Origin of the sequence: Virgisporangium aliadipatigenens (assembly GCF_016863615.1) — a bacterium.
Classification (GTDB): domain Bacteria; phylum Actinomycetota; class Actinomycetes; order Mycobacteriales; family Micromonosporaceae; genus Virgisporangium; species Virgisporangium aliadipatigenens.
This window is the reverse complement of the sequence record NZ_BOPF01000022.1, coordinates 111301-168971: the sequence shown is the minus strand read 5'-3', so window position 1 is coordinate 168971 and position 57671 is coordinate 111301. Positions and strand designations below refer to the sequence as shown.

29 protein-coding genes (2 of these 29 only partly in view) are annotated in these 57671 nt (G+C 72.7%); 19 read left to right on the top strand and 10 right to left on the bottom strand.

The window, feature by feature from the left end:
* The 10 genes in view from Val02_RS28315 to Val02_RS28270 are tightly spaced (at most 23 nt apart) and all read left to right on the top strand, a layout consistent with a single transcriptional unit that may run on beyond the window.
* Positions 1 to 3075, top strand: partial view of a type I polyketide synthase gene (locus tag Val02_RS28315; RefSeq protein ID WP_203902280.1) — the 3' portion only. The gene continues 1860 nt to the left of window position 1, outside the view; the window shows 3075 of its 4935 coding nt (coding positions 1861-4935); its start codon lies off the left edge, out of view; it ends in the stop codon at positions 3073 to 3075.
* Positions 3072 to 12209, top strand: coding sequence for a type I polyketide synthase (locus Val02_RS28310; RefSeq protein ID WP_203902279.1), 9138 nt, complete (start codon positions 3072 to 3074; stop codon positions 12207 to 12209). Before Val02_RS28315 ends, Val02_RS28310 begins: the two co-directional genes overlap by 4 nt.
* Positions 12206 to 16195: a type I polyketide synthase gene (locus Val02_RS28305; protein ID WP_203902278.1), complete on the top strand. Its 3990-nt coding sequence runs from the start codon at positions 12206 to 12208 to the stop codon at positions 16193 to 16195. The genes Val02_RS28310 and Val02_RS28305 overlap by 4 nt, the downstream gene beginning before the upstream one ends.
* Entirely contained in the window at positions 16192 to 17046 is an 855-nt protein-coding gene (locus Val02_RS28300) for a 3-hydroxyacyl-CoA dehydrogenase family protein (protein ID WP_203902277.1), read from the top strand. Before Val02_RS28305 ends, Val02_RS28300 begins: the two co-directional genes overlap by 4 nt.
* Positions 17047 to 17069: 23 nt before the next feature.
* On the top strand, positions 17070 to 17330 hold the full coding sequence (locus Val02_RS28295; protein ID WP_203902276.1) for an acyl carrier protein: 261 nt from the start codon (positions 17070 to 17072) through the stop codon (positions 17328 to 17330).
* On the top strand, positions 17327 to 18463 hold the full coding sequence (locus tag Val02_RS28290; protein WP_203902275.1) for an acyl-CoA dehydrogenase family protein: 1137 nt from the start codon (positions 17327 to 17329) through the stop codon (positions 18461 to 18463). Before Val02_RS28295 ends, Val02_RS28290 begins: the two co-directional genes overlap by 4 nt.
* Positions 18460 to 19500, top strand: coding sequence for an HAD-IIIC family phosphatase (locus Val02_RS28285; RefSeq protein WP_203902274.1), 1041 nt, complete (start codon positions 18460 to 18462; stop codon positions 19498 to 19500). The genes Val02_RS28290 and Val02_RS28285 overlap by 4 nt, the downstream gene beginning before the upstream one ends.
* Positions 19497 to 20177: a DUF3159 domain-containing protein gene (locus tag Val02_RS28280; protein ID WP_203902273.1), complete on the top strand. Its 681-nt coding sequence runs from the start codon at positions 19497 to 19499 to the stop codon at positions 20175 to 20177. The genes Val02_RS28285 and Val02_RS28280 overlap by 4 nt, the downstream gene beginning before the upstream one ends.
* Positions 20174 to 20935: a thioesterase II family protein gene (locus Val02_RS28275; protein WP_203902272.1), complete on the top strand. Its 762-nt coding sequence runs from the start codon at positions 20174 to 20176 to the stop codon at positions 20933 to 20935. Before Val02_RS28280 ends, Val02_RS28275 begins: the two co-directional genes overlap by 4 nt.
* Positions 20936 to 20949: 14 nt before the next feature.
* Positions 20950 to 23139, top strand: coding sequence for an MMPL family transporter (locus Val02_RS28270; protein ID WP_239153394.1), 2190 nt, complete (start codon positions 20950 to 20952; stop codon positions 23137 to 23139).
* 8 nt (positions 23140 to 23147) lie between these two features.
* On the opposite strand, the gene Val02_RS28265 is transcribed toward Val02_RS28270, so the two are convergent.
* On the bottom strand, positions 23148 to 23810 hold the full coding sequence (locus Val02_RS28265) for an SMI1/KNR4 family protein (RefSeq protein ID WP_203902271.1): 663 nt from the start codon (positions 23808 to 23810) through the stop codon (positions 23148 to 23150).
* 181 nt (positions 23811 to 23991) lie between these two features.
* Here Val02_RS28265 and Val02_RS28260 point away from each other — a divergent pair, with 181 nt between their 5' ends.
* A complete protein-coding gene (locus Val02_RS28260; protein ID WP_203902270.1) occupies positions 23992 to 28929 on the top strand; it encodes a diguanylate cyclase in 4938 nt (1645 codons plus the stop codon).
* Between the two features lie 55 nt (positions 28930 to 28984).
* Here Val02_RS28260 and Val02_RS28255 read toward each other — a convergent pair whose 3' ends face one another.
* Genes Val02_RS28255 through Val02_RS28245 form a run of 3 tightly spaced genes read right to left on the bottom strand, consistent with a single transcriptional unit; the run spans position 28985 to position 31372 of the window.
* Positions 28985 to 29383 (bottom strand): FMN-binding protein, encoded by a 399-nt coding sequence (locus tag Val02_RS28255; protein WP_239153393.1) that lies wholly within the window; start codon positions 29381 to 29383, stop codon positions 28985 to 28987.
* Between the two features lie 16 nt (positions 29384 to 29399).
* The gene (locus Val02_RS28250) at positions 29400 to 30806 is read right to left on the bottom strand and encodes a ferredoxin reductase family protein (protein WP_239153392.1); all 1407 of its coding nucleotides are present in this window, start codon (positions 30804 to 30806) and stop codon (positions 29400 to 29402) included.
* Positions 30803 to 31372, bottom strand: coding sequence for a hypothetical protein (locus Val02_RS28245; RefSeq protein ID WP_203902268.1), 570 nt, complete (start codon positions 31370 to 31372; stop codon positions 30803 to 30805). The genes Val02_RS28250 and Val02_RS28245 overlap by 4 nt, the downstream gene beginning before the upstream one ends.
* Positions 31373 to 31423: 51 nt before the next feature.
* On the opposite strand from Val02_RS28245, the gene Val02_RS28240 reads away from it, so the two are divergent.
* The 5 genes from Val02_RS28240 (at position 31424) to Val02_RS48290 (ending at position 48460) form a co-directional block, all read left to right on the top strand.
* Entirely contained in the window at positions 31424 to 32113 is a 690-nt protein-coding gene (locus tag Val02_RS28240) for a response regulator transcription factor (protein WP_203902267.1), read from the top strand.
* The gene (locus Val02_RS28235; RefSeq protein WP_203902266.1) at positions 32110 to 33396 is read left to right on the top strand and encodes a sensor histidine kinase; all 1287 of its coding nucleotides are present in this window, start codon (positions 32110 to 32112) and stop codon (positions 33394 to 33396) included. The genes Val02_RS28240 and Val02_RS28235 overlap by 4 nt, the downstream gene beginning before the upstream one ends.
* Before the next feature lie 323 nt (positions 33397 to 33719).
* On the top strand, positions 33720 to 36302 hold the full coding sequence (locus Val02_RS28230; protein WP_203902265.1) for a tetratricopeptide repeat protein: 2583 nt from the start codon (positions 33720 to 33722) through the stop codon (positions 36300 to 36302).
* Between the two features lie 183 nt (positions 36303 to 36485).
* Entirely contained in the window at positions 36486 to 43085 is a 6600-nt protein-coding gene (locus tag Val02_RS28225; protein ID WP_203902264.1) for a LamG domain-containing protein, read from the top strand.
* Between the two features lie 2 nt (positions 43086 to 43087).
* Positions 43088 to 48460: an RHS repeat-associated core domain-containing protein gene (locus tag Val02_RS48290; RefSeq protein WP_203902263.1), complete on the top strand. Its 5373-nt coding sequence runs from the start codon at positions 43088 to 43090 to the stop codon at positions 48458 to 48460.
* A 56-nt stretch (positions 48461 to 48516) separates the two neighbouring features.
* Here the strand turns inward: Val02_RS48290 and Val02_RS28215 are convergent, their stop codons facing one another.
* Entirely contained in the window at positions 48517 to 49758 is a 1242-nt protein-coding gene (locus tag Val02_RS28215) for a PQQ-dependent sugar dehydrogenase (RefSeq protein WP_203902262.1), read from the bottom strand.
* Positions 49759 to 50059: 301 nt separating this feature from the next.
* Between Val02_RS28215 and Val02_RS28210 the strand changes: the two genes are divergently transcribed.
* A complete protein-coding gene (locus Val02_RS28210; RefSeq protein WP_203902261.1) occupies positions 50060 to 51256 on the top strand; it encodes a serine hydrolase domain-containing protein in 1197 nt (398 codons plus the stop codon).
* Between the two features lie 93 nt (positions 51257 to 51349).
* Here Val02_RS28210 and Val02_RS28205 read toward each other — a convergent pair whose 3' ends face one another.
* The 3 genes from Val02_RS28205 to Val02_RS28195 form a co-directional block, all read right to left on the bottom strand.
* A complete protein-coding gene (locus tag Val02_RS28205; protein ID WP_203902260.1) occupies positions 51350 to 52588 on the bottom strand; it encodes an RNA polymerase sigma factor in 1239 nt (412 codons plus the stop codon).
* Positions 52585 to 52908 (bottom strand): YciI family protein, encoded by a 324-nt coding sequence (locus tag Val02_RS28200; protein WP_203902259.1) that lies wholly within the window; start codon positions 52906 to 52908, stop codon positions 52585 to 52587. The genes Val02_RS28205 and Val02_RS28200 overlap by 4 nt, the downstream gene beginning before the upstream one ends.
* Positions 52909 to 52984: 76 nt before the next feature.
* Positions 52985 to 53944 (bottom strand): SDR family oxidoreductase, encoded by a 960-nt coding sequence (locus tag Val02_RS28195; RefSeq protein ID WP_203902258.1) that lies wholly within the window; start codon positions 53942 to 53944, stop codon positions 52985 to 52987.
* A 118-nt stretch (positions 53945 to 54062) separates the two neighbouring features.
* Here Val02_RS28195 and Val02_RS28190 point away from each other — a divergent pair, with 118 nt between their 5' ends.
* Together Val02_RS28190 and Val02_RS28185 are read left to right on the top strand one after the other, a co-directional pair.
* On the top strand, positions 54063 to 54929 hold the full coding sequence (locus Val02_RS28190; protein ID WP_203902257.1) for a helix-turn-helix transcriptional regulator: 867 nt from the start codon (positions 54063 to 54065) through the stop codon (positions 54927 to 54929).
* A gap of 58 nt (positions 54930 to 54987) precedes the next feature.
* Positions 54988 to 56148 carry an alkaline phosphatase PhoX gene (locus Val02_RS28185; protein WP_203902256.1) on the top strand — a complete coding sequence of 387 codons (1161 nt, stop codon included), beginning with the start codon at positions 54988 to 54990 and terminating at the stop codon, positions 56146 to 56148.
* Positions 56149 to 56219: 71 nt separating this feature from the next.
* Here Val02_RS28185 and Val02_RS28180 read toward each other — a convergent pair whose 3' ends face one another.
* Both Val02_RS28180 and Val02_RS28175 read right to left on the bottom strand, forming a co-directional pair.
* A complete protein-coding gene (locus tag Val02_RS28180) occupies positions 56220 to 57011 on the bottom strand; it encodes an ABC transporter permease (protein ID WP_203902255.1) in 792 nt (263 codons plus the stop codon).
* On the bottom strand, positions 57008 to 57671 hold the 3' portion of the coding sequence (locus Val02_RS28175; RefSeq protein WP_203902254.1) for an ATP-binding cassette domain-containing protein. Its footprint extends 311 nt past the window's final position; only the last 664 of its 975 coding nucleotides appear in the window; the start codon falls outside the window, past its right edge; it ends in the stop codon at positions 57008 to 57010. The genes Val02_RS28180 and Val02_RS28175 overlap by 4 nt, the downstream gene beginning before the upstream one ends.

The following is a 57671-nucleotide window of genomic DNA, read 5'->3' as shown; positions in this document are numbered from 1 at the left end:
GGCGCCCCAGCGGCGGTGACGTTCCTGTTGCCCGGGATGGGTGACCACTACGCCGGGATGGGCGCCGGACTGTACGCCGCCGAACCGGTCTACCGGGCGGTGATCGACCGGTGCGCGCAGGTGTTACGCCCGGTTCTCGGCCTGGACATCACGACCGTCCTCGACACGGCCGAGACGGATCCCGCGCCGGACCTGGCCGGGTTGATGCGTCGGGTGACGGGCCCGGTGCCGGTGCTCTCGGACGCGGCGCGGGCGATGCGGCGGACCGACGTGGCGCACAGTGCGCTCTTCGCCGTGGGTTGCGCACTGGCCGCGTTGTGGCGCCACCGCGGCGTCCCCGTGCACGCCGTACTCGGCTACAGCCTCGGCGAGTACGCGGCCGCCTGCGTCGCGGGGGTGTTCGACCTCGCCGACGCGGCGGTACTGGTCGCCCGCCGTGCGCAGCTGCTCGACGCGATGCCGCCCGGCGGGATGCTCGCCGTCGCCTCGGACGCCGGCCGTCTGCCGCCGCTGCCGCACGACGCGACCGTGGCCGGCTACAACGGCCCGGCGATGACGGTCGTCGCCGGTACCGCCGAGGCGCTCGAGGGATACGTCCGGGCTCTCGACGCAGCGGGGCTGGCCTGGCGCCGGGTGGAGACCGGCCACGCGTTGCACACGCCGCTGCTGGAACCCCTCGCCGACCGGATCGCCGCCCTCGTCGCCGAGGTGCCCCGCCGGGCGCCGACGGTGCCGCTGATCTCGTCGGTCACCGGCACGTGGATCACCGCGGAACAGGTCGCCGATCCGCGGTACTGGGCGGAACAGCTCACCGCCCCGATCCGGTTCGCCGACGGGGTACGCAGCGCCGCGGAGCGCTCCGCCGACGGGACGACGGGGCCCGGCGCGGTTCTGGTCGAACTGGGGCCGGGCGCGAGCCTGACGAGCCTCGCCGGCCAGATCCTGCGGGCCGAAGACGTGGCCGACCCGCTGCTGGTGCCGACGCTGCGGCCGGGCATGCGGGGACACGACCGGCACAGTGCCCTGGACGCCCTCGGCCGGGTCTGGGCCCACGGCGTCGACGTGGACTGGTCCACGGTCCCCGGCTCCGCACACGGTCGCAGCGCGGCCCTGCCGACATATCCGTTCGAACACGTGCGCTTCTGGCCGGACGGCGCCGATCCTGCGCCGACTCGTTCCACTGTGGACACATCGGTGTCGGACCCGGACGCGGACCGATGGGCGTACGCACCGGTGTGGAAGCGCTCGCCGGCACCGCCGCCCGCGGCCGCCCGGCCGCGACGCTGGCTGGTCTTCGCCGACGATTCCGGCCTCGCCGACGCGGTGCTGCCGGAACTGCGCCCGACCGCGGGCGGCATCGACCCGGTCGTGGTGCGCATCGCCGGGCCGGGGCAGGCGCTGGTGGCGGAGACCGACGGCTACCGGCTGGACCCGGACGACGCGGCCGGGTACCGCGACCTGTTCGCGCGCCTGAGCGCCGCCGGGCGCGCGCCGACACACGTCCTGCACTGCTGGTCGCCGCTGTCGACACCGGAACGCACCGAGGCCGGCTTCCTGAGCGTGATGTACACCGTGCAGGCGCTCGCCGCCGCGTCGGTCCGGATGTACGCCGTCACCACGGGCGCGTACGACATCGTCGGCGGCGACGGCGGCGCGCCGCTCGGCGCCACCGTGCACGGCTTCGACGGCTGCCTCGACCTCGAACTTCCCGGCCTGCGCTGCACCGGCATCGACGTGGACGCCGGCCCGGTGGCGGCCAGTGTGCGCGCGCTCGGCGCCGAGCTGGCCGGCGACGGAGACGAACCGCTCGTCGCCTACCGCAACGGCCGGCGCTGGGTGCGGGACTGGGAACCGGTCGCGTTGCCGGCGACGCCGCAACCGCCGTGGCGCAGCGGCGGCGTGTACCTGATCACGGGAGGCTTCGGCGGGCTGGGCCGGGTGGCCGCCCGGGAACTGGCGCGCGCCCACCGCGCCCGGCTGGTGCTGCTCGGCCGAACCCCGCTGCCGCCCCGAGCGCGGTGGGACGACGCGGCGGCCACGGACGACCGGGTCGCGTTCGTGCGCGAACTCGAAGCACTCGGCGCCGAGGTGCTGCCGGTCGCGGCCGACGTCGCCGACCCCGCCGCGGTGTCGGCGGCCGTCGCGCAGGCCCGCAAACGGTTCGGGGCGCTGCACGGCGTGCTACACGCGGCGGGCGTACCGGCCGGCGGGCTCATCCAGACCAAGAGCCGTCACGACGTGGAACGGGTCCTCGCCCCGAAGGTCGCCGGCACCCTCGCCCTGTACGCGGCGCTGCGCGACGACCCGCCGGAGGTGTTCGCGCTGTACTCCTCGGCGGTGGTGGTCCTCGGCGGCATGGGCGAGAGCGACTACTGCGCGGCGAACGCGTTCCTCGACGCGTTCGCGTGGTACGCCCGGGAGCGGGGGATGCCGGTCACCAGCATCGACTGGGGCCCGTGGCAGCGGGACGCGTGGAGCGCCGGTGACAGCCCGGCCGCCGCCCGGCTGAGTGCGCTGCGCCGGCAGTACGGCATCACCGACCCGGTCGGCACGCGACTGTCGGACCGGGTGCTCGCCGGGGCGCTGCCCCAGGTGCTGCTGCTGCCGCGGCCGCCGCGGGAACTCGCCGCCCGGTGGCGGGAGGTCTCCGCCGAGCTGATGCGCGCGCCGGAGCCGGCCCGCCGCTACCCGCGGCCGATGCTGCGCGTGCCCTACGCCGCGCCGCGCACCGACGTTCAGCGGCAGGTCACCGAGACGTGGGAACGCTTCCTGGGCGTCGAGCGGGTCGGTCTCGACGACCCGTTCTTCGAACTGGGCGGCACGTCGCTGGTCGGCCTGAGCATCGTCGCCGAACTGAACCGGCGGCTCGGGGCGCCGGTGTCGGCGGCGGACCTGTTCGCCGCACCGACGCCGCGCGAACTCGCCGAGCTGGCCTCGGCCCGGGCCGGCGGATCCGTCCCTCCGGCCCCGGACCCCGACGGATCCACAGTGGACAGCACCACCCGTGGCCAGCGCCGCCGCACCCTGGCGCGGGCGGCGGCACGGCGCCAATCGCGGAAAGAGAGCAGCACGTGAACGAGGACACCGGCGGGATGATCGCCATTGTCGGGATGGCCGGCCGGTTTCCGGGCGCGGCCGACGTGGACCGCTTCTGGGAGAACCTCTGTGCCGGCCGGGAGTCCATCGTGGACCTCACCGAGGCGGAACTGCGGGCGGCCGGGGTGGACCCCGCCGACCTCGACGACCCCCGGTACGTGCGACGCGGGGCGGTGCTCGCCGACATCGACCGCTTCGACGCCGGGTTCTTCGGGTTCAGCCCGAAGGAGGCCCAGATCACCGACCCGCAGCAGCGGTTGTTCCTGGAGACCGCGTGGAACGCGCTGGAGTCGGCGGCCTGCGACCCGGCGACCTTCGACGGTTCGATCGGTGTCTTCGCCGGCTCGGCGCTGAGCACGTACCTCCTCAACAACCTGGCCCCGCACCCCGACCTGGGCCGGTGGGCGAACACCATGCAGGTGGCGCTCGGCAACGACAAGGACTCCCTGGCCACCCGGGTGGCGCATGCGTTGAACCTCAACGGGCCGGCCTACAGCGTGCAGAGCTACTGTTCGACCTCGCTCGTGGCGGTCTGCGCCGCGGCGACCTCCCTCGTCAGCGGCGAATGTGACGTCGCGCTGGCCGGGGGAGTGGCGCTCAGCGTGCCGCACCGGGTCGGCTACCACTACCAGGAGGGCGGCATCGCCTCCCCGGACGGGCGGTGCCGGGCCTTCGACGCCGCGGCGGCCGGCGCCCCGCTCGGCAACGGCGTCGGCGTCGTGGTGCTGCGCCGCCTCGACGACGCGCTCGCCGACGGCGACCGGGTGTACGCGGTCATCCGCGGCTGGGCGGTGAACAACGACGGGGCCGGCAAGGCCGGCTTCACCGCACCGGGCGTTCGCGGGCAACGCGAGGTCGTGGTGGAGGCGCTGGCGAACGCCGGTGTCCCGCCCGCGACGATCGACTACATCGAGGCGCACGGCACCGGTACGGCGTTGGGCGACGCCGCCGAGGTGGCCGCGCTGGCCGGTGCCTTCGCCGACGTGGAGGCGCCCGGCTCGTGCGCGCTCGGATCGGTCAAGACGAACATCGGCCATCTCGACCGGGCCGCCGGGGTCGCCGGACTGATCAAGACCGCGCTGGCGCTGCACCACGCCACCATCCCGCCGACGTTGCACTTCAGCACCGCCAACCCCGAACTGCGGCTGGAGCGCACGCCGTTCACCGTGCCGACTGCGCTGACCGCATGGCCGGAGCGGGCCCACCCGCGCCGGGCCGGGGTCAGCGCCTTCGGTATCGGCGGCACCAACGCGCACGTCGTCCTGGAACAGGCGCCGCCGTTGCCGCCCCGTACCACCCGTGCGCGGCCGGCGGTGCTGGTGCTGTCGGCGCGCAGCGCGGCCGCCGCCGACGCCCGGGTCGCCGACCTCGCCGCCGCGACGCGCACCGGCGTCGGGGGCGACCTCGCCGACCTCGCCCACACGCTCCACAGTGGACGGACGGCGTTCGAGCACCGCCGGGCGGTGGTGGTGGGCGACCTGCCGGACGCGGCAGCGGCGCTGGCCGAACCCGGTACGCCGCGGGTGCTCTCCGCCGCGGACGTGGCCCCCGGCCGGCCGGTCGGGCTGCTCGTCGCCGGGGTCGGCGAACAGTATCCGGGGCTGGCCGCCGAGGTGTACCGCACCGAGCCACGCATGCGCGAACTCGTCGCCGAGTGCGCCGCCGTCCTCGACGACCTGCTCGGCATCGACCTGGCCGCCGAACTCTTCCCGGCCGACGGGCTGGCCGGCGACGTGCTGCTGCGCCCGGAGACCGCGCAGCCGGCCGCGTTCGCCGTCGGCTACGCGATGAGCCGGCTGCTGATGGAGTGGGGCGTCGTGCCCGACGCGATCGCCGGGTACAGCGTCGGCGAGTACGTGGCGGCGACCCTGGCCGGCGTGCTCGACCTGCCGAGCGCCCTGCGCCTGCTGGTGCACCGGGCCGAACTCATCGCCGCGCTGCCGGCGGGGGCGATGGTGGCCGTGGGCGCCTCGGCCGCGCGACTGGAGCGCATCGCCGGGCCGCTGCTCGCCGACCTCGACACCGCCGCGGTCAACGCCCCCGAGGTGCGGGTGCTCGCCGGCACGGCCGAGGCGGTCGACGCCCTGTGTCGGCGGTTGGACGCGGCGGAGATCTCCTACCGGCGCCTGACGACCACCCACGCGTACCACTCGCGGATGCTCGCCCCGGCGGCGGACGCGCTCACCGCGTGGGTCGCCCGGCACGTCGAGGCCCGCGCGCCGCGGATCCCCTACCTGTCCAACGTGACCGGCACCTGGATCCGGCCGGAGGAGGTCACCGACCCGGGGTACTGGGCCCGGCACATGTGCGCAACGGTGCGTTTCGCCGACGCCGTCGGCGACCTGCTCACCGGCTCCGACCGGGCGCTGGTCGAGGTCGGTCCGGGCCGGTCGCTGGGGGCACTGGTGCGCCAGCACCCCGCGTACCGGCCGGCGATGGCCGCCCGCGTCGTCGCCACGCTGCCCGGCCGGCACGAACCCGGTGGCGCACAGGTGCTGCACACCGCGATCGCCGGGCTGTGGCTCGCCGGTGTGGACGTCGACTGGGCCGCCTACCACGCGCCCGATCGGCCGCGCCGCGTCACCCTGCCCACCTATCCGTTCCAGGGGGAGCGGTACTGGATCGACGCGCCGGCGCGCGCCGCCGCCGCACCCGCGCGGGACCCGGAGCGGTGGCTGCACGAACCGTCCTGGCGGGAGGTCGAGGACGGGCCGACCGGCGAGCCGCCCGGTGAGGTGCTGATCCTCGGGCACCGCAGCGGACTGGCACCGGCGCTGGCGCAACGGCTTGCGACACCGTCCACCGTGCTCGTCGCCGGCGCGGATGCCACCGCGGTCCGCCCCGACCGTCCCGAGGACTACGCCCGCGCGGTCGCCGCCCTGGTCGCCGCCGGCCGCGCGCCGACGGCCGTGGTGCACCTGTGGGGGACGGGAACGGCGCCCGGCACCGATCCGGCGCGCCGCGACCTCGGCCTGATGAGCCTGCTGTACCTCGCTCGTGCACTCGCCGCGCAGGGCGTCCGGCAGTGCCGGATCCTGCTGGTCACCGACGGCGCGCTCGACGTGGTGCCGGGCGACGTGCCGACCCCGGAGAAGGCGATCGGTCACGGCGCGGCGGCGGTCCTCGGACAGGAGTACCCGGGCCTGGAGTGCCGGGTCGTCGACCTGCCCGCCGGCACCGACCCGGCGGCCGGCGCGGCACACCTGGCGGCCGAACTGGGCCGGCCGGGCACGGAGACGGTGGCCTATCGCGACGGCGTGCGCCGCGTCCGGTGGTTCCGGCCGGTGGCGAACCTGCCGCACCGGGCGGACCCGCTGCGCGACGGCGGCACCTACCTGATCACCGGTGGGTTGGGCGCGATCGGGCTCGCGATCGCCGGACACATCGCGGCGACAGTCACCGCGCCGCGGCTCGTCCTCACCGGACGCAGCGGGTTGCCGCCCCGCGCGCAGTGGCCACAGCTGCGGGCCGGGGACGGTGTGCTCGCGACGCGGATCCGGGCGGTCACGGCACTGGAGGAGGCCGGAGCGCGGGTCCTCGTGCTCGCCGCCGACGCCACCACGCCCGGTGCGATGGCCCGGGTCGTCGCGCAGGCCCGCGCCCTGTTCGGCAGCGTCGACGGCGTGGTGCACTGCGCCGGGGTGACCGAGCCCGAGGCGTTCGGCCCGATCGAGACCATGTCCGAGGCGGACGTCGCGGCGCACCTGGCCGCCAAGGTGGAGGCGATCCTCGCGGTCGAGGAGGCACTCGGCGACGCGCCGATCGACTTCTGCGTCGTCCAGTCCTCGATCAGTTCCGTGCTCGGCGGCCTCGGCTTCGGCGCGTACGCCGCCGCGAACGCACTGCTCGACGCGCACGTGCGGGCGCGGGCCGCACGCGGCCGGCCGTGGCTCACCGTCAACTGGGACACCTGGCGCACCGGCGAGCCGGCGACCGGGCCGCTCGGCGCGACGATGTCCGCGCACTCGATGAGCGTCGCCGAGGGGCTGGTCGTCTTCGACCGGGTGCTGCGCTGCGCCCTGCCGCAGGTGGTGGTCTCCGTCGGCGACCTGGACGAGCGGATCCGGCAATGGGGCACGGCATCGCCGGCCGAGGCCGGTCCGCCGGCCCATGAGCGTCCGGCGTTGCCGGTGGCGTACGTGCCCGCGACGAGCGACATCGAGCGCCGGCTCACCGCGCTGTGGCAGGACGTGCTCGGCGTCGGGTCGGTCGGCGTCAACGACAACTTCTTCGACCTCGGCGGCACCTCGCTGATCGGCCTGCAACTGCTGCGCCGCGTCACCGACGAGTTCGACGTCGCGGTGCCCACCCTCGTGCTGTTCGAGGCGCCCACGGTCGCCGCGCTGGCGAGGCATCTCGCGGGCGCGTCCACCGGCCAGGAAAGCGCGCCGGCGGCCGCGCCGCGCCGCCCGGCCCCCGAGGGCGGCGCCGACGACCTGATCGCGGTGGTCGGCATGGCCGGTCGGTTCCCCGGCGCCGCCGACGTCGAACGGTTCTGGGCGAACCTGCGCGACGGCGTCGAGTCGATCGCCCGGTTCACCCCGGACGAGCTGATCGCCGCCGGTGTACCCGCCGAGCAGGTGCACGATCCGGCGTACGTGCCGGCCCGGCCGGTCCTCGACGGCATCGACCTGTTCGACGCGGGCTTCTTCGGCTACAGCCCCCGCGAGGCCGAACTGACCGACCCGCAGCACCGGATCTTCCTCGAATGCGCGTGGCACGCGCTGGAGAACTCCGGTTACGCCGGAGACGCCGCGGCCCCCGTCGGGGTCTTCGCCGGCACCAACATCAGCACCTACCTGGCCGGCCTGTACCGCGCCGGCCACCTCACCGACCAGGTCAACGACTACCAGGCGGTGATCGGCAACGACAAGGACGCGCTCGCCACCACCGTCTCCTACAAGCTCAACCTGACCGGGCCGAGCATGGCGGTGCAGACGTTCTGCTCGACCTCGCTCGTCGCCGTGCACCTGGCGGCGCAGAGCCTGCGGGCCGGGGAGTGCGAACTGGCCCTCGCCGGTGGCGTGTCGGTCCGGGTACCCGACCGGGTCGGGCACCGTTACACCCCAGGCGGGATGGAGTCGCCGGACGGCCACGTGCGCACCTTCGACGCGCGGGCGCGCGGTTCGATGTTCGGCGACGGGGTCGGCGTGGTGGTGCTCAAGCGGCTCACCGACGCGCTCGCCGACGGGGACACGGTGCACGCGGTGATCCGCGGGTCGGCGGTCAACAACGACGGCGCGCTGAAGGTGGGCTTCACCGCGCCCAGCGTCGGTGGGCAGGCCCAGGTGATCGCTGCGGCACTGGCGGCGGCGCGGGTCGAGCCGGACACGGTCTCCTACGTCGAGGCCCACGGCACGGCGACCGAACTCGGTGACCCGATCGAGATGCTGGCGTTGAGCCGGGCCTACGGGACGCGGCCGCCGGAGCGTTCCTGCCCGATCGGTTCGGTGAAGACGAACGTCGGCCACCTGGACCGGGCGGCCGGGGTCTCCGGACTGATCAAGACCGTGCTCGCGCTGCGGCACCGGCAGCTGCCGCCGAGCCTGCACTACACCGAGCCGAACCCCGAGATCGACTTCGCCAACGGCCCGTTCCACGTCAACACCCGGCTGGCGCAGTGGCAGCCGGCGCCGGGGGCACCGCTCCGGGCCGGCATCAACTCCCTCGGCATGGGCGGCACCAACGTCCACGTCATCGTGGAGGAGCCACCCGCCACCGAACCGGGCCGGCCCGGCCGCACGCCGCAGTCGCTGGTGCTGTCGGCACGCACCGTCGAGGCGCTGGAGGAGGCCGGCGCGAACCTCGCCGCACACCTGCGCGGCGTCGACGACGAGGCGCTGGCCGACGTGGCGTACACGCTCCAGGTGGGGCGCCGCCGCTTCGCCCACCGGCGCACGGTCGCCTGTTCCACCGTGGACGAGGCGGTGCGCGCCCTGTCCGGCGACGATCCGGCGCGGGTGCTCACCCGGCACGATCCGGTCGACAACCGGCCGCTGGCGATGGTCTTCGCCGGCGTCGGCGAGCAGTACCCGGGGATGGCCGTGGACCTCTACGGGTCGGAGCCGGTGTACCGGGCGGTCGTCGACGAGTGCCTCGCGGTGCTGGAACCGCTGCTGGGCCCGCGGATCAGGACGGCGCTGACCGAACCGGCCGCCGCCGTCCCGGCGATGGACCTGCGCGCCATGCTGGGCCGGGCGGGTACGACGCACGCCGCCGACCGGCCCGCGGACGACGTCACCGCCACCGCCCTCGCCCAGCCCACGGTCTTCGTCGTCGAGTACGCGGTGGCCCGGCTGCTGATGTCGTGGGGCGCGGTCCCGGAGAGCCTGGCCGGCTACAGCCTCGGCGAGTACGTCGCGGCGACCCTGGCCGGCGTGCTCAGCCTGCCGGACGCGCTGAAACTCGTCGCCTACCGGGCGACGCTCATCGACGCGCTGCCGGCCGGGGCGATGCTGGCGGTCCCGATGGCGCCGGAGCGCCTCGCCCCGCTGATCGGCGAGGCGCTCGACGTCGCCGCGGTCAACGCCCCGGGCATGTCGGTCGTGGCCGGTCCGGCCGAGGCCGTCGCCGACCTGGAACGGCGGCTCGCCGCCCGGGAGGTCGCCTGCCGCCGGCTCGCCACCACGCACGCGTTCCACTCCCGGGCACTGGTCCCGGTCGCCGAGCGGCTCACCGCGTGGATCGCCGCGCAGATCACCCTGCATCCGCCGCGCGTTCCCTACGTCTCCAACGTGACCGGCGACTGGATCCGCCCCGAGGAGGCGGTCGACCCCGGCTACTGGGCCCGGCACATGTGCGGCACCGTGCGCTTCGCCGACGTTCTCGGCCGGTTGCTCGCCGAACCGGAGCGGGTGCTGGTCGAGGTCGGCCCGGGGCAGTCGCTGGGGGCGTTCGCCCGCCAGCACCCGGCGTGTACCCCGCAGCGCGGCGGACTGCTCGTGCCGACCCTGCCCGGACGCCACGAACCGGCCTCCGCGGTCGCCGGCCTCACCGCCGCACTGGGCCGGCTGTGGCTGCTCGGGGTGCCGGTGGACTGGGCCGCACACCACGACGGAGCCGGACGCCGACGGGTTCCGCTGCCCGGGTACCCGTTCCAGCGCGAGCGGTACTGGGTGGCGGGCCGGGCGCTGCCGAGCGGCCCGGGCGACGACGCGCCGCCGGTACTCAGCGGCAACCCGCGGGAGATGCTCACGTCGCTGCCGCGGGAGAGTCCGGAGCGCTGGTTCTTCGTGCCGTCGTGGCGGCGCGCCGCGGTACCGGCCGGGCCGCCGGCCGACCTCACCGGCACCTGGCTCGTCTTCGCCGACGGCGGCGACCTCACCGACGCCGTCGTGGCGGCACTGGCCGAGCGGGGCGCCACGACGGTCACGGTCGAGGCGGGGGTCGCGTTCGCCGAGCACGCGCACGGGTTCACGATCCGTTCCGGCGACCGCGACGACCACGCCCGGCTGCTCGCGTCGGTGCCCGCCCCGCGCGGGGTGGTGCACCTGTGGTCGGTGGGCCGGACGCCGCCGGAGCTCGATCCCGAGGCGGCCGAACAGTGGCTGCTCGACCGCGCCTACTTCAGTCCACTGTGGACGGCGCAGGCGCTCGGCGCGTCGGGGGTGACCGCCGCCGACGTACTGGTCGTCACCGCCGGGGCCGTCGACGTGACCGGCACCGACGAGGTGCGTCCGGCCGCGGCCACCAGTGCCGGCCCCTGCCGGGTGATCCCGCTGGAACTGCCCCGCCTGGCGGTGCGCCAACTCGACGTCGTTCCCCCGAACGGAACCGGAGCGGCGCGGGCGGTGGCGGGACGACTCCTCGGCGAACTGTCCGCGGACCCGGCCGACGTCACCGTGGCCTGGCGCGGACGGCACCGCTGGCTGCCCGAGATCCGCCGGATCGCGGCGCCGGCACCGGCCGGCACACCAGCGCTGCGCCCCGACGGCGTGTACGTGCTCACCGGCGGACTGGGCGGGATCGGCGCGGCGGTGGCCCGCGGGATCGCCGCCACCGCCCCGGGTGCGCGGATCGCCCTGCTCGGGCGGACCGCGCTGCCCGAACCGGAGCACTGGCCGCAGGTGCTGGGCGACCCGGTGGCCGACCCGGAACTGCGCCGGCGCGTGCAGGTCGTCAGCGACCTCGCCGGCGACGGTGCCCAGGTGCGCGTGTACGCCGCCGACGTTGCCGACGCCGACGCCGTCGGCACCGCGCTGGACGCCGTCCGGCAGCAGTTCGGCCGCATCGACGGGGTGTTCCACCTCGCCGGTGCCCCGGGAATGGGCCTGCTGCAGTTCAAGACGACCGACAACGCCGCGATCGCCTTCGGGCCCAAGGTGACCGGAACGCGGGTACTGCTGGAGCGTCTCGCCGCCGACCGGCCCGACTTCGTCGTGCTGTTCTCCTCGATCTCGTCGATCACCGGCGGCGGACCGGGCCAGGTCGACTACTGCGCCGCCAACGCCTACCTCGACGCGGTCGCGCAACGGGCCGGCGCCGACGGCCTGCCGGTGCGCAGCGTCAACTGGGGCGAGTGGCGGTGGAACGCCTGGGGCGCGGGCCTGTCCGGCTACGCCCCCGCGGTCCGGCAGTTCTTCGACGACAACCGCCGCCACTTCGGGATCACCTTCGAGGAGGGCTGGCAGGCGCTGCACACGCTGCTGCAGGCCGGATCGCACGGCGAGCCGCAGGTCATCGTCTCCACCCAGGACTTCCGGGTCCTGGCCGACCTGAGCCGCACGTTCACCATCGACACCGTCCTGTCGCTGAGCCAGGAACTCGCGTCCCGGCACGCCCGCCCGGAACTCGGCACCTCCTACGTGGCGCCGGGCACCGACACCGAGCGGGTGGTCGAGAAGCTGTGGGCCGAGGCGCTCGGCATCGAACGGGTCGGCATCCACGACAACTTCTTCGAACTGGGCGGCAACTCGCTGCTCGGCGTCGACCTGATCGCACGGCTACGCCACGAGCTACGACACGACGCGTTGACACCACACGCTCTCTATCTCGCCCCGACCGTTCATGCGCTGGCCCAACTGGTCAGCGATGCCCAGGCGGAGCCGGTCGACGACCGGCGCGCCCGGGGCGAGTTGCGGCGCCGGAACCTGCGTACGAGGAGGACATCATGAACGGCGAGCAGGCTCCCGAGTCGATCGCGATCGTCGGGCTGGCCGGGCGGTTCCCGGACGCGCCCGACGTGGGGGCGCTGTGGCGCAACCTGCGCGAGGGCCGGGGCGCGGTACGGCCGCTGACCGAGGACGAACTCGCGGCCGTCGACCCGCAGGTGCGACGGCACCCGGACTACGTCGCCGTCGGCGCGACCGTGCCGGACGTCGACCAGTGGGACGCGGCCTTCTTCGGCTTCAGCCCGCGCGAAGCGGCCTACACCGATCCGCAGCAGCGGCTGTTCCTGGAGTGTTCCTGGGAGGCGGTGGAGAACGCCGGCTACGACCCGCGCAACGTGCCGGGTGTGGTCGGTGTCATCTCCGGCTGCAACTTCCCCACGTACCTGCAGAACAACATCGCCGGGCACGACGAGCTGATCGCCGAGGTCGGGCACCTGCCGATCGCGATCCGCAACGACCGCGACGGACTGTCCACATTGGTCAGTTACAAGATGGACCTGCGCGGCCCGAGCATGGCGGTGCAGACCTCCTGCTCCACCTCGATGCTCGCCGTGCATCTGGCGTGCCAGAGCCTGCTCAGCTACGAGACGGACATGATGCTGGCCGGCGGCGTGTCGATCACCACGCCGCAGGCCTCCGGCTACGTGTACGAGGACGGCGGGATCGCGGCCCGCGACGGCGTGTGCCGGGCGCTGGACGCCTCCGCCAAGGGCGGCGTGTTCAGCAACGGCGTCGGGGTGGTGCTGCTCAAGCGGACCTCCGAGGCGTTGCGCGACCGCGACCAGATCTACGCGGTGATCCTCGGTACCGCGTCGAACAACGACGGGATCGCCCGCGCCGGGTACGCCGCACCCGGGTTGCGCGGCCAGCGTGAGGTGATCACCGAGGCGATGGCCGTCGCCGGGGTGGGTCCGGACGACATCTCCTACGTCGAGGCGCACGGCACCGGCACGCTGCTCGGCGACGCCATCGAACTGGAGGCGCTCAGCAAGGCGTTCGACGCCCGGGACCGGAGCGGTCCGCCGTGCACCATCGGTTCGGTCAAGTCCAACCTCGGCCACGTGGATCGCGCCTCCGGCGTCACCGGGCTGATCCGCACCGCGCTGATGCTCAAGCACCGCACCCTGTTGCCGCAGGTCAACTTCACCTCGCCCAACCCGGGAATGCCCGCCGACCTGTTCCGGGTCAACACCGAACTGGTGCCGTGGCCGGAGGTCAACGGCGGGCGGCGGGCCGTGATCGACTCGTTCGGCCTGGGCGGCACGAACGCCGCGGCGGTGGTGGCCGAGGCGCCGGCCGCGCTGGACGTCACCGACGAGAGCGGGCGCGCGCAGGTGCTCGTGCTGTCGGCGCGGACCCCGGCGGCGCTGGAGGCGGCCACCGGCAACCTCTCGTCGTTCCTGGCCGAACGCCCGGACCTCGACCTGGCGGACGTGGCGTTCACGTTGCAGACCGGGCGCACCGGCTTCAACCACCGGCGGGTGCTGACGGCGGCGAGCGTGTCGGAGGCCGTCGCCGCCCTCGACGACGCGGCGGGCCGGACCTGGACGGCCGACCAGGACCACCGCGACCGCCGGGTCACGCTGGTCGTGCCCGAGCGAATCCCGGTCACCGCGGCGGACGCGCGTGCGCTGTGCGCCACCGAACCGCTGTTCCGGGAGGCGTTCGACGCCGCGGCGACCGCGATCGGCGCCGCCGACCCGTTCGGCTCGCCGGCCTTCGAGGCGCTCGTCGGGTACGCCGCCGGCCGTCTCCTGCACGGCTGGGGGATCACACCGGCGAACACCGTCGGGGTCGGCACCGGGGCCGTGGTGGCCGGCGTCCTGGCGGGAACGCTGCCGCTGGCCGCGCTCGCCGATGGCGCCTCCTCCCGGCCGCAGGACGCCGACCTCGGCGCGCTGGACCCGCACAGCGTCATCGTGGAACTGGGCGACGGCCGGCTGCTGCGGGCGACCGACCCGGGCGGCGCGAACGACTCGGCGCTGCGGCTGGCCGCGCTGCCCGACCCGCACGCGGGCGGGGACGCGTCGCGCGCCCTGCGGGAACTGCTGGGCCGGCTCTGGCTGGCCGGCGTCAGTCCACAGTGGACGGAGCTGTACCGCGGGCCGCGGCGGCGGGTGCGGCTGCCCACCTATCCGTTCGAGCGGCGGACCTGCTGGATCGATCCGGTGCCGCGCGGCACCGGTGGGCGGCGCTCCCGCGAACGCTACGACGACGTGGCGGACTGGTTCTACGTTCCCGCCTGGCGCCAGGCGCCGCGGCTGACCACCCCCGGGTTCGGCCGCCGCTTGGTCGAGGCCGGCCCGTGGCTGGTGCTCGGCACCGACTCGCCGACGACCAAGGCGGTCGCCGACCGGTTGGAGGCGGCCGGCGCCACGGTCCGCGCGGCCGAGTGGGCACCCGGAACGGCGCTGGACGCCGAACTCGCCGCGGAGTGGATGCGCCCCCGACCGCGCACGATCGTCTACCTGCGCGGGCTCGCCGGCACCCCGAGCGGGCAGCCGGCGGAGGCGCTCGCCGACTTCGACGAACGCCTCGACGCGGGCTTCTACGGCATCCGGCGGCTGCTCGGCGCGCTCGCCGACGAGCCCGGATCGGAGCAGGTGCGCATCGTGGCGGTCACCCGGGGCGGGGTCGCGGTGCACCCGGCCGACCCGCTGTCACCGGCCGACGCGGCCGTAGCGGCGCTGTGCCGGGTGGCGCCGCAGGAGAACCCGGGGATCAGCTGCCGCACCGTGGACGTGGACGCCACGCTCTCCAGCGACACGCTGGACGCGCTGCTGGCCGACGTGCTGGAGGACGACCCGACCGCCGTGGCGTACCGGGGCGGTGCCCGGTGGGCGTTGGACTACGTCCAGCAGCGGCTCCCCGAACCGGATCCCACCGACGGCCCGCTCTCCGCCGGGCTGCGCGAGGGCGGGGTGTACTTGATCACCGGCGGGCTCGGCCAGGTGCCGCTGGCGCTCGCCGAGCACCTGGCCGTCCGGTACCGGGCCAGGCTGGTGCTGTTCAACCGCACCGGCCTGCCACCGGTGCAGGAGTGGGACGCGGTCCTCGCCGACCCGTCCGCGGACGCCCGCACGGCCGGGCGGATCCGTCGGGTCCGCGCCCTGGAGGCGGCCGGGGCACAGGTGCTGGTGCTGGCCGTCGACGTCGCCGACCGCGCCCGGGTGGCGGCCGCCGTGGCCGAGGCGACGGCGCGCTTCGGCCCGCTGAACGGGGTCATCCACGGCGCCGGCCTCAGCGGCGAGGAGTACTTCGGCATCACGCATGACCTCGCCCGCCAGGCGTGCGACGAGCACTTCCGCGGCAAGGTCCACGGGATGGCGGCACTCGCCCAGGAAATCGACCTCGACCGGCTGGACTTCTGCCTGTCGATGTCTTCGCTGTCGCTGGTGCTCGGCGGGATCGGACACGGTGCCTACGCCGCCGCCAACGCCGCGTTGGACGCGCTGGTGGTCGCGATGGCCGGCGGGGGCCGGCGCCGGCTCATCACCGTCGACTGGGACGCCTGGCAGAACAGCATCGAGCGGGGGGAGCAACTCGGCGGCGCCGCCACGGTCTCGCCGTACTCCTCGACCTACGCGGAGGGCTGCGCCGCTTTCGAGCGCGCGCTGACCGCCGTCGGCGCGCTGCCCCTGCTGGTCAACTCAACCGGCGACCTGCACACGAGGTTGTCGGACTGGGTCGTCGGCGACACGGCGGTCGGCGGCGGTGAACGGCATCCGCGTCCGGCGCTGGCCACGGCGTACGTGCCCCCGGCCGACGAGGTGGAAACGAAGATCGCCGAGGTCTGGCAAGAAGTCATGGGCCTGGTGGAGGTGGGCGTGTTGGACAACTTCTTCGAACTGGGTGGGCATTCGTTGATGGCGGTACAGGTGATCGGACGGATCCGGGCGGCGCTCGGGGTGAACGTGCCGCTGGCGGTGCTGGGCGAGTGCCCGACCGTGCGCCAGATGGCCGAACGGATCCAGGCGGGTGCCCGGTGAAGCGGATCGGGGTGATCGGTGCCGGCGTGATGGGCACCGGCGTGGCGCAGAACTTGGCCGCCGTCGGCCTGGAATCGGTGCTCGTCGACGTCGACGACGCGACCCTCGAACGGGCGCGGCAGCAGATCCAGCGCGGCGCGCGGATGAGCCGCCTGCTCTCCCCGGCCGGCGCCAACGGTGCGCGCAGCCCGGAGCCGAACCTCGACCTGATCCACTACACCACGGACTACACCGAACTCGGTGACGTCGATTTCGTCGTCGAGAACATCACCGAGAAGTGGGACCTCAAGAGCGCGATCTACCCGCGCCTGGACGCGATCTGCGCACCCGGCGTGGTCTTCGCGGCCAACACCTCGGCGATCTCCATCACCCGGCTGGCGAGCCTCACCACCCGGCCGGAACGGGTGCTGGGCATGCACTTCATGAACCCGGTGCCGATGAAGCCGGCGGTGGAGGTGATTCGCGGCTGGCACACCTCCGACGAGACCGTGCGGACCGCGCAGGAGCTTCTCGCCCGCATGGGCAAGGAAGGGATCGTCGTCGCGGACGCGCCCGGCTTCGTCTCCAACCGGGTGCTGATGCTGACCGTCAACGAGGCGGTGTATCTGGTGCAGGACGGCGTCGCACCGGCCGCTGACGTCGACCGGGTGTTCAAGTCGTGCTTCGGCCACCCGATGGGCCCGCTGGAGACCGCGGACCTGATCGGCCTCGACACGATCCTGCACAGCGTCGAGGTCCTGTACGAGAGCTTCAACGACAGCAAATACCGGCCGTGCCCACTGCTGCGCAAGATGGTCGACGCCGGCCTGTACGGGCGCAAGTCCGGGCAGGGCTTCTACACCTACAGCTGACCATTCACCCGGAGGACCGATACATGTCAGACGATACGCGGGCGACGATCAGGCAGTTCATCTGCGGCCGGTTTCCTTCGGTGTCCATCTCGGACACCGACGACATCTTCGCGATCGGCGTGGCGACCTCCCTCTTCGCCATGGAGCTGGTGATCTTCGTGGAGAACACCTTCGGCTTCCAGGTCCCCAACGAGGAACTGGAGATGGCGAACTTCCGCAGCGTGGAGGCGATCGCCGCACTGGTGGCGCGCCAGTCGGCCACGGTGGCGGGCGGCACCGGATGACGCCGGAACGCTCGGCGTTCCGCGCGTTCGTCGACGAGACCGTGGCGCCGCGGGCCGACGAGTTCGAGCGCGACGAACGGATTCCCGACGACGTTTACAAGGCGGTCGGCGCACACGGATGGTGGGGTGCGGTGGTGCCGGCCTCGGCCGGTGGCACCGGGTTCGACATGCGCACCCTGGCCGCACTGCACGAGGAGATCGGCCGCGGCTGCTCGTCGCTGCGCAGCCTGCTGACGGTGCACACGATGGGCGCCTACGCGCTGTACCGCTGGGGCAGCGCCGCGGCCCGGGAACAGTGGCTGCCGGACGTCGTCACCGGCGCGGCGCGGATGGCGTTCTGCCTCACCGAACCGCAGGCCGGCAGCGACGCCACGATGGTGGCCACGACGGCCACCCCCGACGGGTCCGACTTCGTGCTCGACGGCGTCAAGCGGTGGATCACCGGCGGGCAGGTCGCGGACCTCTTCCTGGTCTTCGCCCGCACGCCGCGCGGGCCGGCGGCGTTCCTCGTCGACGCGCGGAACCCGGGGGTGAGCCGCAGCCCGATCAGTAACGTGCTCGGCACCCGCGCGAGCATGCTCGCCGAGGTGCGCCTCACCGGTTGCCGGGTGCCCGGCACCGCCCTGGTCGGTGCGGCCGGTGCCGGGATGCTGGTCGCCACCGGCGCGCTGGACCTCGGCCGGCTCAGCGTGGCGGCCGGCAGCTGCGGCATCATCGACGCCTGCCTGGACGCCACGGTGGCGCACACCGCCGGCCGGGTTCAGGGCGGCGGCCTGTTGCGCGACCACCAACTGGTCCGGGCGAAGGTCAGCGACATGCTCACCGACCTCTACGCGGCCCGGGAACTGGTCAGCCGGGCGGCCCGGCTCAAGGACGCCGGCGACCCCGAGACCATCAACGCGACCTGGGTCGCCAAGTATCACGCCTCGACGGCGGCGATGCGCGCGGCGACCGACGCCGTGCAACTGCACGGGGCACTCGGCTGCGCCGACGGACATCCGGTCAACCGCTACTTCCGGGACGCGAAGGTCATGGAGATCATCGAAGGCAGTACGCAGATCCAGCAGGTCACCATCGCCGAACACGCCTACCGGCGGGTCCCCGCGGCGAACGCCTCGGGCGGTGCGCGATGAGCGCCCAGGGCCGGATCAAGTGCGTGGTGTGGGACCTCGACAACACCCTCTGGGACGGCATCCTGCTGGAGGACGAGCGGGTGCGGCTGCGTCCGGAGATGGTCGAGGTGGTGCGCCGTCTCGACGAGCGCGGCATCCTCAACTCGATCGCCAGCCGCAACGACCACGACGTCGCGATGCGCCAGCTGGCCGACTTCGGCGTCGCCGACTACTTCATCTACCCGCAGATCTCCTGGAACGACAAGTCGCACTCGATCTCCGCGGTCGCGAAGCTGGTGAACATCGGCCTCGACACGATCGCCTTCGTCGACGACCAGCCGTTCGAACTGGCCGAGGTGGGCTTCGCGCTGCCGCAGGTGCTGTGCGTGCCGGACGCCGAGATCGGGGCCCGGTTGGCGACCCCGGAGTTCACGCCCCGGTTCATCACCGACGAGTCCCGGCTGCGTCGCGAGATGTACCGCAGCGCGATCGAACGCGACCGGGCCGAAGAGGAGTACGACGGCGCCAACGAGGCGTTCCTGTCCACATTGGACATGCGGATGACCATCGCCCCGGCCGCCGAGGAGGACCTGCGCCGCGCCGAGGAACTGACCGTGCGCACCAACCAGCTCAACTCCACCGGCGTCACCTACTCCTACGCGGATCTCGACCGGTACCGCACCTCGCCGGATCACCTGTTGCTCGTCGCCGGTCTGACCGACCGGTTCGGCGGCTACGGCAAGATCGGCCTGGCGCTGGTGGAGACCGCGGGGGAGGCCTGGCGGCTGAAGCTGCTGCTGATGTCCTGCCGGGTGATGTCGCGCGGAGTCGGAAACGTCCTGCTCGGACACATCCTGGGACTGGCCCGCGACGCCGGCCGGCAGCTGGAGGCGGATCTCGTGGAAACCGGCCGCAACCGGCTGATGCTCATCACCTACCGCTTCGCCGGATTCCGGGAGGTGCGCCGGGAAGGTCAGAGCGTGGTGCTGCGGGCCGACCTCGACCGCGTGCCGGAACCGCCGGCATACCTGACCGTGGAGTACGGGGCCCGGTCGTGACCGACCTCGCGGTCGCCGCCAAGCTGCTCGACGGACTGGACGCCCGCCGAGTGCTGGTCGGCGGCGTGCCGCGCATCCTGCTCAACGGTCTCGGTCCGCCGATGGCGTTCCTCGCCGGCCGCGCCCTGGGCGGCCTGGTCGGTGGTATCGCCGCCGCGGCGTCGCTGTCCCTCGGCCTCTTTTTGTGGGAACGGCGTAAGTCCCGGCCGGGCCTGCTGGCCTGGATCTCGCTCGGCGAGCTGACGCTGAGCGTGGTGATCGGGATCGTGTTCCACAGCGCTGCCCTGTTCTTCCTGCCGGCGGTGCTGATGGACCTGGTCCAGGGATTGAGCTGCTACGCCTCGTGCGCGACCCGGCGGCCGTTGGGTCGGGTGCTCGCCAGCGAGATGGTGGTGCTCCCCGACGCGGTCTACGAACTGCCTCGCGTCCGGCGGCTCACCCTGTGGCTGACCGTGGTGTGGGGCACCTACTTCACCGCGCGCGCCGTTGTCTGCCTCTGGGCCCTGGCGCTCTGGCACACCGACGGGTTCCTGGCGGTGCGGGTCGCGGTGGACGCGCCGGTGGTGCTGCCGCTGCTCGCCGGCTCGATCGTGGTGATGGTGCGCCGACTGCGCGAAATCGTCGGGGAAGAGGTCGGCGCCCGCGCCGTGCCCACCGCCACGGGGGTCGCCGGATGAACGCCGGACGTTGGTTGCCGGTGGTGCCGAGCCGGGCGGCACCGCTGTCGCTGTTCTGCTTCCCGCACGCGGGTGGCGGTGCCGCCCTTTTCCGGCCGTGGACGGCGCCCCTGGCCCGCGTCGGGATCGAGTCGTGCCCGGTCCAGCTGCCGGGCAGGGAGGACCGCTTCCGGGAGGAACCGTTTCGCCGGGTCGACCTTCTCGTGCCGCGGGTGCGCGCGGTGCTCGAACCGTACCTGGACCGGCCGTACGCGCTGTACGGGCACAGCATGGGCGCGATCGTGGCGTTCGAACTGGCCCGGGCGCTGCGCCGGGAGGGCGCGCCGCCGCCGGCGCACCTCGTCGTCTCCGGCCGGATCGCCCCGCACCTGGTCGACCCGCGGCCGACGCTGCACGACCTGCCCGACGACGTCCTGCTGAAGCGGCTCCACGCGCTCGGGGGCATTCCCGACGCGCTGCGCGCCGCGCCCGAACTGCTCGCCGTCGCGCTTCCCCTGGTGCGGGCCGACCTGGAGCTGAACGAGACGTACCGGTACGTCGCGGAGCCGCCGTTGCCGGTGCGGTTGAGCGCCTACGGCGGCGCCGACGACCCGAAGGTCGACGCCACGGAACTGTCGGCGTGGTCGTCGCAGACCGCCGCCGAATTCCGGCAACGGACGTTCCCCGGCGGACATTTCTTCACGCAGAACGCCCGGGAGGCGATGCTGACGATGCTCGGCCTCGACCTGGCCGCCGGCCTCGGTTCCGTAACGCGTTGACATCGGGAGGGTCGATGCCCGAAGGCCTGATCGCAACGGTGGGCCGGTGGTGTTTCCGCCACCGGTTCATCGTCGCGATGCTGTCGCTCGGAGTGCTCGTCGGCGGCGGGTTCGCGGCCGGTCCGGTCTTCGACCGGCTGGTGGCGGAGAACGACGCGGCCGGATTCGAGTCGATCGAGGCGTACCGGCAGCTCGGCGTGGTCGACGAGGGCGAGTTGACCGCGCTCGTCGACGGGGTGGACCCGAGGGACGAGGCCGTCCGCCGGCAGGTTACGGCCGCCGCCGCGGAGCTTGCGGCCCGACCCGACGTGCGCGGCGTCGACTTCCCCTACACGACGCCGGAACGGGGCAACCTGATCGCCGACGACGGCCGGGCCCTGCTGGTCACCGTGCGCCTCGCGCCGGGCAGCGACGACACCGAGGAAGCCGCGATGAGCGCGGCGGGCAGCCGGCTGCGCGCCCTGGCCGGTGAACTGCGCGCGACCGGCCAGCCGGACGCGGTGGTCCGCCTCGGTGGCAGCGACCTCCGTGACGAGCAGGCCGGAGACCTGTCCGAGCAGGATCTCCAACGCTCGGAACTGCTGTCCCTGCCGCTGACGCTCCTGGTGCTGGTCTTCGTCTTCGGCGGGCTGATAGCCGCCGGACTGCCGGTGCTCGCCGCGATCGCCTCGGTGCTCGCCGCGATGCCGGTCCTGCTCGCTTTCTCCTACGTGACCGACCTGGACAGCAACACGGTCACGGTCGTGACGCTGCTGGGACTCGGGCTGTCCATCGATTACGGTCTGCTGCTGGTCGCGCGTTACCGGGAGGAACTCGGTCACGGCTTCACGCCGGAGGTGGCGCTCGGTCGGGCCTGGGCGACCGCTGGACGCACGATCGTGTTCAGCGCGCTCACGGTGGCCGTGGCCCTGTCCGGGCTGCTGCTGTTCGACCTTTCGGAACTGAACGCGATGGGCGCCGCCGGCGTGTCGATCGCGCTGGTCGCCATGCTGGTGGCGCTCACCCTCACCGCCGCGCTGCTGGGCCTGGCCCGTTCGCGGATCCGCCCGGCGAAACAGCGCCGGCCGCAGCACTCGCTGCGCTCCGAGGGAGACGGCGGGTTTTTCGCCGGCCTCGCCAGGATCGTGCAGCGCTTCGCCGCGCCGGTGGCGCTGCTGACGGTCGCCGGACTGCTCGCCGCCGGGCTGCCGTTGCTGTCGGCCACGCCGGTGCTGCCCGACCTGGAAGTACTGCCGTCCCGGCTCGAACCGGTCCAGGTGGCGCGGGCGGAGTCGAACCGGTTCGCCGCCCACTCCACGCCGACGGTGATCGTGGTGGCCGACATCGACCCGGCGGAACTGACCGAGTGGGCCGCGCGCTGGCGCGGCGACCCGGCGGTGGCCGAGGTCCGCCCGGCCCGCCCGGTGGACAACGTCGCCGTCGTGGAACTGGCACTGCGCGGCACGGCGCAGGATGCGGCCGCCCGCGCCCTCGTCGACCGGATCCGGACCGACCGGCCGCCGAACGGGCCCTCCTGGATCGGCGGCGACGCGGCCGTCCTGGTCGACGTTCTGGACACCATGCGCGCCGGGCTGCCCGCCGCGCTGGGCGTGACCCTCTTCGCGATGCTGGTCCTCATCTTCCTCATGACCGGATCGGTGGTGGTGCCGGTCAAAGCGGTACTGGCCAACGTGGTCTCGCTCGGGGCAACCCTCGGAGTCCTGGTGCTCGTCTTCGAACGCGGGCACGGCGCAAATGTGCTGCACACACTCACCGTCGGCGGACTGTCGCCGTTCATCGTAATCGTCGTGTTCGCGTTCGCCTTCGGCCTGTCGATGGACTACGAACTGTTCCTGCTCAGCAGGGTCAAGGAATACGTCGACGCCGGGCATGACAGCCACACCGCCGTCCGGCTGGGACTGCAGCACACCGGACGCATCATCACCTCCGCGGCGCTGCTGATGCTCGTCGTGTTCAGCTGTTTCGCCACCGCGGAGATGGGCGAGATCGAACAGGTCGGCCTGGGCCTGGCCGTCGCCGTGCTGATCGACGCGACGGTGGTGCGTTGCCTCCTCGTGCCGGCAACGATGGTGCTGCTCGGCCGGCGGAACTGGTGGGCGCCCCGCCCGCTCGCGTGGCTGCACGCACGGATCGGGCTGCGGGAGACGATCCTGCCGGCACCGACGCCCACCATGCCCACCGTCCTCGCCGACTCGCGCGACTGACCGCCGGATCACCGCTGCGCTTGTGTTTCCGCGTCAACGAGCCAGTTCAGATACCAGCGGCCGAACGTGAGCCGCTTGCCGTACGGGTCGAACAGCGGCGCCAGGTCCACACCGTCGACCCGGTGGTCCCGCCAGATCATGCCGCGCTCGTCACCGGTGACCACCAACCAGTAGCGGCGCAGACAGCCCTCGTCGCACAAGCAGACAGCGCCCGCGGTGCGGTCGGGATGCCAGAGCGTCTCGTGCCATCGCCGGCGCTGCGCCTCATAGTCGTCGCGGTACTCGAAGTCGTACTGATAAGGCATGCGAAGTTCAAGAGGATCGATGAGCCTGCCGTTGACATGATGCGGCGTGAACGGTTCGCGTAGCCGGTCCGGATCGGTACGGTGGGTCTCATCAGCCGCCCACTCCCAGCCTTCAGGCACCTGACGCAGCGGGAACACCCCATAGGCCGGGCCCGCGCCACCCGCACCCACCTGCCGCAGGAAGCTGCGGTACTCCTCCGGTAACCGAACCTGCAGGGCGCTCTCCACGCCCGCGATCTCGTCCTCTGTCATGGGAGACTCCAAGGCGAAGCCGTGAGCACCGCTCGCGAACACCTGATCCTCGCTCGCAGCACCGGCCAGGCGGAGTACGCGATCACGAATCCCACGCCACGCATCCTCGTTCACGCGCGCAGCGTAACGACGATGTTCCGCGCATCTCCTGCGTGGGGCCTCTTGGTTGCGGACCGGGTGCAACCGTCCCCCCGACGGGCACACTCGACCATCATGGGGTCGACCGGGACACGGCCCGAGCGCCTCGACGGCGTTCACGGGACCGAGGGGTCCGGAACGAGACGGCGACGTTCGGATGGCGCTGACGGTGGACGACGACGGTGGCGTGCTGATCTACGAGGACGGCGACACGAGAGTGCGTCGGGTGCGGCTGTCCGACGGGGAAAGCGTCATCTGCAAGCAGCCGCTCGGGCCGGGTTCGCTGGCGCGGATGCTGCACGAGGCGCACATCCTGCGGCGATTGGCGGGTGTCGCCGGTGTCTCCCGGCTCGCCACCCGCACGCATCACAGCATGCTGGTGCTGGAGGATGAGGGCGGTTTACCGGTCGCGGAGACGCTGTGCACCCGGCCGCCGGCGATCCCGGAGGTCGCGCGGCTCGCCGTCGAACTGGCCTCGATCGTCGCGGCCATCCACCGGCGCGGGGTGGTCCACAAGGACCTCAGCCCGTCGAACATCCTGCTCGTGGCGCGGGATCACCGCCCGGTGATCATCGACTTCGACCTCGCGTCGACCTTCGCCGAGGAACGGCCGCAGTTCACGCACCACCGGGACATCGTCGGCACGCTGCCCTACCTGGCCCCCGAGCAGACCGGCCGCACCGGTATGCCGGTGGATCAACGCGCCGATCTGTACGCGTTGGGAGCCGTGCTGTACGAGTTGGTCGCGGCACGCGCGCCGTTCGAGCGCGGCGACGAACTCCAGATGGTCCACGACATTCTCGTGCGTGTGCCCACGCCGCTGGCCGAACTGGACGGGAACGTTCCGCAGCCGCTGTCGGACATCGTCGCGCGCCTGCTGGAGAAGGAGCCCGACCGTCGCTACCAGAGCGCCGACGGCCTCGTCCACGACCTTCGCCGCCTGCTCGACCCACGGGCCGGCCGGTTCGCGCTGGGGGAGCGGGACTTCCCGCCGCGATTGGCCGCACCGTCGCGGCTGATCGGCCGTGGTCGGGAGATCGACGCGCTGCGCGATCTGTTCGAGGATGCGCTCACCGGCAGGACCCGCGTCGCACTCGTGGCCGGCGCGCCGGGTGTCGGCAAGTCGGCATTGATCAACGGCTTGCGGCCGACCGTGGCCGCGCGCCACGGCTGGTTCGTCGCGGGCAAGTTCGACCAGTACCGGCCCGAGGCGGCCGGGGGTGCCGTCGTGCAGGCCATGCGTGGGCTCGGCCGGTTGCTGCTCGCCGAGGCGGAGACGCGACTGGTGGCACAGCGCGAACGGATCAGCCGGGTCCTCGGCACGAACGCCGATCTGGTCGCCGCCGTCCTGCCGGAGTTCGCGAGGGCACTTCGCCTGACGCCGGAGACCCCGACGATCGGCGTCACCGACGTGGAGGTCCGGCTGCGGCAGGCCATGCTGGACATCCTCGACGCCGTCGTGTCGACCGACCACCCGGTGGTCATGGTCATAGACGACCTTCAGTGGGCGGATCCGGCCGCGCTCGGCCTGCTCGACGCGGTGCTCACGGGCGGCGGCCCGTCCGGACTGCTTTTGGTGGGGGCGTACCGGGCGAAGGAGGTGGACCTCACGCATCCGCTGTCGGCCATGCTGTCGCGCTGGGACCGGCTCGGCGTCGCGCCCCCGCTGCTGCACCTGGAGAACCTGCCCTCGGCCGAACTGGGCCACCTGCTGGCCGAGATGCTTCGGCTGCCGCTCGACCGGGCGCTCGACCTGGCCGCCCGCGTAACGGAGTGGACCGGCGGCAACCCGTACGACACGGTAGAGATGATCAATGCGCTACGCCGCGACGGCGTGCTGGTGCTGGGCGAGGCGGGCTGGTCCTGGGACAGCGAGTCGATCCGGCACTATGTCGGTCGCGGCGACGTCGTCGACCTGCTCCGGGACCGCATTGCGCGGCTGCCGGCGGCGTCGCGCGCGTCGCTGCAGACGATGGCGTGCATCGGCGGCGAGGTGCGGGTCGGCCTGCTCGCCGTCGCCGCGGGCGTGTCGGATGCGGTGCTGCGCGAACGGCTCGCTCCGCCGCTGGAGGACGGGCTGCTCGTGATGGACCGGGACGCCGGGCGCGACGGCGACGGGGGACGGGACGCGGTGCGGTTCCGGCACGACCGGGTGCAGCAGGCCGTCCACGACATGCTCGACACCCCGGATCGGCTGGCGCTGCGGTTGGCCATGGCGCGCCGGCTGGCGTCGACCGAGTACAGCGTGGAAGCGGCTGTGCAGTACCTGCCGGCCATGGAGGGGGTAACCGCGGCCGAGGAGCGCCGCCGCGCCGCCGACCTGTTCCGGGTCGCCGCCATGAACGCGACGCGGACGAGTAACCACGGTGCCGCGGAGCGCTTCCTGGCCGCGGCGATCGCGATCCGCGACGGGCTGGGTCACGGCGACGACCCGGAGACCGTGGAACTGGAGATCGAACGGCATGCCGGTCTCTACAGCCTCGGTCGCCTCGACGAGGCCGACGTGACCTACACCTCGGTCGAACGCCGTTGCCCCGACGCGGTCCGGTTGGCGCCGGCGGCGTGCGTTCAGGTCAGCAGCTTGAGCCAACGCGGCCGGCACCGCGAGGCAGCGGACCTGAGCCTGGAACTGCTTCGCCGGCTCGGGTTCACCGCGCCGGACGAGAGCTTCGGCGCCGAGATTCCCGCCCGCCTCGACGAACTGGCCCGCTGGGCCGCGCACCTGGACCTGGCCGAGGACATCCAGCGGCCGGAGATCGACAACCTTCGGATACTGGCCGTCGTCAGGCTCTTCAACCGGTTGATGCCGACGGCGTTCTTCCTCGGCGACCGGCAGACCGTCGCGTGGACAGTGTCGGAGAGCCAGCGGATCTGGGCCGAGTACGGCCCTTCCGCCGGGCTGGTGGCCAACCTGAGCGGCATCGGCGCGGTGGCCGTGCAGGTCCGCGGCGACTACCGGCTCGGGCACATGGTGGGGCGTCACATGTTGGCGGTCGGCGAGGCCAGAGGATACGAACCCGAGACATCGATCCTGCGCCACCGGCACACCCTCATCCACATGACCTGGAACGAACCGATCGAACGCTGCATCGACCAGGCGCGCTCCGCCCACGAGGGGCTGGTCCGGGGCGGCGAACTGCAGCTGGCGAGCCACACCTGCCACACCTCCCTACCCGCGGTGCTCGAATGCGCCGAGTCGCTCGGTGCCTACGCCGCCGAGATCCGATCTTCCGCGATGTTCGCGGTGCGCATCGGCAGCGAACATGTGCGGCAGTACGTGCTCGCGCACCGCCGACTGATCGGCGCGCTGTGCGGCGAGAGCACGGCCACGGATGCCTTCGGCGACGCGCCGTTCGACGAGAACCTGCACCTCGCCGCCGTGGCGGCGAACCCGCTCGCGGCCGGGACCTACCGGATCTACCGCGCCCTCGCGGCGGCCCTGTTGGGCGACCAGTCGGCGCTGAGCGCGCACACGGCGCAGGCGATGCCGATGCTGCGGTTCGTTCCCGGCTATCCGGTCGCGCTGGCGCGCCTGCTGCGGGCCCTCGCGCTGGCCGAGGAGATCCGGCAGGCGCCACCGCCCGAGCGGACGGCCCTGCTCGCGGAGTTCGACGAGTCCCGGGACTGGCTCGCGCAGCGTGCCGTGGACGCCCCCGACAACTTCCGGCACCTGCTGTGGCTGGTCGACGCCGAACGTGCCTGGGCGGTGGACGACTTCCGCGCGGCCGCGCACGCGTTCGACACGGCCGTCCGCGAGATCGAACGGCGCAAGCGTCCCTGGCATCTGGCCCTGGCCGTCGAACGTGCCGGCGAATTCCAGCTGGCGCACGGACTGGAGCGGGCCGGACGCCGGCTGCTGGCCGAGGCGCGGCGGCACTACCGGGCGTGGGGCGCAACCGCCAAGGTTCAGCAATTGGAACGTGCCCATCCGCACCTGGGAGCCGAACCGTTCGTCGATCCGGTGGAGTCGTCGAGCGGTCATCGGCGCAGCGGTACCGTCCGCGCGGAGACGGTCGACATGCTGGCGATCCTGCGCGCCTCCCAGGCGCTGAGTTCCGAGACCGACCTCGACCGGCTGCGCACCGAGGTGGTCCAACAGCTGACCGCCCTCACCGGCGCCACCGACGTGGTGGTCGTGCTGCACAACGACGACACGGACGAGTGGTTCCTGCCGCGCACGGACGACAGCGGGCGGGCGGCCGTTCCGGTCGAGGAGGCCGGTGCCGCCGGCCTGCTGCCGATCACCGCGTTCAGATACGCGACACGCGTGGGTGAGCCGGTGGTGGTGGAGGACGCGACCCGCGACGACCGGTTCGCCCGCGACGCGTACCTCGTCGGCCGCGACCGGTGCTCGCTCCTCGCGGTTCCGATCCTCCACCAGGGGTCGGTCCAGGCCGTCCTGATCCTCGCCAACGATCTGAGCAGCGGGGCGTTCACCGTCGAACGGCTGGACGCGGTCATGCTCATCGCCGGTCAACTGGCGGTGTCGTTGCGCAACGCCCTGCTGTACGGCTCGCTGGAGGAACGGGTCGCGGAGCGTACCGCGTCGCTCGAGGAGGCCAACCGGCAGTTGGAGACCTTGAGCATCACCGATCCGCTGACGAAGCTGGCGAACCGGCGCCGTTTCAACGAGGTGCTCCACGCGGAGTGGAGACGTACGGTCCGTACCGCGCGACCGCTCGGTATCGCGATGATCGACGTCGATCACTTCAAGGGCTACAACGATCATTACGGGCACCTCGCCGGTGACGAGTGCCTGCGGCAGGTCGCGTCGGCGTTGCAGAGCAGCGCCCGTGACGCCACCGACCTGGTGTGCCGCTACGGCGGGGAGGAGTTCGCCATCATCGTGCCGGAGACCGGCGGCTCGACGATGCTGAAGGTCGGCGAGCGCGCCCGGGCCGCCGTCCGGAACCTGGCGGCGCCGCACGCCGCCGGCACGGCGGGGATCGTCACCGTCAGCGTCGGAGTCGCCGCTGCCGTCGCGTCGACGGGCGCGGGTGTCGACGAGCTGATCGCCTCCGCCGACGCCGCGCTGTACCGGGCGAAGCGGGACGGCCGGGATCTGGTCCGCGGCGGGGAGGAGCCGTCGGGGTGACGCCGGCCGCGCGACCCCGGCGCCGGGGCGCGCACGCCGCACCCGTGACGACAGGTCACCGGCGCGCCTCGTCGATCGCCGACTGCAGCGACTCGCGGTAGCCCTCGCTCGTGGCCGTGGCGCCGGAGACCGTGTCGACGTCGGCGCTCTGCGTTTCGAGGGTGGCCCGCATCAGGGTCGGCAACGCATCTTGGTTGATCTGCTGGCTGACCCCGGTCGCGTCCGGATAGACCGGCACCGTCACCAGGGTGATGAAGCCGTCCTCGACGGTGATGACCACCTGGATGGTCCCCGACGGGATCCGCGCGACCCGCCCGTCGAACGTGCGGGCGACCTGCGCCGCCGCGGTGGCCCGCCGCAGGTCCTGCACCGGGGCGCCGCTGGCCCGGTAGCCCGCCGTCAGCACCGCGCCCGACACCGCACACAGCAGCAGCGTGGTGAACCGTCGCATCATCGATCCCTTCGCGCCCTCACCAGGAGAACTTCTCGGTGTGCAGGCACTCGGCCGGCACCCCCGCCACCCCGGCGGCCGCGGCCACCCGGTCGGCCCACGCCTCGGGGCCGCAGACGTACACCCGCGCGCCGGCGATGCCCGGCACCACCCGGGTCAGCCCCGTGACGTCGCCGTCGTCGGCCAGGTCGCGCGGCAGCCACGACGGCCGCTCGGCGCGCGGGCCGACGAGGTACACGACCCGGACCCCGCGGTGGGCGGCGTACCACGCGAGTTCCTCCCGGAACACGGCCTCGGCCTCGTTGCGCACCCGGTACAGCAGGGTCGCCTCGTCCGGGCCGTAGGGCAGTTCGCCGAGCAGCGACAGCATCGGGGTGATCCCGATGCCGCAGGCCAGCAGCACCACCGGCCCGCCGTCGTAGCTCTCGCCGGTCAGCTTGCCGAACGGCCCCTCGATCAGCACCCGCGTACCGGGACGCAGGCGGGCGACGCGGGCGGTGGCGTCGCCGACGTTCTTGACCGAGATGCGCAGCCGGTCGCGGTCCGGGGTCGCCGACAGGGAGAACGGGTTGCCCCACGTCCAGCCGTTGCCGTCGAGGAAACGCCACGTGAAGTACTGGCCGGCGCGCACCGGCAACCGCTCCAGATGCTTCCCGGACAGGTACACCGAGGTGATCCCGGCTCCTTCGTCGACGACGTCGCTCACCCGCAGCCGGTGCAACAGATTGCGCCACAGCGGCACCCCCAACCGGAACACGACGACCGCGCCGGCGCACAGCGCGTACAGGCTCCACCAGTAGGCGCGCGCCGCCGGCGAACCGGTGAAGTCGCGGCCGTTCCACACCTGGTGCGGCAGGGCCAGCCCGACGCCGGCGTACGCGTACAGGTGAACGAGGTGCCACGACTCGTAGCGCAGGCGGCGCCGGGCGGCCCGCACCGAGACGACGACCACGACCACGAGCAGCACCGAACCGGCGGCGGCCGGCAGCAGCCCCGGATAGGTCAGCACAATGCCGGAGAGCACGGCACCGAAGCCGTCGCCGGAGACACCGACCGCGCCGAAGACGGTCCACTGGATGTGCACCAGCATCAGGTTGAACGACACGAAGCCCACGACGCGGTGCCAGCGCACCAGCCGGTCCTGCCCGAACGCCCGCTCCACCATCGGCACCCGCGCCATCAGCAGCACCTGCAGGAGCATCAGGTCGGCGGCGAGCAGCCCGGTCAGCCGGCCGACCGACGCCGCCAGCGCCGGCCCGCCGGCCAGCAGCGCCTGCACGCCGCCGTTGCGCACCCACAGCGTGGTCACGACGAGCGCACTGGCGCCGATGGCGAACCCGACCACGTCGGCCCACCACGCCGGGGTCGCGGCGGGCCGGGCCGGCGCCGGTACGGGCCGGTGCGTCCCCGCCGGCGCGGCGGTCACCGGCGCGGCCCGTTCGGGTATCCGCCTCCGGTGTCCTCGCGGTCGACGGTGCCCTCGGGCGTGCCGTTGACGCAGCGGATGTCGGTGCGGAACGACGACGGGGCGCCGCCCCATTGGGAGTTGCCGCCGTCGGAGCGGGCGAAGCGCACCGACACGACCGCCGCCGGCCCGCGGGCGATCGTCGTCGCCGTCCAGCCCTGCTGCGGGGTGGCGCTGAGCAGGCTCGCCAGGTCGCCGGCGCAGGAGGCGAAGACGGTGCCGCCGGGGCCGGCGAAGGCGGCCGTGCGCGTGGTCGGCACCGCGGCCGCTGTCGACGGTGCCGCGGCAGCCGCGCTCGGCGTCGGCGAGGTGGCGCCCGCCGACGGCGCACCGTCGGCCGCCGGCGCGGAGGCGGTGGGGGAGCCGTCGACACTGAGGCGACCGGCCACGTCGGCCTCGCTCAGCGGCCGGGTGGGTGAACCGGCGATGTTGTCACCGACCGTGTTGATCGCGGCGACGCCGGCGGCGGTGGTGAGCCCGGCCGCCGCCAACCACAGCCCGGCACCGATCGCCCAGTGTTTTCTCATCACACCCACAGCGTGGCCGACCATTGGATAAAGCACGGTTAACGTGGCGCTATGCCGAAGGTCTTGATCGTGGAGGACGACTCCACCATCCGTACCGGAGTGGTGCGCGCGCTCACGGAGCGTGGACACACCGTGGTGTCCGCGGCGACCGCGATGGAAGGACTCAAGCAGGCGGTGTCGGAGAAACCGGACGTTCTGCTGCTCGATCTGGGGCTGCCGGACGCCGACGGCCGGGAGATGCTGCGGATGCTGCGGGCGGTCAGCCAAGTGCCGGTGATCGTCGTCACGGCCCGCCGCGCCGAACGCGAAATCGTGCAGGCCCTCGACGCAGGCGCCGACGACTACGTGGTCAAGCCGTACGGCGCCGACCAGATCGACGCGCGGATCCGGGCCGTGCTGCGCCGCTTCGGCACCGGCGCCCCCGTTCCCGACCGCGACGCCGCTGTGAGTGTCGGCGGGCTGCGCATCGACCCGCGCACGCGGCAGAGCACCCTCGACGGCGTCCCGCTGGACCTGACGCCGCGCGAGTTCGACCTGCTGTACTTCCTCGCCGTGCGGCAGGGCGAGGTGGTCAGCAAGCGGGACCTGCTGGCCGAGGTGTGGCAGCTGCCGTACCGGGGCGCGGACAAGACGGTCGACGTGCACCTGTCGTGGCTGCGCCGCAAGCTCGGCGAGACCGCGCAGGAACCGCGGTACCTGCACACCGTGCGGCGGGTCGGCGTACGGCTGGCGGCCCCGTGAGGCACCGCCTGGCGGTCATGGTCGCGGCGACGATGACGCTGGTGCTGGTGGCGTTCATCGTGCCGCTGGCGCTGGTGGTCCGGCGGGTCACCGAGATGCAGGCGGTCAGCCGCGCGGTGGAGGAGGCGCAGTCGCTGAGCGTGCTGGTCGCCACGAGCGATCCGGAGACGCTGCGGCTGGGGATGGCTCGCGCGAACGCCTCGACGACGCACCCGCTGACGGTGTTCCTGCCCGACGGCACCGTCGTCGGCGAACCGGCACCGCTGAGCCCGGCCGTGCGGCTCGCGGCCCGCGGGGAGAGCTTCTCGGTCGCGACGGCCTCCGGCCGGGAGATCGTGGTCGCGGTGCAGGGGCTGCCGGGCGGCACGGCGGTGATCCGTTCGTTCGTCTCCGACGCCGAGATGACGCGCGGTGCGACCCGGGTCGCCGTGCTGCTGACCCTGGTCGGCCTGGGGCTGCTGCTCATCGGGGTACTCGTCGCCGACCGGCTCGCCGTGTCGCTGGTCCGCCCGATCCGGCAACTGGCGCGGTTGTCGCACCGGCTGGCCGCCGGCGATCTCGACGCGCGCGCCCCGGCCTCGCACATCTCGGAGGTCGACGCCGTCGCGCTGTCGCTCCACCATCTCGCCGACCGCATCCAGCACCTGCTGGACGCCGAACGGGAGTACGCCGCCGACCTGTCGCACCGGCTGCGCACGCCGTTGACGGCGCTGCGGCTGGAAGCGGCGTCGCTGCGCGACCCGGACGAGGCGGCCCGCATCGAACACCAGATCGTGACGCTGGACCACGCGTTGACCCGGGTGATCGAGAACATGCGCCTCGGCGACTCCGCGACGGACACCGCGGAGACCTCGGCCGACGCGGCCCGCGTGGTCGGCACCCGGACCGGGTTCTGGGCGGTGCTCGCCGACGACCAGCAGCGGCCGATGGAGGTGTCGGTGCCGCCGGGGCCGGTGCCGGTGGGAATCGGCGCCGCCGACCTGGCCGCGTGCGTCGACGCGCTGCTGGGCAACGTCTTCGCGCACACGCCCGACGGCACGCCGTTCGCGGTGCGGCTGGAAGCGGTCGACGGCGGCGGCGCGGTGCTGGTGATCGAGGACAGCGGGCCGGGTCCGCAGAGCGACGACGGCACGCGGCGCGGGGTCAGCGGCGCCGGCTCCTCCGGCCTGGGACTGGACATCGCCCGGCGGGCGGCGACCGCCTCGGGCGGCACGCTGACGTTCGAACGCGGACCCGCCGGCGGTACCCGGGTGACGGTGGTGCTCGGCGGGCCGCCGACCTGAGGCGGCTGACCTCATGTTGCCCGTCGTTCGGCGCCGGGAGTACGTGCCGCGAGGCCGTCCCGGTTCCGGCGGTCCGGGTCCGAACGGCCAGCGCGCCGGGCGAGGACCCGCCCGGCACACCTCACGAAGCCACGCCCCCGTGACGGGCTGCGCCATGAGTTCCGCCGAACTCGTTGCCGTGCGTCGATCCGACCTGGGTAGCCTGGAGCCGACTCAGGAAGGACTGTCGCGCATCGGTCGGCCTGACGGACGGATCCCGGACAACTCCGGACGCGTCGATATCGGCGGACCCGATCGCCACCCGGCCGGATCGTGGAGGACACATGAGCGGGACACCCCCACGACCGGCGTCCGACCCCGCCGATCCGGGACAGGCCCGCACGCTCGACGATCTCATCGAGATGCTGCGCTTGTTGAAGCTCTGGGCCGGCGATCCGTCCTACGGCACGATCACCACCCGGATCAACGCGGCCTGGACCGCGGCGGGTCGGCCGGCGAGCGAACTCACCAAGCGGACCACGGTCGCCGACTGCTTCCGCCCCGGGCGGCGGCGGCTCAACCACGACCTCTTCCTCGCCATCGTCGAGGTGCTGCACCCCGACAAGGGGTACCTCGCCCAGTGGCGGCAGGCGCTGCGCGTCGTCGGGGAGGGGCGCAACGCGGTGTCGCAGGTGCGGGTGCTCGACGCGCTGCCGCCGGACGTCGCCGACTTCACCGGCCGCGCCTTCGAACTCGACCGGCTGCACCGGCTCGCCCGCGACGCCTCTGCCGTGGTCGTGTCCGCGCTCGCGGGGATGGCCGGGGTGGGCAAGACCCAGCTCGCCGTCCACGCCGGCCACCTGCTGCTGCGCGCCGAGGTGTACGACCGGGTGCTCTTCGTCAACCTCCGCGGCTTCCACTCCGACGAGACGCAGCCGCCCGCCGATCCGTCCGCCGCGCTGGAGGGGTTCCTGCGGGTTCTCGGGGTGCCCGGCCAGCAGATTCCGCACGAACTCGAGGCGCGCGCGGCCATGTTCCAGGAACAGTTGACCGGCACCCGCACCCTCGTCGTCCTCGACGACGCGGCCGACGCCGACCAGGTTCGCCCGCTGGTGCCCGCCGTGTCGGGCTGCCTGGCCCTCATCACGAGCCGGCGGGAACTGGCCGAACTGCCCACGGCGACCCGGCTGACCGTCAACGTGTTCAGCCCCTCCGAGGCGGTGTCCTTCCTGAACCGGGCCGTCCCGGACGCCGTCGTGGGTACGGACGCCGACGCGGTGGAGCGCATCGCACTCCGCTGCGGTTATCTGCCGCTGGCCCTGAGCCTCATCGTCGGGCGGATCCGCAGCACGCCGCACTGGACGCTGAGCGATCACGCCGAACGCCTCGACGAGTGCCACCGCGACCGGCGCCTCGACAGCGGCGTCGAACTAGCGCTGCACCTGTCCTACCGGGATCTGCCCGAGGCCGAAAAGCGGCTGCTGCGGCTCGTGGCGCTGCATCCCGGCCAGGACTTCGACGTCTACGCCGCCGCGGCCGTCGCCGACACCGACCTGGAAACGACCCGGGTGGCGATCGACCACCTGTGCGACAACCACCTGATCCAGCGCGGCGCACCGGACCGGTACACCCTTCACGACCTCGTGCGCGCGTACGCCGTCGGGCGCGCCGGCGACGAGGACGCTCCCAAACGGCGCAGAGCCGCGACGGAACGGCTGTTGGACCACTACCTCGCCGTCTCGGCCAGGGCCATGGACCTGCTGCATCCCGCCGAGGCGCACCGCCGGCCGACGGTCCCGCCGCCGACCACCCCGGCGCCGCCGCTGGATTCCCCGGACGCCGCTCTGGAATGGCTCAACACGGAACGGCCGATCCTGGTCTCGGTCGTCGCGCACGCCGCGGCGCACGGCTGGCCGACCCACACCGTCATGCTCTCGCGGGTCCTGTTCAACTACCTCGACGGTGTGCACCGCAGCGACGCTCACACCGTCCACACGTACGCGTGTGACGCCGCCCGCCGCATCGGCGACCCCGTCGGGTACGCGCACGCGCTGACCAACCTCGCCACCGCGCAACGGCAGCTCGGCGGCTTCGACCCCGCCATCGAACGCTACGGCGAGGCGCTGACGCTCTTCCGTCAGGCCGGCGATCTGGCCGGCCAGGCGCGCGTGCTCGGGCTGCTCGGCCTGATCGAGGAACGCCGGGGCGCCTACCAGGCGGCCACCGAGCACTACCGGCTGGCGCTGGAGATGTTCGAACGGGCCGGGGACAGCCTCGGCGAGGCCAACGCGCTCAACTCCCTGGGCATGGTGCAGGCCCGGCTGGGGCGGCACACGCAGGCCGTCGCCCTCTACCGGCAGGCGCTGGAGATCTACCGGCAGATCGGGGACCGGGTCGGCGAGGCCAACGCGCTCAACGTTCTGGGCGAGGTCTCGGTGCACCTGGGTCGACCCGAACAGGCCGTCGACTACCTTCGACAGGCTCTGACGCTGTCCCGGCAGGTCGGTGACCGCTACGGCGAGGCGTCCACATTGGACACCCTCGGCATCCTGCACGCCGAACTCGGTCAGCTGGTCGAGGCGACCGAGCAGTACCAGCAGGCCTTGGCGATCCTGCGCGACATCGGAGAGCCGCACGGCGAGGCGCACGTACTCAACAGTCTCGGCGACACCGCGCGGGCCGGCGGCCAGTTCTCGACCGCGCTCGCGCACTACACCGCCGCGCACGCCATCGCGGAGGACATCGGCGCGCGCTATCAGCAGGCGCGGGCGCAGGCCGGGCTGGGCCACGTTCACCAGGGTCGCGGCGAGCTGTCCGACGCGTATCGGCACTTCCAGGCCGCCCTGGAGCACTACGAAGCCGTCGGCACGCCCGAGGCCGAGGAGATCCGCGCCTACCTGGTCGAGGAGTTCCGACCGACCACCTGAACGGTGGCGCCGACAGCGGGGCGACAGCAACGCGTCAGCAGGACGTCAGCGCGGTGAACCAGACTGCGCGGGCGGCGGCCGCCAGCTGACGGGACGCCGCCTCATGTGACGCGCCATCGGGGGATACAAGTGCGAACACTGTGGTACCGGGTCGCCTTAGCCGTAGCCATTGTCGCCTCGTCCATGGTGGTGATCACGCGGTCCGCGCCGCAGGCGCCGACCGGACCGGTCCTGACCACGGCGCCGGACCAGGCCACCGCCCGCGAACTGGCCCGCAAGCAGCGGATCCCGGTGGTCGCGGCGGACCAGACGACGCAGACCCGGCTGGTCAAGGCCATGCCGGACGGCTCGATGACGGCGGCGGTGACCAATGTGCCGGTACGCGTCCGGCGGGCGGGTCGCTGGGTGGATGTCGACGCGACCCTGGAGCGGCGCGCGGACGGTACCGTCGCGCCGCGCGCCGTCGACGCCGACTATGTGTTCTCCGGCGGCGGGTCGGAGCAACCGCTGGTGCGCTCCTCGGTGGCCGGTGGTTCCCTCGGTTACCGGTGGCCGGGCGCGTTGCCGGAGCCGGAGTTGGTCGGCACGCTGGCCGTCTACCGGGACGTGTTTCCCGGGGTGGATCTGACGCTGCGCGCCGATCCGACCGGATATGCCAAGCAGTTGGTCGTGCACAGCGCCGAGGCGGCGCGCAATCCGGCGCTGCGCAGCATCCGTTTCGGTGTGGAGACGACGGGCCTTTCGCTGAAGGTGCGCTCCGACGGCGGGACCGAGGTGCGTGCGGGGGGCGGCGACGTCGTGCTGGGGAGTTCGTCACCGCTGATGTGGGAGCACAGCGGATCCGGGGCGCAGGGTCCGGGGGAGGGGGCCAAGCGGGCCCCGGTCAAGGCGGTCGCGGACGCCGAGAGTCTTTCCCTGGAACCGGCACCCGACTTCTTCGACGATCCGGCGGTGCGCTATCCCGTCGTCATCGATCCGAGCGAACATCTGGCGGGAAGGTCGGACTGGGCGATCGTGTTCAGCGGCAAAGCGGATCAGAGTTACTGGTACGGAGACGGCGACGGCCTGGGCAAGGTCGGCCGTTGTCCGACGCTGCTGGGCGGCGACTGCCGGGGTATCGGCGTGGCGCGCGCCTACTACAGCTTCGACACGTCGTTCCTGGCCGGCCGCACCATCATCGACTCGGACTACACCAAGCTGTCGATCAACATCAACGCCGGCGCCGACTGCACGGCCCGCGGCCAGTCCCTCTACCGGTACGACGGCAATATCTGGCCGTCCATGACGTGGAACAGCCAGCCCGGGATGAGCCGGGTCGCCGGCACGAACGTCGGATGTTCCGGTGACGCGGTGTGGAAGCTCGGCACCGGGGTCCGGCTCGGCGGCTACACCTCGTACGCGGTCATCGCCGACAACGAGAACGACACCAGAGACGGGCAGCTGCACTGGCGCAAGTACGCGCACGCTGCGTGGCTGTACGTGAAGTTCAACACCCCGCCGAATCTCCCCGACGACGTGCGCGTCGACCCCGGACTGCCGGCACCGTGCCGGTGGTGCGGCGGGGTGCCGTACGTCGACGACTCGACGATCGCCCTGCAGGCCGCGCTCACCGACCCGGATCAGGGGGAACAGCTCTACGCCGACTGGGACGTCTACCACGACGGCAAGAAGGAGGAGTACCGGCCGGGTGGCACCCTGGGTTCGGGCAACTGGCACACCCACCGGGTCGACCTGAGGAACTGGGACGGGCAGACCATCGCCTGGTACGTACGCCCCCGCGACGGGCTGCCGGGCGGCGAGGGACCGTGGCGCCTCGGACCCGGCCCGTTCGTGGTCGACGTGACCCGGCCCGCCGCGGAACCGACCGTGACGAGCGCCGCGTACCCGGCCGACGACCGCTGGCACGGCGGCGCGGCCGTACCCGGCTCGTTCACCTTCGGCGCGAACGGCGTCACCGACGTCGACCATTACCTGTACGGCTGGGGCGACTCGCCGGGCACACCCGTCGACGCGGACGCGTTGGGCGGTTCGGCGACGGTCACGCTCACCCCGCCCGGGGACGGGCCACGCGACCTCTACGTGCAGAGCGTCGACCGGGGCGGCAACCGCAGCGAGAAGCGGATCCACCACGTCTACGTGCGGCCCGGCAACGGCCCGCTGGCGCAGTGGTCGTTCGAGGGCGACGCCGAGGACAGCGCGTATCTCGGCTGGCGTGACGGCAACCTGCTCGGCGGCGCGACCTACGCGGCCGGCGCGGTGGGCACGGGGGTGAGCCTGGACGGCTCGTCGGGTGGGGTCGTCGTGCCGAACGGCACCCGCACCGACGCGAGCTTCTCGGTCTCGGCGTGGGCGAAGATCAGTTCGTTGGACCCCACCAGCGCCACGGTCGTCAGCCAGAGCGGCGCGAACAACGTCGGCTTCTCCGTGCAGTACGAGAAGTGGAACGACCGCTTCGTCTTCGTGCTGCCGCGAACCGACGCGGCGCAGGCGCCGGCCGACTTCGTTCGCGCACCCGCCCGGCCGGTCGCCGGCGAGTGGACCCATTTCGCCGGGGTGTACGACGCGAACCAGAAGCGGATCTTCTTCTACGTCAACGGGGTGCTGGCCGGTTCGGCGCCGCGCAACCCGACCTGGACCGCGAACGGACCTCTGCGGATCGGGCACTACACGAACGGTGGCGCCACCGCCGGCCCGTTCCCCGGGATGATCGACGAGGTCAAGCTGTACGACCGGCCGCTGTCGGCCGAGGAGGTGCGGGCGCAGGTCGGCACCGACAACGTGCAGACCGGCTACTGGAAGTTCGACGACGACGCGGCGTCGCGGACGGCGGCCAACGCGGTCCCGGGCGGCGCGGCGGGGGTGCGTAACGGCAACGCCTCCTTCGTGCCCGGCCCGGTCGCCGGTGCGGTGCGCCTGGCCGGCGGTGACGACCACGTCACCATGAACGGTCCGGTCGTGCGTACCGACCAGAGCTTCACCGTGGCCGGTTGGCTGACGCCCGACCGGGCGCCGTCGAGCGGTAACAACCACACCGCGATCTCGCAGGACGGCGAGGTCAACAGCGGCTTCTTCCTCGGGTACCGCAACGTCGACGGCGGCGTGTGGGAGTTCCACCTGCCGTCCGCCGACGCGGGTCCCGGCCGTCCCGGCGACACCGTGCTGCGAAGCGGTGCGGGCTCGGCGGTGGTCGGCCGGTCGGTGCACGTCGCGGGCGTTCACGACGCGTCGACCGGCACGGTGTCGCTGTACGTCGACGGCCGGTTGGCCGGCACCACGACCCGCACCGGCGGGTTCAACGCCACGGGGGCGTTCCGCGTCGGTGGTGGGCTGTGGGAGGGACAGCGCACCAACCCGTGGTTCGGCACGGTCGACGAGGTGCGCACCTACAACCGCGTGGTGTCCGAGGCGGAGTTGCAGGGCCTGGTGAGTCGGGACGCGGTCGCGGTGGCGCGCTGGTCGTTCGACGGCAATCTGGTGGCGGACCCGACCGCCTTCAGCGGTCGGCACGGTGGCCCGGCGGTCGACTACGCCGGGGGCCAGTCCACCTTCCCGCAGCCGAACGACCTGGCGGTGCGCCTCGACGGCGGCACGACCTACGTCAGCGCGAAGCACGCGGTGGACACCGGTCGCAGCTTCTCCGTCGCGGCCTGGGCGCGGCTGGACCGCGCGGGCGCGCAGGCGACGGTGGTGTCGCAGGACGGCGGCCGGATCGCTCCGTTCCGGCTCCAGGCCCGACCCGACGGCACCTGGTCGGTCGCGGTGTTCGACCGCGACGACGAGTCCGCCGCGGTTCCCGTCGAGGTCGCCGGGTCGCCGGCGCAGATCGGCGCGTGGACGCACCTGGCGATGACCTACAACGCGGTGAGCCGTCGCGTGGAGTTGTACGTGAACGGGATTCTGGTGGGAGCGCGGGACGGGGTGAACGTGTTCGCGTCGACCGACGGGGACCTGCAGATCGGCGCCGCCAAGTGGGCCGGGAACCGGACGGGCTTCTTCCCCGGCGCGATCGACGACGTGTCGGTGTGGTCCCGTCCGCTGTTCGCCGACGAAATCGTCACGATGGCCGGGCGCGACCTGAGCCTGGTGCACGAGTGGAAACTCGACGAGCCGAGCGGTGGCAACGCGGCCGACTCGGTGGGCGCGCGCGGCGGCACCCGTTCCGGCGACGTCGGCCCCACCGCCGGGCGGATCGGCAACGCCGTGCACCTGGACGGCGGCGGCGGAGCGGTCACCACGCCGGGCGTGGACGTGCGCACCGACAAGGCGTTCACCGTCGCCGCCTGGGTGAAGGTGGCGCCCACCGACTGCGCGGCCCGGCCGGCCACGATGGCCGCGGTCACGGTCGACGGCGGTACCGGCAGCAAGTTCCGGCTCGGTCACCTCGTCGACGACGACCAGTACCAGTGCGGCGCCTGGTTCTTCGAGATGCCGGAGGCCGACCAGGTGACCGTGACGAAGGCGTCGATCGCCACCCGCCTCGACGAGGTCGGCGACTGGGTGCACCTGGTCGGGGTGTACGACCCGGCCGCCAAGCTGGTGGTGCTGTACGTCAACGGCAGCCGCCACGACGAGGGCACCCTCAACACCCCATGGCAGGCGACCGGCGGACTCGTCATCGGGCGCGGCGAGTCCGGCGGCCAGCCGAACGGGTACTGGACCGGCGACGTCGACGAGGTGCGCCTGTACACCGGTGCGCTGGACGCCAAGCGGGTCGCGGGCGTCTACGCCGCCTACCCGGCGCAGCAGGGTTCGACCGCGGTGCCCGCGCCGGACGCCGGCCACTGGAAGCTCGACGAGAACACCGGTGCGACACTCGCCGACTCGAGCGGCAAGGGCCACCCGGCGACGCTCAAGGGCGGCTGGTCGTGGGTCGGTGGGCGGGACGGCTACGGCGTGCTGCTCGACGGTTCGACCGGATATGCCGAGACCGGCAGCGCGGCCCTCGACACCGCTCGCAGCTTCACCGCGACGGCCTGGGTCTACCAGACCACCGACGACGGGGCGAACCGCGCGGTGCTGGGCCAGGACGGCCAACGGGTGAGCGCCTTCCAGCTGCGCTACCAGGGCGACGTCAAACGGTGGGCCGTGGTCGTGCCGCGCGCCGACCAGGACAACCCGCAGGTCGTCACGCTGCTGTCGACCGAGCCGGTCGCGGTCGGCGAGTGGACCCAGCTCGCGGTCACCTACGACGCCGACCTCGGGCAGCTGCGCCTGTACGTCAACGGGGTCCTGTCCGCCGTCCAGGTCGGGGTGGTCGTGCCGCGCTCGACCGGACCGGTGTCGATCGGCCGGGCCAGGTGGAACGGCGCCGCCACCGGCCTGCTGGCCCGGGGCGTCGACGACGTGCGCCTGTACCAGCAGGTCCTCTCCGCCGGGCAGCTGCGGCGGATGCACGACCAGGCCACCGACGTGACCTACGAGATGTACCGGTTCGACGACGACACGACCCGCGACACCTCGTGGCGCCGCAACGACGCGACGGCGTCGGGCGGTGTGACCTACGGTCCCGGCATCACGGGTCGGGCGGCGCGGCTCGACGGCACCGGCGCGGCGACGGCGGCGTACAGCGGCGTGAACATGCGCGACAGCTTCAGCGTGAGCGCCTGGGTCAGTCTCGCCCGCGACGACGTGACGGGAACGGCCGTGAGTCAGGACGGCAGCCGCAACAGCGGGTTCGTGCTGCAGTACCGCGCCGGTCTCAAGCGGTGGGTCTTCGGGCAGGCCGGCTCCGACGCCGACGGCGCGCCGATGGTGTACGTCGCCGCCCAGCAGGCACCGGTGGTGAACCAGTGGAGCCACGTCGCCGGCGTGTACGACCACGCGGCGAGACAGCTGCGCCTCTACGTGGACGGCAAGCTCGTCGGTACCCGTGACGACGTCGTGCTGTGGACGGCCACCGGCAAGCTGGTGCTGGGCCGCGCGAAGGTCGACGGGGCGCCGGCGCAGCACCTCGTCGGCGGCATCGACGAGGTGCGGATCGGGTACGGGCTGCCGACCGAGGAACGCAGCGCCGCCCGGGCCGGTTGGCCGGGCGCGCACAAGGATCAGTTCGGCCGCTACGTCAACGCCGCCGGCGAGCACTACACCGCCGGCACCGGGACGACGCCGCGCGACGGGTACCGGGTCGAGGAGGTGCTCGGCCGCCCCGCGGCGAGCGGGCCGAACACCGCGATGCTGTACGCCTGCCGATCGGGCGGCGACTACTTCAGCTCCACCGACCAAGCGTGCGAGGGCGCCACGAACGTGGGCGAGACCGGTCTCGTCTACACCGTCCCGCCGACCAACATCCCCACCGTCGCGCTGTACCGATGCGTGAACGGCGGCGACCGGTTCGACTCCCGGGCCGCGGACTGCGGCGGCGCCGGCAAACAGGCCACCCTCGGGTACGCCGTCGCCTACACGGCGCTGAGTCGCTACTACCACCAGGACGTCGCCGAACACCACACCACGACGGCCGCGGCCCCACCCGGCTACCGGCTGGAGGGCCCGCACGGGTTCCTCGCGCTTACTCCGGTGAACGGCACGGTGCCGCTGTACGCCTGCCTCGACGGCGGCGACCAGTTCGTCGCGACCGACGCCGCCTGCGGCGGCAGGACGGTGACGGGCCAACTCGGCCGGCTGTGGGCGCAGGCGCCGACCGGAGCGGAGAGCAGACCGCTGTACCGCTGCGCGATCAACGGGCAGCGTTTCACCTCCAACTCGGCCACCTGTGAGGGCTTCACGGTGGAGGGCCTGCTCGGGTACGTCCTCGTCAACCCGCCGACCACGACCGCGGAGTTCTGAGCATGAAACCTCGAAGGATGATGGCCGCGTTCTGGGTCGGGACGATCGCCGCGACCGGCATCGTCGCCACGCTGCCCACGGCCGCGGCGGCCGAGCCGTCGGGCCGACCGGAGACCGTCGGGTCGGTGCCGGTCACCAAGGTCGGCATGACGGGCCGCGCGCTCGACGAGGCGGCGCTCAACGCGCTGACCAGGAACCAGCCGGGTGCGGGCGACAAGGGCGGTGCCGGCGCCCCGACCGCCACTCCGCTGACGCCGTCGGGCACCTGGCAGGTCTCTCCGCAGTTGGGCCAGTTCACCTGGTCGTACCCGTTGCGGGTGCCGCCGGTGCCGGGTGGGCTCGCGCCGAGCCTGGCGCTGACGTACTCGTCGGGCGCGGTGGACGGGCGGACCAGCGTCACCAACAACCAGGCGTCGTGGGTGGGCGACGGCTGGGACCTCTCCGTCGGCCATCTCGACCGTGCCTATCTGCCGTGCAAGCAGGGTCCCGACCTGTGCTGGCGCACCGACAACGCGACCGCGGTGTTCGGTGGGGGCGGTGGCGGTCCGTTGGTCAAGGACGGCGAGGGTTACTGGCGTCTCAAGTTCGACGACGGCAGCCGGATCGAACGTCGTACCGGGGTGGCCAACGGCGACAACGACGGCGAGCACTGGGTCGTGACCAAGGTCGACGGCACGAGGTACTTCTACGGCTCGCGCCCGGAGGCCGGGTCGACCTGGACCGTGCCGGTGCGCGGCGACGACAGCCAGGAGCCCTGCGAGGGCACCCGATGCGACCAGGCGTGGCGATGGAACCTGGACAAGGTCGTCGACCGGCACGGCAACACCGTCCTGTACGGCTATACGACGGAGACCGCCTCCTACGGCACCCCGGCGGCGAACTATGTGCGCGGCGGGTACCTGCGTAGCGCGGAGTACGGCCCACCGGTGGGCGGCGCCTGGTCCGCCCGGGTGGACTTCGCCGTCGCCGACCGGTGCGTGCCGGGTAGCGAGTGCGTCAGCACCAAGCCCCAGAACTGGCCGGACGTCCCGTGGAACGCCGACCGGGCGGCACCGTCGTTCTGGATCACCAAGCGGCTGGAACGGGTCACCACCAGCGTGCTCAAGAACGGCAAGCACGAGCCGGTCGACTCGTGGACGCTGGAGCACAGCTTCCCCTACTCCGGCGACGACGCCACCCGGGCGGCGTTGTGGCTGCGTTCCGTCGCGCACACCGGTCACGTCGGCGGCGAGGCCAAACTTCCCGCCGTGACGTTCGAGGGCCGGCGGTTGGGCAACCGGGTGCCGCTGGCCGACGAACTGGCGCCGCTGAACCGGTACCGGGTCAGCGCGGTGGTCTCCGAGAGCGGTGGCGTCATCGACGTGAAGTACCGGGACCCGGACTGCGACCCGTCGAACCTGCCGGCGAGCGCGGAGTCCAACACCACACTCTGCTACCCGGTGCGCTGGACCCCGCCGGGCGCCACGACCGAACGCACCGACTGGTTCCGGCGGTACGTGGTGTCCCAGGTGGACGAACTGGATCGGCTGGGCACCGGCGTGCCGGTCACGACCCGGTACGAGTACCACGACGGCGCCGCCTGGCACTACGACACCTCGGAACTCACCGAGGACGCCAAGCGCACCTGGAACGAGTTCCGTGGCTTCGGCCGGGTACGGGTGCTCCGCGGCGCCGACGGCGACCAGGGCGGACCGGTCACCATGGCCGAGACGAAGTACTACCGCGGCATGGACGGCGACACGCTGCCCCGCGACGGCCGGCGCGCGAGCACGGTCGACGACGGCGTGAACGGCCCCCGCGCCGACGCCGACTGGCTCGCCGGTTTCCCGTACTACGAGGCGACCCACCTGGGCGTGGACGGCGCGGTGCTGACCCGGACCGTGCACACTCCGACCTGGCAGGGGCCGACCGCGACGCGGGGAAAGCTGCAGTCGTACCTCGTCACGAACGGGCAGAGCCGCACCTTCACGGCGCTGGCCGCCGGCGGCTGGCGGGAGACCCGGGTCGACCGCTCCTACGACAACCGTAAGCAGCTGACCGCCACCAGCGATCTCGGCGACGCGGCGACCGACTCCGACGACCGGTGCACCACCGTCTCGTACGTCCGCAACACCGACGACTGGATCGTGGATCGCGCGTCCGAGACCGAGACGACCGCGGCTGCCTGCGGGGTCACGGGTGCCGCGCGGCTGTCGGCGACCCGCACGTCGTACGACGGCAAGGCGCACGGTGCCGCACCGGTCGTCGGCGACCCGACGCTCGTCGAGGTCGCCACGGAAACCGGCTTCCAGCAGCAGTCACGCGCCGAGTACGACACCTTCGGCCGGCCGCTCAAGCGGTTCGACGCGCTCGACCGGGCCACCACCACGGCATACGAGCCGGAGACCGGGCCGGTGACGCGCACGGTGCAGACCAACGCCCTGGGCCACACCGTGGCCACCACCCACGAGCCGGCCTGGGGCAGCGTGCTGACGAGCACCGACGCCAACGGCAAGGTCACCGAGAACACCTACGACCCGCTCGGCCGGCTGACCGAGGTGTGGCTGCCGAACCGGCCCAGGGCCACCAACAGGCAGGGCAACTCCCGGTTCAGCTACACCATCCGGGCCGACGGGCCGTCCGTGGTCTCCACCACGATCATCGGACCGAACGGGAACTACCTCACCACCAACACGCTGTACGACGGGCTGCTGCGGACGCGGCAGGTGCAGCGTCCCGCGTCCGGCGGCGGCCGGCTCATCACCGACACCCGCTACGACAGCCAGGGTCGGGCGTTCAAGATCACCGGCGCCTACGCCAACGACGCGGCGGTGGACGGCCAGATCTGGCAGGCGCACGACGGCGAGACACCCGCCATCACGTGGACCACCCACGACGGGGCCGGGCGGGTCGTGGCGACCGAACTCCGGGTGCTCGGCACGCTCAGCCAGCGCACCACCACCGAGTACGGCGGCGACCGGGTGACCGTGACGCCGCCCGACGGCGGACCCGCACGCACCACCGTCGTCGACGGCCACGGCCGGACCGTCGAGATTGTCCAAAGTGGACAGACGACGCGGTACACCTACACCCGGACCGGTCAACTCGCGACCGTCGCCGACGCGGCCGGCAACACCTGGCGCTACACCTACGACATGCTGGGCCGGCAGACCGGAGCCGAGGACGTCGACAACGGGACCTCGACGGTCGGCTACGACCGGGCCGGGCAGCGCGTCAGCACCACCGACAGCCGCGGGATCACGCTCCACTACGAGTACGACCCGCTCGGTCGCCCGACCGCGGTGCGCCGCGGCGACACGCCGCTCGCCACGTGGACCTACGACACGGCGACGAACGGGATCGGCCTGCCCGCCAGGTCGACCAGGTTCGACGAGCGCGGAAACGCTTATCCGACCGAGGTTCTCGGGTACTCGGCGCTGCGGAAGGTGACCCGCACGCAGGTGGTCGTTCCCGAGACCGCGCAGACCCTGGTGGGCACCTACACCACCGGTTACAGCTACAACGTCGACGGCAGCGTCAAGGAGGAGGTGCTGCCGGCCGTGGGGGACCTGAAGCGGGAGATCGTCACGCACACCTACGACGACGGCGGCCAGCCCGCGAAGACCTACGGCGGGTATGACGGGCACACCTCCTGGTACGTCGGCGCGACCACCCACACCCGCTACGGCGAGGCCACCCAGCTCCAGCTCGGCGACCCGGAAGGCACCGGCCGGGTGTGGCTCACCACGCACCGGCAGACCGGCACCCGTTGGGTGGAAAGGGAAATCGTCGACGCCGAGGTCGCCGCGCCGCTGCAGGCCGACACGCGATACACCTACGACGCGGCCCGGAACATCACCTCGGTGGTGACCACGGCGCCGGAGCTGGCCGCCGACCGGCAATGCTTCCGCTACGACGGCCAGCGCCGCCTGTCCGACGCCTGGACGCCGAACGCCCCGACCTGCGGCACACCCGACGCCACCTCGCTCGGCGGCCCCGCGCCCTACCTGCGCTCCTACACCTACGACACGGCCGGCAACCGGACCGGCGACGGCGCCCGCACCTACACCTACGGAGCCGGCCACCGGCTGGCCACAGCGGTAGCCGGCGCCAAGGTCGACGCGTTCGGCTACGACGCCGCGGGCAACACCGTCGACCGGGCGGGGCAGGAACTCGCCTGGGACCCGCTGGGCCGCCTGGACCGCGCCGGCGACACCCGGTTCAGCTACACCGCCGACGGCAACCGGCTGCTGCGCCACGACCCGAACGGGACCACCCTCTACCTCCCCGGGCAGGAACTGCGCCTGGACGCCGCCACCGGAACGCTCACCGGCACCCGGTACTACCGCCACGGCGGGAAGACCGTGGCGGCACGGGTGGGCGGGCAGCTCACGTGGCTCGTCACGGACCGTCAGAACACCCCGTACCTGGCCGTCGACTCGACCAGCCTGAAGGTGGCGCGCCGCCGGTTCGACCCCTTCGGCGCACCGCGCGGGACGTCCGACCCGTTCCCGACGGAACTGGGCTTCCTCGGCGGAACCCGGGACGACGCCACCGGCCTGACCCACCTCGGGGCCCGCGAGTACGACCCCGCGTCGGGCCGGTTCACCTCGGTCGACCCGCTCCTGGTGCCGAACGAGCCGCAGCAGCTCAACGCCTACGGCTACGCGAACAACAACCCGATCGCGTACAGCGACCCGTCCGGCCTCATCATGTGCCCGGACAACGACTGCCGGAACCTGCCGCGGAAATCCTCGAGCAGCAGCAGCACCCCGTCCGGTACGACGAACAGCGGCAGCGCCGGCAAGTCCGGGACCTACCCGGGCCAGTGCCCGCCCTATGCACCCGGCTGCGCGTCCGCCAAGGCCCCCGCCACGGCGTCGAAGTTCGCACCGTGCAAGCCCCCGCCGGAGAAGCCCCAGGAGAAGCGGGGTAACTGGTCGTTCTCGTTCTGTCTCGGCACGAGCTTCCAGTTCCTGACCGGCATCGCGACCGAGAGCTGCACAGCAATCGACTCGCGGGGCTTCGGCTGGTCGACCGGCAAGAAGTTCTACTACGGCCCCGGCGCGGGCTTCAGCGGAACCATCGGCATCAAGGGGTCCAACGCCGACATCGAAGGCCTCGGCGGCGGCGAGACGAACTTCGGCGGAGACGCCCGGCTGGGCCCGGTCGACTTCGGCCTCGAGGGAGGCATCAGCGACGACAAGTCCGTCGCGCTCGGTGCGGCCGCGGGCCCGGGCGTCGGGATCGGGTACGGCGCGTTCGTGGGCCGGGGGGAGTCCAACTCCGGCTACTACTTCACGTGGGACCAGCCGACGAACGCTCCCAACCCCTTCGGTACGACGCCGGAGATCGGCTACGGCGACGCCGACGTCGGCATAGTGCCCGGGCTCTGAGGCGGTCGAACGGAAGCGAGGAGGCGGGGTCGCCTCCTCGCTTCACCGGTGCGCGGCTAGCGGTTTGCCACCGTGCCGCCGGGCGCCGGCTGGACCCGTTCGATCCGCACCCGGCTCAGCCATCCCGGGAGGTCGCTGAGCACGTACAGCTCGCCGTTGGCGTCGGTGCCGATCGCGGTCGGCTGGGTGGGGAAGTTGCCGACGACGGCGTTCTCGTAGCCACCCCGGGGCTTGGGCCGCACGGCGAACACCCGCGGCGCGCAGTAGTCGCTCGCGATGTAGGTGCCCCAGGCCTCGGGGGTCCTGGTTCCGCGGTACACCACGCCGCCGATCACCGAGCAGCTCTCCGTCATGAAGTGTTCGTACTCGAAGACCGGGTCGGTGTACTGCGCACCCGGCCGGCACTGCTGCGCGTCGAACACCGGGGTGCCCTCCTTGCAGGACCAGCCGAGGTTGGCGCCGCGCTGCGCCGGGCGAATGTGGTCGACCTCCTCGATCAGGCCCTGCCCGACGTCGCCGATCCACAGCGAGTTGTCGACCGGGTCGATGGAGAACTTCCACGGGTTGCGCAGCCCGTAGACCCAGATCTCCGGCCGTGCGCCCGGCGTGCGCACGAACGGGTTGTCGGCGGGCACGCAGTACGGCCTCGCCCCGCAGGCGCGGTTGACGTCGATCCGCACGATCTTGCCGAGCAGGGTGCCGAGGTTCTGGCCGGACTTGAACGGGTCGTTCGCGCCGCCGCCGTCGCCGGTGGACCAGTACAGGTAGCCGTCGCGGCCGAACGCCACCTGTCCGCCGTTGTGGTTGCCGTACTGGGCGTGTTCCTGGGTGAGCAGCACCTGCAGCCGTTCGGGGGCGCCGATGGGCACCCGCGCCAGGGTCAGTTCGCCGGCCGGCAGGCTCGTGTAGGCCACGTAGAGCAGCCCGGTCCGGGCGAAGTTCGGCGCGGGCGTGATGCCGAGCAGGCCGCGTTCGTTGTCCGACGCGTCGATGCGGGCGGTCAGGTCGAGCACCGGCGCGGCGGCCAGGCCGGTGTCGGGGTGGTAGGAGCGGACGGTGCCGTTCTTCTCCGCGATCAGCATCCGCCCGTCCGGCAGGCCGGTGATCGCGATCGGTCGCTGCAGGCCGTAGGCGACCTGTTCGGCCGTAACGGTCAGCTCGGCGAGCGGCACCTGGCGGGGGGATGCGCCGGCCGCGGCGGTGCCGGGCGTGGCCGCCGAGGGCGACAGGAACGCGGACAGGGCCAGCACGAACAGGCCGGCCAGCACGGTGGCCGGCCGACGGTGCCGTTGGGTCATTTTCGGGCTCCTCGGGCAGTGGGCGGACGCGATCTGGGAGCGCCTCGACCGTACATTGATCACAGCCGATCTCAACCCGTCGCCCGCGAGCGGCTCCGCCCCGAGCGGAAACGCCGCTTGGCAGGGGGTGGAAAGGGCTCGACCGCGAGAGTTCCCGCGCTGAAAGCCTTTCACGCGCGGCCGGCGCCACCTAGGGGGCCGGTTCGTCCGGGCGCACGATTCGGGTGCCGGCGCCGAGCGGCATTCTCATCGATGAAATCGCATGCACCGTTGTGTTTCATCATGCTTTCGGGGAGCCGCAATGACGACACGTCGAACCATGCTCAGGGCCGGAGCCGCCGCGACCGTCGCGGTGGCCGCCGCCACCAACGCCGCCACACCCGCCGTGGCCGCACCCGCCACCCCGCCGGAGGGCGCCGCGTTCCAGTCGGCCCTCGACCGGCTGGCCGGCACCGTCGCGTCCGGGGTGCTCGCCGAGGTCCGCGACCCGCGCTGGGTGTGGCGCGGCTCGAGCGGGGTCCGCGAACTCGGCACCTCGAAGCCGGTGGTCCCCACCGGGCGGTTCCGGGTCGGCAGCGTCACCAAGAGCTTCGTGGCCACGGTCGTCCTCCAGCTCGCGGCCGAACGCCGGCTGGGGCTGGACGACCCGCTGCGACGCTGGCTGCCGGGCGGTCTGCCCGGCGGCGACCGGGTGACGCTGCGGCACCTGCTGCAGCACACCAGCGGCATCTTCAACTACACGGACGTGCTGGAGGAGCTGTATCCGGCCGTCGCCGACCTGGTCCGCATCCGCTACCGCACCTGGTCGCCGCGCGAGATCCTCGGCCTGATCGCCGGCCGGCCGTCGTTGTTCGATCCGGGAACGTCCTGGTCCTACTCCAACACCAACTACATCCTGCTGGGCCTCGTCGTCGAACGCGTCACGGGGCGCACCTACGCCGACGAGATCCGCCGCCGGATCCTCCAACCGCTGCGGCTGCGCGACGCGGAACTGCCCGGCGCCGACCCGCACATCCGCGGCCCGCACTCGCACGGGTACCTGCCCGACGTGCGCGACGGCGCGGTCGTGCCGGTCGACATCACCGATTTCAACCCGTCGATCGCCGGTGCGGCCGGCGCGATGCTCTCCGGTGCCGGCGACCTGAACCGCTTCTACGGCGCCCTCAACGCCGGCCGGCTGGTCCACGAGCCGCTGCTGACCGAGATGCGCACGTCCTTCCCGGACGCGGGTTACGGCCTCGGGCTGCAGACCGAGACGCTGCCCAACGGCGTGACGCTGTGGGGCCACACCGGCGGCATCTTCGGCTACGTCACCTACTCGTTCAGCACGGCCGACGGTCGCCGCCAGCTCAGCCTGTCCGCCAACCCGTGGGGCGACGGCGACCCGGGCAGCGCGCTGCTCGACCTGCTGACCGCGGCGTTCCCGGCACCCGAGGGGACGGCGCCGCGGGCCGCCGCGCCCACCCGGATCCGCAACCTGGACCGCCGCGAGGGATAGCGGCGTCCGGCCGGCTAGCGATCAGGAGCCGCGGCGGGTGGCCACTCGCCGCGGCGTCCGCAACCACCGGCGGGTCGCCGCCCGCCGCCGGCGCTAGGCATGACCCAACTGATCCCGCCGACGCGTCAGATAGGCGACCTCCGCCGAGTTGCCCGCCAGCTCGATCGCCCGGTCGTAGGCCGCCCTCGCCCGTTCCCCGAGTCCCAGGCGGCGCAGCAGGTCGGCCCGCGTCGCGTGGTAGGCGTGATAGCCGTCCAGCGCGTCCGCATGCCGTTCGACCGCCGCCAGCGCCACCTCCGGCCCGTCGAGTTCGGCGACGGCGACGGCCCGGTTGACGGCGATGATCGGCGAGGGGTCGACCCGCACGAGCTGGTCGTAGAGGGCGACGACCTGGGACCAGTCGGTGTCGCGCACGTCGCGGGCGGAGGTGTGCACGGCGTTGACGGCGGCGAGGATCTGGTAGCGGCCCGGGGCGACGCCGGTGGCGAGGCGTTCCCGGACGAGTTGGTGCCCCTCGGCGATCATCGCCCGGTCCCAGGATCCCCGGTCCTGCTCGCCGAGGGGGATCAGTTCGCCGTCGATGGCCACCCGGGCGGTGCGGCGGGCCTCGATGAGCAGCATCAGCGCCAGGAGCCCGGTGACCTCGCCGTCGTCGGGCAGCAGCGCGTGGATCAGGCGGGTGAGCCGGATCGCCTCGGCGGTCAGGTCGCCGCGCACCGGGTCGGTGCCGGGGCCGGTGGCCAGGTAGCCCTCGTTGAAGACGAGGTAGAGCACGGTGAGCACACCCGCGACGCGGGCCGGCAGGTCCTCGGCGGAGGGCACCCGGTAGGGGATGCGGGCCGCCTTGATCTTCGCCTTCGCGCGGGTGATCCGCTGTTCCATGGCGGTCGGCTGGACGAGGTACGCGCGGGCGATCTCGGGCACGGTCAGCCCGCCGACCATGCGCAGCGTCAGCGCGATGCGGGTCTGCACGGCCAGCGCCGGGTGGCAGCAGGTGAAGATCAGGCGGAGTCGTTCGTCGTCGATGGCGCCGAGCGGCTCGGGCGGGTCGTCGTCGTGGACCATCTGCGCCTCCCGCTGCTTGTCCTCGCGCTTGCTCTCGCGGCGGATCCGGTCGATGGCGCGGCGGTTTGCGGTGACGGTCAGCCAGGCGCCGGGGTTCGGCGGAACGCCGTCGGCCGGCCACCGTTCGACCGCGGTCGCGAACGCCTCGGCCGCCGCCTCCTCGGCGATGTCGAGGTCGCCGAAACGCCGGGTCAGGGCGGCCACCACCCGGGCCCACTCCGCGCGGTGGGCCCGGGTGACCGCTTCGCGGACGTCGACCGGGTTCACAGGAACGGCCGCACCTCGACCCGCCGGTTGCACGCCTTCGACCCCGCGGCGGCGAGCCTGAGCGCCACGTCGAGGTCGGCGGCCTCCATCACCCAGAAGCCGGCGAGGTACTCCTTCGACTCCACGAACGGCCCGTCCGTGAAGATCGCCGCGCCGTCCCGGTTGTCGATGACCGTGGCGGTGTCGGGCGCGGCGAGCCCGCCGGCGAAGACCCAGTGCCCGTCGGCCCGGAGCCCCTCGTTGAACTCGTCGATGGCGGCCATCTCCTCCGGGGTGCCGGAGTTGCTCTTGTCGTCGATCACGGAAACCAGGTACTGCACGGTCGTCTCCTGTCTCGCGTCGTTGCCCCCGTAGGGTCTCTCACCCTGCTACGAACGCACCCGCCGCGATCCGACATCACCCCGCCAAAAAGATCTCATCGGGGAACGCCGTGCCGGTCAGCTCCGCGGAGATCCGCCAGATGCGCGCGGCGTCCTCCGGGCTGCGCAGCCGGGAGTAGAGCGCCTCCTCGGCGGGCGCGCCGGTGAGGTGCCGGAACCCGCCGGGGCTGTACAGGCGGCCGCCCCGCGCGTCCGGGGAGGTGGCCGCGTACAGCGCCGGCAGCAGCGCGGTCTCGGCCGTTCCGAACAGGAGGCCGCGGCTGCCGAACGCGCGGATGACGCGTCCACCCACGGTGGGCCGGGCCCGGCCGACCTCGGGCCGCGCCTGCAGCAGGCTGGTGGCCGCGATGCCGGGGTGCGCGAGGTTGCTGGTGATGCCCCAGCCGCCGGCCCGGCTGCGCCGCTCCAGTTCGACGCCGAACAGGCCGAACGCGATCTTCGACTGGCTGTACGCGCGCATCCCCGCGTAGGAACGTTCCCAGGCGAGGTCGTCCCAGTTGATGGCGTTCTGGTCGGCGGCGACGCTGATCTGGGAGGTGACGCGTGCCCGCCCGGCCCGCAGCAGGGGCAGCAGGTGACCGACGAGCGCGAAATGGCCCAGATGATTGGTGCCGAACTGCAGTTCGTGCCCGTCGGCGGTGGTCTGCCGATCCGGCGGCATCATCACACCGGCGTTGTTTATGAGAATGTGAATCGGCCGGTTCTCGGCGCGCAGCCGGTTTCCCAGCGCCGCCACCGAGGCCAGTGCGGAAAGGTCGAGTTCCCGCAGCGACAGCACGGCTCCGGGAATCACCTGTCTGATTTTCGCGACGGCCGCCTCGCCCTTCCGGGAGTTGCGCACCGGCATGATGACCTCGGCACCGGCGGCGGCGAGGCGGGCGGCCAGTGCGGTTCCCACGCCGTCGCTGGCGCCGGTGACGACGGCGATTTTCCCGGTGAGATCCGGAACGTCGATATCGGGTCGGGTGCGTGCCATCGCATTTCCTCGCAATTCAGAAGGGAGGCGGTCGTTTCAGGCTGCACCGGATCGGCGGGCCCAACCACGGCCTCTCGATCCCAGGCTGCGCGGCGGCGTCGGTGGTAGGAACGACGGCATGATCGATCGAGCCGGGCTCGCCGAGTTCCTGCGTCGACGGCGCGAGTCGCTGCAGCCCGAGGACGTGGGACTCCCGCGCGGCGCGCGGCGCCGGACCAGCGGCCTGCGCCGCGAGGAGGTGGCCGCGCTCTGCCACATCTCCGCCGACTACTACAGCCGCCTCGAACGCCGACGCGGCCCGCACCCGTCCGAGCAGATGATCGCCTCGATCGCCCAGGGGCTGCACATGTCCCTCGACGAGCGCGACCACCTGTTCCGCCTCGCCGGCCACCAGCCGCCGACCAGGGGCGCGGCCAGCGAACACATCAGCCCCGGCCTGCTGCGCATCTTCGACCGCCTGGCCGACACCCCGGCCGAGATCGTCACCGAACTCGGCGAGACCCTGCGCCAGACGCCGCCCGGTGTCGCGCTCACCGGCGACCTGACCGGATTCACCGGCCCGGCGCGCAGCATCGGCTACCGCTGGTTCACCGACCCGGCCTGCCGGGCGCTGTATCACCCCGACGAGCACGCGCTGCACTCGCGGGTCTTCGCCGCCGGGCTGCGCAGCACGGTCACGCTGCGCGGGCCCGACTCGTGGGCCGCGCACCTCCAGCGCCTCCTGTTCGAACGCAGCGCGGAATTCCGCACCTACTGGAACGAGCACGAGGTCGGCGTCCGATACGGCCACGTCAAACGTTTCGTCCACCCCGAGGTCGGCATCCTCGAACTCGCCTGCCAGGCCCTGCTCGACCCCGATCAGGGGCATTCCCTCCTGGTGTACACCGCGGTACCGGGAAGTGAAAGCCACGAGAAACTCCGGCTGCTCTCGGTGCTCGGCACCCAAAAAATCGGCACCGGGACCCAGGACATCAATATGCGGTAAACGCGCGTTCACCACGCGAAATTAGATTCGCACTCCTCAATCGAATGGGGAGGCGCGAATGGATCGGCGGAGCATGCTCCGGACGACGGTGGTCGGTGCGGGTGCGATGGCGTTGCCGTTCACGGCGTGGTCGGCGGCGTACGCGGCACCGGCCCAGAACGCCACCGGGCCCTACGGCCCGCTGCAGTCGGCGAACAGCCACGGGATCCAACTCCCGGCGGGCTTCACGAGCCAGATCGTCGCCCGTTCGCGGCAGGCGGTGCCGGGCACCTCGTACGTGTGGCACGACGCTCCGGACGGCGGCGCCGTGTTCGCCGACGACAGCGGCTGGATCTACGTCTCCAACTCGGAGGTCGGCCCGTCGGCGGGCGGCGGCGCGTCGCGCATCGCGTTCGACGCCACGGGTGCGGTGGTGGGCGCCTCCCGCATCCTGTCGGGCACCGACACCAACTGCGCCGGCGGCCGGACCCCGTGGCACACCTGGCTCTCCTGCGAGGAGGTCAGCCGCGGCCGGGTGTGGGAGACCTACCCGTTCGGCGGCACGGCGGTCGCGCGTCCGGCGATGGGCCGGTTCAAGCACGAGGCGGCCGCCGCCGACCCGGTCCGGCGGGTGATCTACCTGACCGAGGACGAGACGGACGGCCGCTTCTACCGGTTCGTCCCGGCGACCTGGGGCGACCTCTCCGCCGGCACCCTGCAGGTCCTCGTCGCGGGCTCGGCCACCTCCGGCCCGTTCACCTGGGCGAACGTCCCCGACCCGGATGGCTCGCCGACGCTGACCCGGCGGCAGGTGAGCGGCGCGAAGGCGTTCAACGGCGGCGAGGGCTGCCACTACGCCGACGACACCGTCTGGTTCACCACCAAGGGCGACAACCGGGTCTGGCAGGTCAACCTCGCGAGCGGCACCTACGAGCTGGCCTACGACGACTCGCTGGTCAGCCCCGGCTCCGCGCCGCTGACCGGGGTGGACAACATCACCGGGTCCGGCTCCGGCGACCTCTACGTCGCCGAGGACGGCGGCAACATGGAGATCTGCGTGATCACGCCGGACGACACGATCTCGGTGTTCCTGCGGATCACCGGCCAGAGCGGCTCGGAGATCACCGGCCCGGCCTTCACGCCCGCCGGCGACCGGCTCTACTTCTCGTCGCAGCGCGGCACCTCGGGCTCGTCGAGCGGCGGCATCACCTACTGCGTGACCGGGCCTTTCCGCACCTGACGGCCGCGGGCCCGGACAGCTTGTCGGCTGTCCGGGCCGCGTTTTTCAAGAGCATCCTCGGTCGAACGTCGTCAGCGCGTCGACTCCCGGTTGAAGAGCCGCTTGGACCAGAGGTAGCCGCCGAGCGCGATGGCCACGCACCAGCCCACGCCGATCGCGGCGCTGTTCCCGATCGGGGTGCCGGTGAGCAGCCCCCGGATGGTGTCGATCAGGGGCGTGAACGGCTGGTACTCGGCGAACCAGCGCAGCACCGTCGGCATCGAGTCGGTCGGCACGAACCCGCTGCCGAGGAAGGGCAGCAGCACCAGCGGCATGCCCACGTTGCTGGAGGACTCGACGGTCTTGCTGGCCAGCCCGAGCGCCACCGACAGCCAGATGAACGCGAACGCCATCAGCACCAGGATCCCCACGAGCGCGAGCCAGTCGGCGGCTCCCGCGTCCGGCCGGAACCCGATGAGCAGCGCGACCCCGAGAACCGCCGTGATGGCGATCATCGACTGCACGAGGCTGCCGACGACGTGTCCGGTCAGCACGGAGACCCGGGCGATCGCCATGGTGCGGAACCGGTCGACGATGCCCTCGGTCATGTCCATGGCGACCGAGATCGAGGTGCCCTGCACCGCCGACATGATCGTCATCAGGATGATCGCGGGCGTGACGTAGTTGACGTACTCCGCCCGGCCGCCGGAGGGGCCGCCGATGCCCGCGCCGAGCGTGCCGCCGAAGACGTAGACGAACAGCAGCAGGAAGACGATCGGCATGCCGATGAGCAGCACCGTCATGGACGGGTAGCGCACCATGCGCCGGAGGTTGCGGCGCACCATCGTCGCCGAGTCGGTCAGTGCGTACGCCATGCTGCTCATCGGGAGGCCACCTTCGGGCTGGCGGGGTCACCGGTCGGGGAAGAACTGCCGGTGAGGGACAGGAACACGTCGTCCAGGTCGGGCGTGTGCATGCTCAGCGAGTCGACCTCCAGGGAGGCGTCGGCCACCCGGTCCAGCAGGGTGCGCAGCGTCTGCACGCCGCCGTCGCTCGGGACCTGCAGCGTCAGCGCCTCGTCGTCGCGGGTGCCGTCGGGGAAGACCCGGGTGGCGAGGTCCAGCTCCTCCGGATCGGTGAACCGCAGGCTGACGTGGCCGCCGGGCACCAGCCGCTTCAGCTGTTCGGCGGTGCCCTCGGCGACCAGCCGCCCGTGATCGAGCAGCGCGATCCGGTCGGCCAGTTCGTCGGCCTCCTCGAGGTACTGCGTGGTGAGGAAGATCGTCACGCCGCCGCGGACCAGTTCGCGGATGATCTCCCACATGGTGCGGCGGCTGCGCGGGTCGAGGCCGGTCGTCGGCTCGTCCAGGAAGATCACCTCGGGTGTGCCGACCAGCGTCATGGCGAGGTCGAGGCGCCGGCGCATGCCGCCGGAGTAGGTCGACGCCGGCTTGTCGGCCGCATCGGCCAGGTCGAACTGGTCGAGCAGTTCGATGACGCGGCGGCGGCCGGCACTGCGGCCGAGGCGGTGCAGGTCGGCCATC

Excerpts from the sequence above, each read along its gene's own strand:
- Val02_RS28305 (WP_203902278.1), top strand. The coding sequence starts at position 12,206 with ATGAACGGCGAGCAGGCTCCCGAGTCGATCGCGATCGTCGGGCTGGCC.
- Val02_RS28295 (WP_203902276.1), top strand. The coding sequence starts at position 17,070 with ATGTCAGACGATACGCGGGCGACGATCAGGCAGTTCATCTGCGGCCGG.
- Val02_RS28290 (WP_203902275.1), top strand. The coding sequence starts at position 17,327 with ATGACGCCGGAACGCTCGGCGTTCCGCGCGTTCGTCGACGAGACCGTG.
- Val02_RS28285 (WP_203902274.1), top strand. The coding sequence starts at position 18,460 with ATGAGCGCCCAGGGCCGGATCAAGTGCGTGGTGTGGGACCTCGACAAC.
- Val02_RS28275 (WP_203902272.1), top strand. The coding sequence starts at position 20,174 with ATGAACGCCGGACGTTGGTTGCCGGTGGTGCCGAGCCGGGCGGCACCG.
- Val02_RS28270 (WP_239153394.1), top strand. The coding sequence starts at position 20,950 with ATGCCCGAAGGCCTGATCGCAACGGTGGGCCGGTGGTGTTTCCGCCAC.
- Val02_RS28260 (WP_203902270.1), top strand. The coding sequence starts at position 23,992 with ATGGCGCTGACGGTGGACGACGACGGTGGCGTGCTGATCTACGAGGAC.
- Val02_RS28255 (WP_239153393.1), bottom strand. The coding sequence starts at position 29,383 with ATGATGCGACGGTTCACCACGCTGCTGCTGTGTGCGGTGTCGGGCGCG.
- Val02_RS28245 (WP_203902268.1), bottom strand. The coding sequence starts at position 31,372 with ATGAGAAAACACTGGGCGATCGGTGCCGGGCTGTGGTTGGCGGCGGCC.
- Val02_RS28240 (WP_203902267.1), top strand. The coding sequence starts at position 31,424 with ATGCCGAAGGTCTTGATCGTGGAGGACGACTCCACCATCCGTACCGGA.
- Val02_RS28230 (WP_203902265.1), top strand. The coding sequence starts at position 33,720 with ATGAGCGGGACACCCCCACGACCGGCGTCCGACCCCGCCGATCCGGGA.
- Val02_RS28225 (WP_203902264.1), top strand. The coding sequence starts at position 36,486 with ATGGTGGTGATCACGCGGTCCGCGCCGCAGGCGCCGACCGGACCGGTC.
- Val02_RS48290 (WP_203902263.1), top strand. The coding sequence starts at position 43,088 with ATGAAACCTCGAAGGATGATGGCCGCGTTCTGGGTCGGGACGATCGCC.
- Val02_RS28215 (WP_203902262.1), bottom strand. The coding sequence starts at position 49,758 with ATGACCCAACGGCACCGTCGGCCGGCCACCGTGCTGGCCGGCCTGTTC.
- Val02_RS28210 (WP_203902261.1), top strand. The coding sequence starts at position 50,060 with ATGACGACACGTCGAACCATGCTCAGGGCCGGAGCCGCCGCGACCGTC.
- Val02_RS28195 (WP_203902258.1), bottom strand. The coding sequence starts at position 53,944 with ATGGCACGCACCCGACCCGATATCGACGTTCCGGATCTCACCGGGAAA.
- Val02_RS28190 (WP_203902257.1), top strand. The coding sequence starts at position 54,063 with ATGATCGATCGAGCCGGGCTCGCCGAGTTCCTGCGTCGACGGCGCGAG.
- Val02_RS28185 (WP_203902256.1), top strand. The coding sequence starts at position 54,988 with ATGGATCGGCGGAGCATGCTCCGGACGACGGTGGTCGGTGCGGGTGCG.
- Val02_RS28180 (WP_203902255.1), bottom strand. The coding sequence starts at position 57,011 with ATGAGCAGCATGGCGTACGCACTGACCGACTCGGCGACGATGGTGCGC.